We start from the raw sequence: 57,540 nt of genomic DNA on the forward strand, positions 1-57,540 counted from the left end.
TACCCAGACCCACCGGCGCCACCACCGCACCCGCGGCACGGGGCGTCGCCACGACACACCCGAGCGCGACCAGGGCGGTGAGAGCCCCCGCCAGCCAGGAACGGACGCCGTGTCGTCGCACGACACGAGAATTTTTACCGCTCGTCACCGAACAATCCTTTTCTTTTGGTATTCATCACGTCGGCGCATTGTCAATAACGCGCCACAGTCTCCGATCTTATTAATCGCCATCTTCGTTCCCGTTGTTCGACATGCCGGAGACTCGACCTCACATGTCATTTATCGCCATAAATAGAATTACCTGCGCCGTCGATGGACATGGCACTTCTTTCGGCGAGGCCGATTTCCGGGGCCTCCCCCTCGAAAACGGCGAGACCGTGCGATGACACGCCTCACCTCTGGTCCGGCCGCAGGCCGGCGACGTGCCGCGTCCCCCGGCGGCGGCGTGCGGAATCCCCGGGCCGCGCTCCGGCGGCGACCACCCGGAAACGCCGAGAATCCCGGGCCGGTGAACCGGCCCGGGATTCTCGTCCGGGAAAGAGCGGGAGACCTCCGGGGCCCGCCTTCGCGGCCCCGGCGGCCTATCGGCCGTAGACCTCCATTTCCCACAGGGAATAGCCGTACGGGGTCGCGCGCTGGGTGCCGTACACCCGCACGTAGCGGGCGCTCGTCGCGGTGAGGCTCACGTCGTCCACGCCGCCGTCACCGGCGGTCGTGGCGTGCGCCTGCGTCCAGGTCGTGCCGTTGGCCGAGGTCTCGATCCGGTACGCCCTGCCGTAGGCGGCCTCCCACTGCAGCCGCACCCGGCTGACCTGCCTGGCCGTACCCAGGTCCACCGAGATCCACTGCGGGTCCGAGAACGCCGACGACCAGCGGGTGCCGCCGTTGCCGTCCACCGCGTTGCTCCCGACGAACGCCCCGTTCTCCGTGGAGGAGGTCGTGACCGGACGCCCGGACGACAGCAGCACGACACCCGGGCTCGGCGTGGGAGTGGGCGTCGGGGTGGGCGTCGGGTTCGGGGTGGTCCCGCAGTCGCCCGAGACGACCCCGGCCGCGTAGCGGAGCCCGCCGTACAGGTGCGCCCGGAAGTTGGCCTCGGTGTAGGACGCGATGGTGTGGCCGAGGCCGGTGTACCAGGACCGGCCGCCCTGGTAGGCCTTGCACCAGGAGATCGGGTGGTCGGCCCCCATCGACCCGCCGGAGTAGGTCGACTCGTCCAGCGTGGCGAGCACGTGGGCGGTGGAGCGGGGGTTGGTGCGGTAGTTGTACAGCTCGTCGGTGCGCACCCAGTTCGCCGGGAGGTGGGCCGTCGAGGGGTGCGTGCGGTCCTCCACCCGTACGGTCACCTGCTGGATGGCGGGGTGGGAGGCGAAGTAGGCGCCGACCAGGCCGCCGTACCAGGGCCAGTCGTACTCGGTGTCGGCGGCGGCGTGGACGCCCACGTATCCGCCGCCGCCCGCGATGTACGACTGGAACGCCGTCTGCTGCGTGGCGTTGAGCACGTCGCCGGTGGTCAGCAGGAAGACGACCGCCCGGTACTGGGCCAGGTTGGCCGTGGTGAAGGCGCCGGCGTCCTCGGTGGCGTCGACGGTGAAGCCGTTCTCGGTCGCCAGCCCGCGCAGCGCGGTGATGCCGGCGGGGATGGCGTCGTGCCGGAACCCGGCCGTCTTGGAGAAGACCAGGACCTTGTACGCCGGATCGGCCGCCATGGCCGGGGCCACCAGACCAATCATGACGACGAAGAACGCGGTGACGACCGCGATGACATTACGCACCGTAGACCTCCATTTCCCACAGGGAGTAGCCGTACTGGGTAGCCCGCTGCGTGCCGTACACCCGCACGTATCGAGCACTGGTCGCGGTGAGGCTCACGTCGTCCACGCCGCCGTCACCGGCGGTCGTGGCGTGCGCCTGCGTCCAGGTCGTGCCGTTGGTCGAGGTCTCAATCCGGTACGCCGTACCGTACGCGGCCTCCCACTGCAGTTTCACCCGGTTCACCTGCCTGGCCGTGCCCAGGTCCACCGAGATCCACTGCGGGTCCGAGAACGCCGACGACCAGCGGGTGCCGAGGTCGCCGTCCACCGCGTTGGACCCCGCCGAGGCGGCGTTCTCCGTCGAGGACGCGGTGACCGGGCGCCCCGCCGACAGCAGCGTGCCGGTGGGCGGGCCCGTCCCGGTGGTCAGGGTGAAGTCGTCCACGTCGAACAGCGGGCCCGTCCCCCCGGCGAAGACCAGGAAGAGCCTGGTGGTCCCGGCCGGGGCGTTCGTCAGCGTGGCGGAGACGTCGACGAACGTCTCCCACCCGCCGGTCGGTGCCACGGCGGCGGTGCCCAGCAGGGTCCCGGTCGCCGACCCCGCCCTGACCTGGATCGTCCCGCCGGCCCCGGCCGAGGAGACCCGGGCGGTGAACCTGGTGACACCGCTCAGGACGTAGGGGTCGAAGGAGATCCAGTCGCCGTTCTCGATGCTGCCCACGGTCTTGGCCCCGTGCGCGGCCGGCTTGTCGTACTGGGCCACCCCCTGGGAGGTGGTGTAGTGCTCGGCCTGCCGGTTCCTCGGCTGGGTGACGTGCTGGGCGTGGGTGGTGAGCCCGCCCGCGTCGGTGTACTCGGCGTCCCAGACCCCGAACAGGTTGGCGGCCCCGTCGTGCTCGCCGTTGCCGGGCGTCTGGATCGTGCCCGAGCAGCCGTTGGCGGTGGCCATCGGGTGCCCGTGGGTGTCGTGGCCGAGGATGTAGTTCATCTTCACCCTCGCGCAGTCGATCGTCGCGTCCTCCGCGTCGGTGACCGTGATCCGGTACGGCACGGCGTCGCTGAAGCCGAACACCTGCCCGTTGAGCGGGAGGTCGATCCTCACGACGGGCGCGGTGTTGCCGACGTTGATCTCGATGTTGGCCGTCGCGGTGTTGCCGGTGCCGTCGCGCACGGTCAGCGTGACGATCCGCCTGCCGTCGGTGGTGTAGGTGTGGGTGGGGTTGGCCGCGGTGGAGGTGGCGCCGTCGCCGAACGCCCACGAGTAGGTGAGCGCGTCGCCGTCCGGGTCGGAGCTGCCCGCCGAGGAGAACGCCACGGTCAGCGGCGCCTTCCCGGAGACCTTGTCGGAGGTGGCCTTGGCGATGGGCGCCCGCCCGCCGGTGCCGATGTGCTCGATGCGGTACAGCGCCGAGTCCTGGTTGCCGTTGAACCAGCCGGTGCCGTAGTCGAGCACGTAGAGGGCGCCGTCGGGGCCGAACGCCATGTCCATCACCAGCTTGCCCGACCAGGGGAAGGGCTGGATGGTGCCCCGGGTGCCGTTCGCGTTGACCTCGATGTCCTTGATCCACTGACGCTGAAGCTCACCGGCGAGGAAGTGCCCGTCGAGCGACTGCGGGAACTTGACCGGCGAGTTCAGCGCGGCGGAGTAGCGGTAGACGACGCCGCCCATCGGCGACTCGGCGCCGCAGCCGAACTCCGGGACCATGGTGCAGCCGTCGTAGGTGATCCAGGCGGCCTTGGCCGCGGGCAGCTTGACCAGGCCGGTGTTCTTGCGCGAGGTGTTCTCGGGACCGCCCGCGCAGTCGTACTTCGCGCCGATCGCCGAGGTGTCGTAGTCGTAGCGGGCGTAGGTCTCGGCCGGGGTGTTGTTTCCGGTGCAGTACGGCCAGCCGAAGAAGCCGGGCCCGGTGATCCGGTTGAACTCGACCTGGCCGCCGGGCCCCCGGGGACCGGCGGTGCCGGCGTCGGGGCCGTAGTCGCCGAGGTAGACGACGCCGGTCGCCTTGTCGACGCTCATCCGGAACGGGTTACGAAAGCCCATCGCGTAGATCTCCGGACGGGTGTTCGCGGTGCCCGGGGCGAACATGTTCCCGGCCGGGATCGAGTACGACCCGTCGGCGTTGACCTTGATGCGGAGCACCTTGCCGCGCAGGTCGTTGGTGTTGGCCGCGCCGCGCTGCGCGTCGAGCGCGGGGTTGCGGTTCGGCCTGTCGTCCAGCGGGGCGTAACCGTCGTTGAACCCGGGCTCGCTGTCGTCGCCGGTGGTCAGGTAGAGGTTGCCCGCGGCGTCGAAGTCGATGTCGCCGCCGACGTGGCAGCAGGCGCCGCGGCTCGCCCTCACCTCCAGGACGCTCTTCTCGCTCGCGAGGTCGAGGGTGCCGTCGGTGTTCAGCCGGAAACGCGAGAGCCGGTTGACGCCGTCGAAACGCGCGAACTCCGCCGGGGTGCCGTCGGGCGGGGAGCCGTTCGGCGGCGTCGACAGCGGCGGCGCGTAGTAGAGGTAGACGAACCGGTTCGTGGCGAAGCCGGGGTCGACGCCGATGCCCTGCATGCCCTCCTCGTCGTTGAAGTAGACGGAGAGCTTGCCCGACACCTTGGTGTTCCCGGCGGCGTCGGTGATCCGGACCGTGCCGTCACGGGCGGTGTGCAGGACGGAGCGGTCGGGCAGCACCGCCATCGTCATGGGCTCTCCCACCTCGGCGACCCCCTTGGCCAGCGTGACCTGCTGGAACTTGGCGGGATCGACGGGCGGGGCGGCCGCGCTCGCAGCGGCCGGCGCGGAGGTGACGGCCGGGGCCGCGGCGGTGGCCGGGAGCGGGTGCAGGAGGGCGGTGAGGGTGAGGAGAGCGGTCAGGGGTGGTAACCATCGGCGGAGCGAGGCCATGGGCGAGACTCCAGGTCTCTGTGGGGGGTGGACCGGTGGTCAAGGTCTCGGGGCGGGGGTCCGGGGTCCCCGGAGGGGGACACCGGAAAAAACTGAGGGAGCGCTCTCCCAACCCGAGATTGCTCTTCCTCGACAATCGTTGTCAAGGGGCTGTTTAACCTGACGGAAACAGCCCGCACACCGTGGTCGAACACCGGCGCATTTAAGGGAACGCTCCCTGACGGCCTTTTGTACCGTGCCAGGCGCCGCTGACCTGGTCGAATCGGAATCTCTTCGAGGAAGCGCTTTCCCGATTCGTCCGGTCCGCCCGCGGGCCGGACGGGGCCCACCGTTGACAGGAAACGTGAACGCAACCATCCTTCGTCAGGGAGCGCTCTCTTCATGATCGACGAATCGCCGACGGCCGGCGCGTTCGGATGCTCGAAGGTCCGGATGCCCGAAGGTTCGAGTGCCTGAAAGTTCGGGTGCCTGAAAGTTCGGGTGCCTGAATTCGGGTGCCTGAAAGTTCGGGTGCTCCAAAGAGAAAAAGCGGGTGTCAGGTGCCCGGGGGCTGTTCGAGCACCGCGTTGGGCGGGGCCTGTTTCCGGTTCCGTGCGGCATCGCCGACGAACCGCCGGCGTGGAGACGGCGGGGGCGGCAGGGGCGGCTCGGCCGAGGGGGCGGCGGTGTCACGATCGTCGGTGCCGATGGTCGTGACACCGTTCCCCGAAGCCGTGACCGGCGGGGGGTTGCGCGGGGCGGGCCAGAACGGGATCTTGCAGGGGTAACCGATTTCCCCCTCAGGAGACGACCATGTTGCCCCTCCATATGCGTCGCCGGGAGTTCGATCCCGACCCCGGACTGGCCGCTGCCCGCGAGCAGCCGGGCCTGCAACGGGTGCCGACGCCCTACGGCCGCGAAGCCTGGCTGGTCACCCGGTACGACGACGTGCGTGACGTGCTCAGGAACGCCGAGCTGTTCAGCTACGCCAGCGGCATAACCCTGCCGCCCATGAGCGAGGAGCAGGCCCGGCGGCTACGCGCCGGCGCGCTGCTCCTGATGGACCCCCCCGACCACACCCGCCTGCGCCGCATGCTGACCCCCGAGTTCACGATGCGCCGCATCCGCCGCCTGGAGCCCCGCGTCCGTGAGATCGTCGCCGACCACCTGGACGCGATGGAACGCACCGGTGCCCCGGCCGACCTGATCTCCGAGTTCGCCACGCCGATCCCGTCGCTGGTCATCTGCGAGCTGCTGGGCGTGCCCTACGAGGACAGGGATGCCTTCCAGGCGCGCACCCGGTCGATCCTCGACTTCAACCAGCCACCGGAGGCACGCGGGAAAGCCCAGATGGAGGCCTCCATGTACATGGCCGAGCTGGTCGGCCGGGCCCGGGCCGAACCGGGCGAGGACCTGCTCGGCATGCTCATCCGCGAGCACGACAAGGAGATATCGGACGACGAGCTGGCCGGCATCGGCGGCCTGCTGCTGGTGGCGGGCCACGAGACGACGGCCAGCATGATCGGCCTGGGCACACTGGCCCTGCTGCGCCACCCGGACCAGCTCGACCTGGTGCGTGCCGCCCCGGACAAGGTGAAGGGCATGGTCGAGGAGCTGCTGCGCTGGCTGACGATCATTCACCAGGGCGCCACCAAGGTAGCCTCGGCCGACACCGAGATCGCGGGCGTGCCGATCGCGAAGGGCGACGTGGTGGTGGTCTCGCTCCCGGCCGCCAACCGCGACCCGGCGCTGGCCGAGGACCCCGACCGCTTCGACATCCAGCGGCCCGACATGCCCCACGTCGCCTTCGGTTACGGCGCGCACCACTGCATCGGCGCGCCACTCGCCCGGATGGAGATGCAGATCGCCTTCCCCGCCTTGTTCGACAGGTTCCCCGGGCTGCGCGAGGCCGGGGAACCGGAGTTCCGTTCGTTCAATGTGGTCTACGGCCTGACGACCTTCCCGGTCGCCTGGTGACATCCCGGCCCGCTCGGCCGCCCGGCTGAGCGGGCACGTCAGTCGCCGGCCGGGGCGGAGGCCTCCGGGGCGGGAACGCCGTTCCTGAGGTTGACCGGCCGGTGGGCCCGGAACTGGTCGTCCGGCTTCAGCCCGTGATCGACGACGCGGTGGTCGGTGCCGTAGCCGGAGCGCTGCTGGTAGGCCCAGTACGAGGTGCGTCCGGCATCGGCCCACCGGTCGAAGATGACGACCGCGCGGGCGGTGTTGCCACCCACCGGGTCGATGACGAGATCCCCCTGGAGCAGCTCGGTCATCTTGATGCGCCGGCTGAAATCCGACGAGGCCAGGCTGATCGTGTTGGGGCCCGGCTTCGGAAGTCCGAGCGCCATGGAGACGTAGCCGGAGCCGTCGGTCCGGTAGCCGCCGTACGTCTTGAACTGGCTGTAGGGCACGCGCCGCGCGGTGGCCGGATGCCAGCTCCGGGCACGGCCGATCATCCCCGCCCGGTCGACGGCCGGTTTCGCCACTCCGGTGGCACCGCCCGCCACACCGCCGGAGACCGGCCTCGCCGGCCCTGCGTCATCGCCCGCCCGGCTTTCGAGAGCCGATCCGCCGAGCACGACACCGGCGGCCACGCCGACGGACAGGCCCAGCGCGGCCCCGATCAGGAACCGCCGCCGCGGGCGGCTCGCCCACCGGCGCGGCGCGGGCGTGCCGGACTCCCCCTCCTCCCCGCCCGTGGTCCCCTCCTCCGCTGGGGGCTCGGCGTTCCGCTCTCCTTCGGAGACCTCGATGTTTCCCTCTTCTTCGGAGTCCTTCGCGGTCGCCTCCCGGATCCGCTCGCCCGCCTCCGGGACGCCCGCCATCCGCCGCGCCTGTTCGGCCGCCTCCCACAGTTCACGGAACCGGTGCTCGTCCTCCCGGCACAGCCGGGCGAGCCCTTCCACGGCGTCGAGGGGAATCCACGTGTCCCCGGCGAGCCACCGCCCCCAGGACGATCGGCTCGCGTGGGTGGCCTGCTCCAGCGCTCGCAGATCGAGCCCCGCCCGTTCCTTGAGAGCCCTCAGCTCCCGCAGGAGAACGCGGGTCGGCTCGGGCAGATCGTCGGGCAGCGGGCGCTGTCGCCGGCTCCGGCTCGTGTTCTCGATCCCATTCACCACGGTGATTCGTCCCAACCTTGTCCCAGCGGCGTGAGTCATCGCAGGTCATACCGTCACATTGGGAACTATTGTCCCAACTTCCCCAATTTCACGATGTGTTTCAGGAATTTCCTGCCAGCGTGTGTCCCGCCAACCGAACGATCAACGGCAGGGACAAGGAGAGCACATGCCCTCGAACCGAAGCTCCTGGATCACGGCGGGAAACCTGGCGCTCATCACGGTGCTCGCCTGCGGAGGCGGCCTGGCGCCGGCGACGTCCGCGCAGGCGGCGAGCACTCTCACCGACCCGTCGGCGGAGGCGACCACGACGCCGGCACCCACCCCCACCCCCACTCCGTCTCCCGCGACGACGGCGCCGCCCGCGCCGGAGGACGAGACCGACACGTCCGCGGAGCCGGATGAGGAGGAGGCGCAGACGCTGGCCGCCGCGGCCCCGGTCACCCGCTCGCAGATGATCGCCCGGGCCAAGACCTGGAAGCCCGGTACCGCGCAGCGCGTCCCCTACAGCCAGACCAAGAAGCACGGCGGATACCGGACCGACTGCTCCGGCTACGCCTCCATGGCACTCGGCCTCGGCAAGCCCGGCCAGATCACCGTCGGGCTGGCCAAGAGCGCCTACACCCGTCCCATCAAGATGTCCCAGCTGCTCAGGGGCGATCTGGTCATCGACGCCATCGGCAGCAACACCACCCGGCACGTCGTCATCTTCGACCGGTGGGCCAACTCCGCGCGTACCTCGTACTGGGCCTACGAGCAGCGCGGCGGTTACGGGACGGACTACCGGACGCGCAACTACGGACTGGCGGCGAAGAGCGAGTACAAGGCGTACCGGGCGCTGAACATCCGCGAGGACGCGCCGCCGCCGCCCACCACGGTCACCCGCGCCCAGGTGATCGCCCGGGCCAAGACCTGGAAGCCCGGTACCGCGCAGCGCGTCCCCTACAGCCAGACCAAGAAGCACGGCGGCTACCGGACCGACGGCTCCGGCTACGTCTCCATGACCCTCGGCCTGGCCAAACCCGGACCCATCACCACCGCCCTGGCCACCGGCGCCCACACCCGCCCCATCAAAATGACCGACCTCCTCCAAGGAGACCTCGTCATCGACCCGATCGGCGGCAACACCGCACGACAGGTCGTCATCTTCGACCGATGGGCCGACGCCAAGCGCACCTCCTACTGGGCCTACCAGCAGCGCTCCGGATACGGCACCGACCACCGCGTCGTCAAACACGGCCTCACCACCGGCACCCAGTTCCGCGCCTACCGCCCGGTGAGGATCCGCTAGTGCACCGTTCACGGCCCTGTGCCGGACCGCACGGACCGAGCGGACCGAGCGGACCGAGCGGACCGAGCGGACCGAGCGGACCGAGCGGCCCGGCCGGCCCGACCCCTCAGGGAACATCGGCAGGCCCGGGTGGATCGGTACGCCTGGACGGATCAGCACGTCTGAACGGATCGGCACGTCTGGACGGATCAGCAGGGATCGCGGGAGCGCTCCTCCTCGCGATGGCCGTGGGAGTGAGCGTCCTCGGCGCACCCGCGGCGGCGGCCGCCCCCCTGCCGACCGCGCCCTGCGACAGCGGCGGGGTGACGGCGGGCGACACGGAGCTGGCCGCCACGCTCAACGGCCGGCTCGCGATGAAGATGCGCGGCTACCTGGACGGCTACCGCGTCTCCTGCGCCCGGGCGGTGGTCGCGGCGGTCCGCGCCCGCGGGCTCCCCCGGGAGGCGGCGGTGATCGCGATCACCACGGCCATCGTCGAGACGGGCGTGCGGAACATCAACCGGGAGGTGGACCACGACAGCCTGGGCGTGTTCCAGCAGCGGGCCACCTGGGGCAGCGCCGCCCAGCGGCTGGACGTGGCCTGGGCGACCGGCGCGTTCCTCGACAAGATGCTCCGCAGGTATCCCGACGGGTCCTGGCGGACGGCGGTGGTGGGTGACGTCTGCCAGCGCGTACAGGTGTCGAAGTACCCGGAGCGGTACCAGCCGCAGGCGGCGGACGGACAGCTGATCGTCTCGTCGCTGTGGCCCGAACCCGGCGTACCCCGCGCCCAGGTGATCGCCCGGGCCAAGACCTGGAAACCCGCCACCGCGCAGCGCGTCCCCTACAGCCAGACCAAGAAGCACGGCGGCTACCGGACCGACGGCTCCGGCTACGTCTCCATGACCCTCGGCCTGGCCAAACCCGGACCCATCACCACCGCCCTGGCCACCGGCGCCCACACCCGCCCCATCAAAATGACCGACCTCCTCCAAGGAGACCTCGTCATCGACCCGATCGGCGGCAACACCGCACGACAGGTCGTCATCTTCGACCGATGGGCCGACGCCAAGCGCACCTCCTACTGGGCCTACCAGCAGCGCTCCGGATACGGCACCGACCACCGCGTCGTCAAGCACGGCCTCACCACCGGCACCCAGTTCCGCGCCTACCGCCCGGTGAGGATCCGTTGATCCGGGCCGCCCACTGATGAAACAGGAGCCCGGTCATACCCGTGACCGGGCTCCTCGGCAGCCGGCGGCGTGGCCCGGTCGGTACAGGTACAGGTGGCCGACCGATCCGACCACCGCCACGCGTCCGTGAGGGCGACACCGGTTCAGGCTCGCCATCGCCCAGGCCGAGCCGATTGTCGGTGTCGTCTGGTTGTGTGAGCGGCACAGATCACCGGGTCGGTCATGAGAGGTGGCGACGGACGTTGAAGGGTCAGCGGCTTCCCGCGGAGGACGAGAAACGTTTCTGGGACTTGGTGGAGGCGGCCTGGGCGCCGTTGGGGGCGGAGGTCGATCAGGCGCGACGTGCGCTGACGCATCGGACGCCCGCTCCCGACGAGGACCTTCACGGCAAGCCGCCGCTCGCCGTGGTCGAAGCCGCTCTGAAGAGGTTCCTGGACAGCCTCGCCTCCATCAGCGGGGAATTGCCGGCGGACGAGCTGGCGAATCTTGATCGGGTGGTCGAGAGCAGGCTCTACGACATCGACCGCGCGGATATCCACGCGGTCACCGACGGCTCCGACGACGGTTTCCTCTATGCACGCGGCTTCATCGTCGCGCTGGGCCACGACTTCTACACCGCGGTGGCGGAGAACCCGAAGAAGGCGGTGCTGGACGCCGAGTGCGAGGAGATGTGCTATTTCTTCGCCCACCTGCACCGCGAGCGCCACGGAGCCTTCCCGAAGACCGGGTCGGGCATCTCCCGCGAATCGTTTTCCAACCCGACCGGCTGGTCCGGCTGAGCGAATCGTTTTCGAACCCGACCGGCTGGTCCGGCTGATCCGGTCCGCGCCCTCTGGGACTTATTCGACCAGATCTGCCCCCAGGTATCCGAAGGGAGGCGGCGAAGGCCGGCACCTCCTCCACGGTGTCGAACATGCGAAATGATCTCAGCCGGCGAAGTTCGCGATTCTCACCAAGAGTGTCGCGTCAATCCGTTTCCGACCGAACAATTCATCGGCCAGGGTGATGATTCCGGCCTGCTCCGGCGCGCGGGATGCCCAGGACGCGAGCGGCGTTCGGATCATGCGCCTCGCCTGGCGGGGCCCGGAGATCCAGAGGCCCGGAGGATCATCCTTCCCGAGCCGAGATCAGTCGTTTATACGGTCAAATGCGACGAAAGCGAAAATTATCACGATATAGGGAAAGGCGGCGAATACCCGCTACCCGGATCGATGGCTTACCTCCTGGAAAACAGTATCCGACCGCTACCTTTCACCAGTAATCTTCTTAAGACGGTCCGTGGTCGCAGATTTCCTCGCAGAGGAGGGGCGTCAATTGATCGACGTTTTCATCTCCTACGCCCGCGAGGACGCCGAATGGGCCGGAAAGCTGGCCGAACGGCTCGCCCACCACGGAGTGAAGGTCTTCTTCGACGAGTGGAGCCTCCTCCCCGGAGACGTGGTCGTGCACAAGGTCGACGCGGCCATTCGCGAGTCGCGCAACGGGATCGCGATCGTCAGCCCCGCGTCCGCCGCCTCTCCCAGGGCGCTCGAGGAGTACGCCGCGCTGGCCCGGGCCTCGGCCACGCGCGGCCTGCGCTTCATCCCGGTCCTGATCGGCGAGCTGCCCCTCGCGCCGTCCACCGAGAACCGGGTCTGGCGGGACTTCCGCGACGTGAGCGGGCGCCGTTACGAGGAAAAGACCGCCGAGCTCGCCGCCGCCGTCCTGGGGCTGGAACCTGAGGTCGGCGGCCCCGTGCCGTGGGAGAACCTGTGGGCGGGGCTTCCGTCGCGTCCGCGGCCCGTCACCGAACCCGACCGGCACCGGATCGTGATCTGCTACGTGGCGGCCGACGCCGAGTACGGGCGGCGGCTCGCGGCCCAGCTCCACGCGGCGGGGCTCCCGGTCTGGTCACTGAGCGATCTCCGGCCGGGCGACGAGGAGTTCTGGGTGATCCGGCGGCAACTGAGGCACGCGATCGCGGTGGTCGTGCTGATGTCCCCGCAGTCCCAGGAGTCCGACGACATCACCCGCATGATCCTGGAGGGCCGGGCGTACGGGCGGACGTTCTTCCCGATCCTGCTGCTGGGCGGCCGCAACTACCACCTGGCCGCCACGTGGTACGTCGACGCCCGCGACGGCCGGCTCCTCGGCGGGGAGGAGCTGGCCATGCTGGCCAGGTTGCACGAGGCCGACGCGGCGGGCAGCCCTCTGGACCCGGTGGAGGTGTTTCCCGCCCCGCAGGCCCGGCCCACCGCGCGGGCCGTGCGGGTCCCCGGCGCGGTCTCGCTCCACCGGCTCGACGCCTACCTCGCCGAGGGTGAGCTCGGGTACGCGGACCTGCTCACCACCGACCTCCTGCTGGAGGCGGCGGGTCGCTCGGCCGAGGGCTGGATGCGTGAGAAGGACGGCGGCGGGCTGCCGTCGGAACTGCTGGCGGGGGTCGACGCGGTGTGGTCGGAACGCTGCCACGGGCGGCAGGGGTTCGCGGTGCAGTCGAGCCTGGCGCGGGTGCGCCGCGGGACCCACTCGGAGTTCCTGGAGCTGGCGACCGAGTGCGGCTGGTGCGACCCCGAGGACGGCGCCGCACCGGGCGGCTACCGCGGTTTCGCGGAGCGGGGCGGCGGGCGGATCGGCTTCTTCCCGACCCTGCGCAACCCGCAGAACGAACGATACGTGGACTGGTACGACCAGTGGACCGAGACCGTGCTGGCGGTCCACCTGAGGTCTCGCGCCTGGGAGGGCACGCGGTGATGGCGATACTTCTCGTTCTCCTGGTGTTACCGGGCATCGGTGCTTACATCTGGTGGGCGGGCCGCGTGGTGGTGGAACCCGACCACGTCGGCCTCGTGCGCCGCAGGGTCGGGCGCCGGGACCGGAAACACCCCAAGATCACGCCGTACGACCTGCGCGGCCCGCAGGCCCGCACGCTGCCTCCCGACTCGCCGAGCTGGCTGCTGCCGTGGGTCTACACGGTGGAGTCCGTGCCCTGGACGCACGTCCCCACGGGGATGATCGGCCTGGTCGAGGCGCATGCGGGCGCGAAACGACCGCGGGAGCGGCGGCTGGGCCGCCGGGTCGACTGCGACGACTTCCAGGACGGTCAGGCGTTCCTGTGCGGCGACGGCGAGCAGGGCCCCCAGGTGGACGTGCTGACCGGGGGTCAGTCCTACTACATCAACACCAACCTGTTCACGGTCACCCTGGCGCCGTGCACCTACGTCCCGCCGGGCACGGTGGGGTTGGTGATCGCGAACGCGGGCCGGGTCCGCCCGCCGGACCAGTCGTTCGGGCGGCACGTCGACTGCGACAACTTCCAGGACGGCCAGGCGTTCCTGGACGGGCACGGAGAGCAGGGCAGGCAGCTCGCCATCCTGCCAGGCGGCACCTACTACGACATCAACCCCGCGCTGTTCCAGGTGATCACCGTGGACAACCACGAGAGTTCCCGGGACGGCCTGACCCCCGCGCACCTCAGCGATGTCGTCATCCCCGTCGGCTACACGGGCGTGGTCGTGACCCTCGAAGGCGCCGCACCCGCCCGGCGGGGGGAGGACTCCGTGGGGCAGCGCGTGACGGGCCACGACGGCTTCCGGCGTCCGTGGGTGTTCCTCGAGCGGGGAGGAACCTTCGGCGTACAGGAGGAGACTCTCGGCGAGGGCATGCGCTGCTCGCTCAACCCGTGGTTCGTGCGGGTGGTGCTGATCCCGACGAGGGAGCTGATCCTGGAGTGGAAGGCCAAGAGCGACTCCGAGGCCAGAAACTACGACGCAGAGCTGGAACAGATCACGGTCACCATCCAGGGGCACAGGGTACGGGTGAAGCTGAGCCAGACATTGAAGATCCCGGATGAGGCGGCGCCCCGGCTGGTCAGCGCTTCCGGCGGCACCGACCACTCCGGGCTCGGCGGCCTGGTGCACGACCCGCTCCCGGTGCAGCGTTTCGTCGAGAAGGTGCTGGGCTCCGCCGTCGTCTCCTACTTCAGCGGGATGGCGGCGGCGAGCAATGTCGGGGAGTTCATGCAGAAATGGGCCAAGGCCCGCGTTGAGCTCGCCTCGCAGGTCCGCAGGGCGCTGGAGGCCAGAGGTGTCATCGCGATAGCCACCAATCTGGAGTCGTTCGAGGCCGACGACCCGGTGCTCAACGAGGAACTCCAGCGGCAGGCCGCCCTGGACCTGCGTGTGGAGAAGCTCGACACGGAACGCATGATCGTGCAGGCCGAGGACGAGATGGACGAGGTCCGGGTCAACGCCGACCGCAGGCGCGCGGTGCTCGAACTCGAAGCCGAGATCGCCATCCTCGGCAAGGAGAACGTCGCCATGATCGCCATGATCCGCGAGATCGCCAAGATGCCGGTCCCCGACTACATCGGCGGAGACGTCGGCAGCTACGTGGAGGCCCTGCCGATCCACACGGTGCAGAATCTCATCGGCCGCCTGCGGACACTGCGCACCGACTACGAGGTGACCGCGAAGCCGCCCCAGGAACTGGTCTCCGAGGACACCGCGGAGATCGGGAAGGTGAGATCCGACCACCACGTCGACTGACCGTGCCGGAACCGGTGCTCGGGGCGTACTCGACACCGGCCGTCGGCCGACCGGCCCGGTACGGATCAGGGCGAAAAAACAGACCAGCGCGTCCCGCGATGTGATCGGGAACGCGCTGGTCTGGATTGTTGTGCGCCGCCAGGGACTCGAACCCCGGACCCGCTGATTAAGAGTCAGCTGCTCTAACCAACTGAGCTAGCGGCGCTTGCAACGGAGGTAACTCTAGCAGCAGCCTCAGCGCGCTCGCACCCCGGTTGATCCCGGCTGGCTCATGTCCGTTCTCAGGAGAAACCGGCCGGGCTTTCCGGAGAAACCGGGCCGGCCGGACGCCGTCCGGTCCTCCACAGACTCGGGGCCGGACAGTCCCCCAACTGTCCGGCCCCGGTCTCTTCGCGGGCTTTGCCGTCGTCTCCCCCAAGACTTCGGCGGCTCCGCTCAGGAACGCGATCCCCCTCGCGTTCTTATCCGGTGAAAAGTCTCTGCAACGCTCCCCCCGGGCTTCGCAGACCCCTCGACCTGCACCAACACTACCTAGCCAAATGTAACGGGCGCGTCATCCAAAGGTTGATTTTGCGCCTACACCCAACCTTGACCCGGTATCACCGAAGCGCCATCGGCCCCCTGCGGACATGCGGGAACACGCCGTCGAGGGGGTGATCGCATCGGTCCGGGCTCGTGGGCGCGTTGGTTCAGGGCGCCCGCCGGGGCCCGTCGGCCGTTCCGGCCCGGATCGGTGTGGTCACCGGGTTTCCGGCCGGGGCGCGGGTGCCCGGCGAGTGCCGTCAGCGAGGTTCCGGCGGGACCCTCGGGAGAACGGGACCGTCAGGGGAGTTCGAGGTTGATCTCCATGTTGTCCCTCAGAGCCCGGCTCACCGTGCAGTACTTCTCCTCGACGCGGTGGGCCACGGCGCGGAGGACCTCGGCGGCCTTCTCGTCACCCTCGGGCAGCTCCACGTCGTAGGTGATGGTGATCGTCCCCAGCCTGGACGACTCGACCTTCTCCGCCTGGACGGTCATCGCCAGGCGGGTCATCCGATGGCCGCGCTGGGCCGTCAGCGGCTCCACTGTGACGATGTTGCAGCCGCCGAGCGCCGCGAGCAGCAGCTCGACCGGGGTGAACACCCCCTGCTCGTCACCGCCGCCCATGGCGACCTCGGCTCCGCGATCGTTGCGCGCCACGAACCCGTCGTCGGTCCGTTCCACTCTCACCTGTGCCATGGCGTTCCTCCCCCTGAATCTGCGGATCACCCTACAGAGGCCCGCGAAGGGAGGAACGCCCGGGTGAGGGCGGGAACGAGGCCCGCCTCAGGCCTCTGGGTGTTTGGACAGGTATTCGATGTAGAACGGCCGCAGCGCCTCGCCCAGCTCCCCGTGGCCCGAGGCCATCGCGTCGCTGAGCAGGGCCGAGACCCGGCTGAGGTCGTTGGTCGTCTGATCCTCGTTCCCCGCGGACGCCTCCGCCGCGGGGATCAACGTGAGCAGCTCCCACAGGAAGCCGAGATCTCCGTGGTGCACGGCGTAGTGGACCGCGCGATCATGCAGTTCCTGGGCCGACAGCGACTCAAGCTCGTCCGTTTCCAACAGACCCACCCCCTCACGCCCCTTCTGCCCCGAGAATATGGCCATCATGCGCAATTGAGGGTATGCACCGTCAGTGCACCAGCCGGACCACCATCTTTCCGGTGTTGGCCCCGCGGAGCATGTCGATGAACGCCCGCGGGGCGTTCTCCAGGCCGTCGACCACGGTCTCGGTGAAGGTGATCTTGCCCTCGCGGAGCCAGGCGCCCACCTCGGCGATCATGTCGGGCATGCGCTCCGGGTGGTCGGACACGATGAATCCGCGCAGGGTGAGCCGCTTTCCCACGACCAGGCCGATGTTCCTCGGGCCCGGGACCGGCCCGGTGGCGTTGTAGGAGGAGATCGCCCCGCACATCGCGGCCCTGCCGTACGTCCTCAGCTCGTCGATGGCCGCCTCCAGGTGCTCGCCGCCGACGTTGTCGAAGTAGACGTCGATCCCCCCGGGGGCGGCCCTGGCGAGTTGCTCGTGGATCTCGCCGTCGCGGTAGTTGAAGGCGGCGTCGAAGCCGAGGTCGCGGATCAGGTGGGTCACCTTCTCCCGTGACCCGGCGCTGCCCACCACGCGCGAGGCCCCCTTCAGCCGGGCGATCTGGCCGGCCATGCTGCCCACCGCCCCCGCCGCGCCGGACACGAACACCGCCTCCCCGGCCTCGAAGCGGGCGATGTCGAGCAGGCCCACGTACGCGGTGAGGCCGGTCATGCCCAGCGCGCCCAGGTAGGCGGAGAGCGGTACTCCGGGGATCTCCTCGACCTCGCGGGCCTCCTTCGCGTCGAGGACGGCGTACTCGCGCCAGCCGTACCTGTGGGTGACGGTGTCTCCGGGCGCGAGGCCGGGCGCGCGTGACGCGACGACCTCACCGAGCGCGCCGCCGTCGAGGGGCTCGCCGATCTGGAAGGGCGGGGTGTAGGACTTGCCCTCGTTCATGCGCCCCCGCATGTACGGGTCGACGCTCATGAAGAGGTTGCGGACGAGGATCTCCCCTTCGGCGGGGGCGGGCAGCTCGGCCTCCACCGTTTCGAAGTTCTCCGGAACCGGCCACCCCGAGGGCCGCGACGCGAGCCGGATCTCCCTGGAGACCGTGCGTCCCTCCCCGCGCGGCGCACGACCGGTGGTCCCCGGTCCCGGAGCGGGCCCTGCTCCCGGAGCCGGCCCTGTTTCCGGACCGGGCCCTGTTTCCGGGTCGGGGCCCGTTTCCGGGTCGGGGCCGGGACCGGGCCTGGGAGGGGGACCGGGCTTGGGCGGACCTGGCTTCGGCGGAGGGCCGGGCTTGGGGGGCGGGCCCGGCTTGGGGACGGAGTGGGCCTCGGTTCCGGTTCCGGGCGCTGTCCCGGCTCCGGCGGACGGCTTCTCCGGTCGGCCGGTGAATGATCGGGCGTTGGACATGATGAGGTCCCCTCGGCGATTCGTGCTCCTCACCTGGGACTTTCCCATCTGGCGGCGTTTCTCCACGGCGGGGAGCGGCGCACCTGACATGATCTCGCCACTTTCATGACCGCATACGGTCACGGATGCGAAACTTTCCGCGGCAGCCGGGCCGGCTCACCGTCCCGGCGATCGTGGCGGCCGCCGTGTCCTCGTCGCCCGAGGTGACCGGACCGGTGGACACGCGACCGACCGGAAAATCACCTGTTATGCGTATATATCCACACTGAGGGCGCGAACCTACCGTCCGTCCGGCTATCCATGCGAGGATCCCGAAACGTGAAAGTAATCATCAAGATATTGGTCGTGGCAGCCGCTCTGTGGGCGGCGACCCGGTTCGTGGACGGCATCACGGTGTCCGCGCGGACCCCGGTCAAGGAGATCGGCACGCTCATCGCCGTCGCCCTCGTCTTCGGGATCGTCAACGCGGTCCTGAAGCCGATCATCGCGACGCTCGGCTGCGCCTTCTACATCCTCACGCTCGGCCTGTTCGCCCTGGTGGTCAACGCCGGGCTGCTGCTGCTGACCAGCTGGATCGCCGGCGAGCTCTCGCTGCCCTTCCATGTCGAGGGCTTCTGGGCCGCGTTCTGGGGCGCGATCGTCGTCGGCCTGGTCAGCTGGCTGCTCGACCTGATCCTCGACAAGATCGTCGGCGACTGAGCCGATGACCGTCGTCCTTGACGGCGCCCACCTGACCTGCGAGCAGGTCGACCGGGCGGCCCACGGCTCCGGGATCGCGCTGGGCTCCACCGGCCGCGCGGAGGCGGCATGGCGGATGGCCGGCCTGCTCAACGGTCCCGTGTACGGCCGGACCACCGGCGTGGGCGCCAACAAGGACGTGGCGGCCGAGGACACCGGCCTGGACCTGCTCCGCAGCCACGCGGGCGGCGCCGGACCGGCGATCGAGGCGTTCCGCGCCCGCGCCACCCTCGTGGTCCGCCTCAACCAGCTGCTCGCCGGCGGCTCGGGGGTCGATCCCGCGCTCCTGCCGGTGCTCGCCGCCGCCGTCAACCGCGGCCTCACCCCGCCGATCCGCACCTACGGGGCCATCGGTACCGGCGATCTGACCGCCCTGGCCACGACCGCGCTCTGCCTCCTGGGCGAGCTTCCCTGGACCTCGCCCTCCGAGGACGTACAAACCGGGGCGCGGACCGGGAATCCCCCATCCGCGAGCGGAGCCGGAAGCGCGGCCGGGAGCGGAGCGGGGGGCGGCCCGCCCGGGACGCGGGCGGGGGATCCGGTACCCAGGTTCGCGCTCGCCTCCGTTGACGCGCTGCCGTTCATCAACTCGGGCGCGGCGACCCTGGCGGACGCCGCGCTGGCCTGTCACCGTCTGGGCGTCCTGCTGTCCGCCGCCACCGCGGTCGCGGCCCGCTCCTTCCGGGCGATCGAGGCCTCGCTCGAACCGCTCTCCCCCGTCGTGCAACGCGGCCCCGAGCAGACCGAGGTCGCGACCGGGCTGCGGGCACTGGTCGGCTCCACCAGCCCGCGCCGCGTCCAGGACCCGTACGGCTACCGCGCCTTCCCCCAGGTCCACGGGGCCGTCCTCGACGCTCTCGGGCGGGCGGAGCGGACGGTCGTCGAGGAGATGAACGCGGCCCCGGAGAACCCGCTGATCGCCGACGGCCGGGCCTGGCACAACGGCAACTTCCACTCGGCGCGGGTCGCGCTCGCCCTCGACGCCCTGCGGGCCGCGCTCGTGCAGACCGCGACGCTGAGCGCCGCCAGGCTCGCCACCCTGAACGATCCGGCCCACACGGGCCTGCTCCCCTTCCTGGCCGAACGTCCCGGGCTGTCCGGGGTCATGATCCTCGAATACGTCGCGCACTCCGCGCTGGCCGAGCTGCGCCACCTGGCCGCGCCGGTCACCCTGGGCGGCGCCGTGCTCTCCCTGGGCACCGAGGACCACGCGAGCTTCACCCCGCAGGCGGCCCGCTCCGCGCTCGCCGCCGCCGAACCGCTGGAGATCGTCCTGGCGTGCGAGCTGGTGGCCTCCGTACGGGCCCTGCGGCGGCGCGGCCTGCCCTGCGACCTGCCGCTCGATCCCGCGATGAAGGACCGCCCCCTGGACGCCGACCTCGACGCGGCACGCGGGCTCCTGCCCGGCCTCGTTCCCTGAGACCCGCGTTTCCTGAGGCCCGCGTTCCCTGAGACCCGCGTTTCCTGAGACCTGCGAGTCAGCCGACCGAGCCGCGCTCGCGGAGCTGGGGTGCCTGGACGATGCGGCGGCGGCGCGTGTTGCCGTCGGCGGCCGCCACGACGATGCGGACGGCGGCCCGGACGATGCCGTCGATGTCCCAGTCGACCGTGGTCAGGCCGGGGGTGAGCAGGCCCGACATGGGGTGGTCGTCGTAGCCCATCACCGACACCTCGAACGGGATGCCCAGCTTCCGCTCGGCCGAGGCCGCGTAGACGCCGTAGGCGATCGAGTCGGCGAAGCAGAAGAACGCCCGGTGTCCCGCGTCGAGCATCTCGCCCGCGACCTGGGTGGCGGTGCCCAGCGACTGCGAGGCGGTGACCGTCTCGATGTCCAGGCCCAGCCGCCCGGCCTCGGCCAGGACGTGCACGTCGGCGGGCCGGTCGGGGGTGCTGGCCCGCGTCGAGGTGAGGACGGCCAGGCGCCGGTGACCCCGCCGGCGCAGATGCTCCAGGGCGAGGGTCACCCCGGCGCGGTTGTCGAAGACGACCTCGCCCGCGGTGCGCGCCCCGGCGAGGGCGTCGCCGATCGACACCACCGGCAGCCCCTCGCACAGGTCGGCCCAGAGCGGCGCCGCGGGGTCGACCGGCTGCACGATCAGCGCGTCCACCCGCTGGTCACGGAGCTGCCTGGCGAGCGTGTGCTCCCTGGCCGGATCTCCCGCGGCGTCCAGGATCAGGGCGTAGCGGTCGTTGTCCTTGAGCGCCCGGCCGATGCCGACGGCCAGCGCCTGCTGCCAGAGGTCCTCCAGGGAGCCGCAGAGCAGGCCGATCATCCCGGTCCGGCCGCTGGCCAGGGCGCGGGCGATGGGGTCGGCCTCGTAGCCGAGCTCGGCCGCGGCCTGCCGCACCCGCTCGATGGTCTCCTCCGACACCTGCATGCCGCGCAGGGCGTACGAGACGGCGGCGGGCGACAGGCCGGTGGCCTTCGCCACCTCACGTATGGTCGCTCGTTTCCGGGGCCGGGACATCGGACCAGCCTATTCCCCAGGGCTTTCGAAGGCGCGTTCCCCGCGCGATCGGCGGCGTCGCGGGCCATCGGGAGGTATTGACACGAAGCTAAGTGAAGCGGTTCACTGAAACGGTTCACTGAACCGTGTCACTGTTGAATGTGGCGAGGTGAAGGCGTTTACCCCTATTCTAGGTAGGGAATACCTCGAAGGCGTGAAAGGAGGGGACCCGTCGTGACCGTCGACGTTCACCAGCATCTGTGGACGCCCGCGTTCGTGGACGCGCTCAGACGTCGCACGACCGCGCCCCGGCTCGACGGCTGGACCCTCCACCTGGACGGCGAGCCCGCCTACGAGGTCGCCCCCGCCGACCACGACCTCGCCGGGCGCCTCGCGCTGAACGCGGGGCTCGACCTGGCCCTCGTGTCGCTGTCCAGCCCGCTCGGCATCGAGTCGCTGCCCCCCGACGAGGCGTGGCCGATCATCGACGCCTACCACGAGGACGCCCTCGCGCTGCCCGCGCCCTTCGGCGCCTGGGCGGCGACCTGCCTCAGCGAGATCGATCCCGCCAGGCTCGCCAAGACCCTCGACGCGACCCTCGACGCGCGAGACGGCGTGCGGAACGACGCGAAGGGCGACGGTGGTGCAAAGGGCGACGGCCGTGCGAAGGGCGACGGCGGCGCGGGGGGCATGAGGCCGGGATTCGCCGGGCTCCAGCTGCCCGCGACCGCCGTGCGCGACGCCGCGGGCCTGGCCGGGGTCGCCCCGCTGCTCGACGTGCTCACCGAGCGCGACCTGCCGCTCTTCGTGCACCCCGGACCGGCCGCCGAGCCCGAGGGGCCCGGCTGGTGGCCCGCCGTCGTGCCGTACGTGCAGCAGATGCACGCCGCGTGGTACGCCTTCGCCGCCTTCGGCCGGGCCCGCCACCCCCGCCTGCGGGTCTGCTTCTCGCTGCTCGCCGGGCTGGCCCCGCTCCACTCCGAGCGCCTGGCCAACCGGGGCGGCGAGGGCCGGGGACAGGTCGATCCCGACCTGTTCCTGGAGACCTCCTCCTACGGCCCGCGCGCCATCGACGCCGTCGTCCGCGAGCTCGGCGTCGACATCGTGGTCAGCGGTTCCGACCAGCCCTACGCCACCGCACCCGACCCCGCGCTCGGCGACGCCGCCTGGCACGCCATCGCGGTCACCAACCCGAACCGCCTGCTGAACGGAAAGGAGTCGCGCAAGTGAACCAGTACCAGGGCCGCGAGAGCTGTGTGCTCCCGGCGAAGAGAGCCGTGAGCGAGCGGCGCGCACGAGCCGCCGGGCCCGCCGACCGCGCCGGTCACGCCCGTCGTACCGGTTACGCAGGTCACGCAGGACCGGACGAGTCCGGCGAGCTCGCCGGGCGAGTGGCCGTCGCGGGCTCCGGGCCGTCCGGCGGTGAGACCTCATGAGCTACGAGGCCCTGCCCGCCCGCGCCCTCGACCGGCGCGAGCTCCTCGACCTGGTCAACGAGCTGGCCGCCGACCCGTCCACCTGGCAGGACCAGGTGGAGTTCCCCGAGGAGGGCGGGCGCCACTTCGCCTCCCTCTACCGCGACTCCCACGTGGACGTCTGGCTGTTGTGCTGGCGTCCCGAGGACGACACCGGCTGGCACGACCACGACACCTCCTCCGGGGCGGTCCGCGTGGTGGCCGGGACGCTCCTGGAGTGCAACCCCCGCATCGGCGGCGAGCACCTGGAGACCGTGATCTCGGAGGGCGAGTCCTTCTCCTTCGGCCCCGACCACATCCACCGGCTGACCGGCGCGGTGCACGGCAGCGTCTCGATCCACGCCTACTCGCCGCCGCTGTGGCGCCTGGGCCAGTACTCCATCAGCGACAGCGGCGTGATGCGCCGCGTCTCGGTGAGCTACGCCGACGAGCTGCGCCCCATGGACGACGCCGAGCGGATGGTCGAGGTCGCCTGACTGACACGGCTTCCGTTGAAAATTTGACAAGAAGGTAATCCCGGACTGTTGCCGGATTTGATCAAAAACGCTTTGATCAAATCCGGTAACGGAAGGGGACCTGTGAACATCCCGACGATCGTCCGCGGCTCGCTGGCAGCCTTATGCCTTCTGGTTGCGAGCGCGTGTGCGAACGCCGACACCGGCAGCACCCCCGCGACGGGCTCCGGCGCGCCGTCCGCGCCCGCGGCGGCCACGAAAATCACCTATCTGACCTCGTTCAACGTCTTCGGGCGCGACGCCTACGCCTATGTCGCCCTGGAGAAGGGATATTTCAGGGACGCCGGGTTCGACGTCACCATCAGGCCCGGCAACGGCACGGCCGACTCCCTCAAACTGATCGCGAGCGGCCAGGCCGACTTCGGGATCACCGACCTGACCGGCTCCATCGTCACTCTCGCGGGGCAGAGGATGCCGGTCACCGGCGTGGCGGCGATCCAGCAGCGGTCGCTCACCGCCGTCATCGCCCTTGAGGGCTCGGGCATCGCCGCGCCCAAGGACCTGGAGGGCAAGAAGATCGCCGACCCGCCCGGCTCGGCCGTGAAGCTCGTCTTCCCCGCGTACGCCAAGGCCGCCGGGATCGACCCGGCCAAGGTCACCTTCGTCCCCGCCCCGCCGCCGTCGCTCCCGCAGCTGCTGTCCTCGGGCAAGGTCGACGCCATCGGCCAGTTCGTGGTGGGCAAGCCGACCATCGAGCAGGCGGCCCAGGGACGCAAGGCCGTGGTCCTGCCGTACAGCGATCACGTCAAGGAGATGTACGGCAACATCCTCACGACCACCGCGAAGATGGCGGCCGAGAAGCCCGAGGTGGTGACGAGGTTCCGGGACGCCCTGCTCAAGGGGCTGGAGTACGCCGTCGACAACCCCGACGAGTCCGGAAAAATCCTGAACAAGTATCACCCGACCCAGAACCCGGTCACCGCGGCCGCGGAACTGAAGGAGATGGCCGCCTTCGTACGGCCGTCGGAGGCCGGGGTGCCCGTGGGGGCGCTGGACGAGAGCCGCCTGGCCGCCGTCATCGCCATCCTCGAGGACGCGAAGGTGATCGAGCCCGGTTTCAAGCCCTCCGACATCGTCACCTTCGGCCTGGCCCCCGGATCCTGACGTGATCGAAATATCGGATCTGTCCTGCGTGTTCCCCGGCAGGGCCGGACCGGTGACCGCGCTGGAGGGGATCGGCCTGCGGGTGCGCGAGCACGAGTTCGTGGCGGTGATCGGGCGCTCGGGCTGCGGGAAGTCGACGCTCCTGCGGCTGATCGCCGGTCTCATCCCGGCGACCGGCGGGGAGGTGCGGGTCGCGGGAGAGCCGGTGACCGGGCCCCGCCCCGACGTCAGCCTCATGTTCCAGCGGCCCGCCCTGCTCCCGTGGCGGACGGTCCTCGGCAACGTGCTGCTGCCCGTGGAGTTCCTCGGCAGGTCGAAGGCCGCCCATCTCGGCCGCGCGCGCGAGCTGCTGCGCGTGGCCGGGCTGGAGGGGTTCGAGAAGCGGCTCCCGCACGAGCTGTCGGGCGGCATGCAGCAGCGGGTGGCCCTGTGCCGGTCGCTGATCTGCGAGCCGAAGGTCATGCTCATGGACGAGCCGTTCTCCGCGCTGGACGCGCTCACCCGCGAGGAGCTCTCCGCCGAGCTCCAGCGGATCCGGGCGGAGAGCGCCGCCACGGTCGTCCTCGTCACCCACTCCATCGAGGAGGCGGTACTGCTCGCGGACCGGGTCGTGGTGCTCAGCCCGCGGCCCGGCCGGGTCCGGGAGATCGTGGAGATCGACGTACCCCGGCCGCGCTCCCTGGGCCGCGACGCCCACGCGGAGCGGCTGGCCGGGTACGGCGCGGAGCTGCGCTCGCTGCTCGCCGAACCGCTCGGCGAGCGGACCGGCGAACAGGCCGGCGAGCGGACCGGCGAGCGGTTCGACGGACAGGCCGGTGAACAAGCCGGCGGACAGGCTGGTGAACGAGCCGGCGGACAGGCCGGCGGACAGAGCGGTGAACGGGCCGGTGAGCCGGCTCCGGGCTCGCCCGGGGAACCGACGGGGAGAACCTCCCGATGAGGGTATGGGTGCTTCCCGCGGCCGGCGCGGCACTGGCCGTGGCGGCCTGGTGGCTGGCCACGATCGCCTTCGGCATCGCGCCGTACGTCCTGCCCGCGCCTCCCGACGTGCTCGCCGTCTTCGGTGAGCACGGCGGCTACCTGCTCGACCAGACCTGGGTGACGCTGGTGGAGACGCTGCAGGGGTACGCGCTCGCCGTGGTGATGGGCGTGCTGATCGCGGTCCTGATCGCCACGTTCCGGATCGTCGAGGAGAGCGTCTACCCGCTGCTGATCGCCGTGAACGCGGTGCCCAAGGTGGCCGTGGCGCCGATCCTGGTCGTGTGGATGGGGTTCGGCCAGCTCCCCAAGGTGGTGATGGTCTTCCTCGTCTGCTTCTTCCCCATCGTGATCTCCACGGCCACCGGCCTGCGGTCCACCCCGGCGGAGCTCGTCGAGCTGAGCAGGTCGCTCCGGGCGAGCTGGTGGCGCCTGTTCCTCCAGGTGCGCTTCCCGCACGCCCTGCCGCAGATCTTCGTCGGGCTGAAGGTCGCGATCTCGCTGGCCGTCATCGGCGCGGTGATCGGTGAGTTCGTCGGCGCCCAGGCGGGGCTCGGCTACGTCATCGTCCAGTCCGGCGCGAGCGCGGACACCGCGCTCGCGTTCGCCGCGATGGTCCTGCTCGGCGCGATGAGCATCGCGCTGTTCTACGTCCTGGTCGCGATCGAGCACCTCCTGTTGCCGTGGGCGCGCGAGACCACCGCCTGAACCCGGCTCTCCCGGCAGGCACCGCCACATCATCCGAGTCGACACGGAGGTATCCGATGAGTGATCCAGAAGCGGGCGAGACCGGGCTGGGCCCGGTGGGCCAGCACATCGTCTTCGAGAACGAGCTGGTCAGGGTATGGCAGATCGAGCTGGAACCGGGCCAGACCCAGCCCCTGCACCGGCACGACCACCCGTACCTCGTCATCGCGGTCGAGGAGGCCATCAACGTCATCGAGACCGCCGACGGGCAGCTGATCGACGCGCCGGAGCCGCGCGGCTCGGTGATCTTCAGGGATCCGGGCGCGGTGCACAAGCTGACGAACGTGGGAGAGACGAGATACGTCTCGCGCCTGGTGGAGCTGAAGAATGGCTGACCGCCCGTCCCTCGGCGAGCGGCCTGTCCCGCCCCCCGGTGGACGTCCCGCACCGCCCTCCGGTGGACGTCCCGCACCGCCCTCCGGTGGACGTCCCGCACCGCCCTCCGGTGGACGTCCCGCACCGGCACCCGACGAGCGGTCCCCGTCGGCCGGCGACGAGCGGCCCGCTCCGGTCGTCGTGGCCGGCGCGGGGCCCGTGGGGCTCATCACCGCGCTGGGGCTCGCCCACCACGGCCTCCCGGTGGTGGTGCTCGAGGAGGACGAACGGCTGTCCCCGGACACCAAGGCCGGCTCGCTGCTCACCCGCAGCCTGGAGATCCTGCACCGGTACGGGGCGCTGCCCCCGGTGCTGCGCGCCGCGCTGCGCGTCGACGAGATCGGCGAGTTCGAGCGTGCCACGGGCCTGCCCAGGTTCCGGGTGCGTACGGACGCGCTGGCCGGGGACACCCGGTTCCCGTTCCTCGCCAACATCCCGCAGCACCACCTGGAGCCGGTGCTCCGCGACGAGCTGGAGCGCAGGGCGCCCGGCGCCCTGCGCATGGGACACCGCGTGACCGGTTTCCGGCAGGACCAGGACGGGGTGGAGGTGACCGCCGAGACGGCCTCGGGGCGGCAGGTGGTCCGCGGGTCGTTCCTGCTGGGCTGCGACGGCGGGCGGTCGTCCATCCGGGGGGCGCTCGGGGTGACCGTCGAGGGCCGGACGCTGGAGGAACGGTACGTGCTCGTCGACCTGGAGGTCGACCTCGACGTCGAGACCCCGCGCGACTATCCCTACCTGGGTTACTTCTCCGACCCGGAGGAGTGGGTGGTCGTGGTGCGCCTGCCGCACTGCTGGCGCTTCGTCTACCCGCTCAAGCCGGGCACGCCGGAACCGGACGAGGCGGAGCTGCGGGACAGGGCGCTGCGCTTCCTCGGGGAGGTGGGCCCCTCGCGGCTGGTCGGCTGCAACGTCTACCGCGTCCATCACCGGATCGCGAGCCGCTGGCGTGACCACCGGGTCTTCCTGCTCGGGGACGCCGCCCACCTGATCACGCCGATGTGGGCCCTCGGCCTCAACACCGGGGCGCTGGACACCTCCAACCTGGCGTGGCGCCTGGCGTGGGTGCTGCGGGGGTGGGCGGACGACCGGCTCCTGGACGGGTACGAGCGCGAGCAGCTCCCGGTGGCCTCCCTGGGCTCGGGCAAGATGGCCGAGGCGGCCCGCGCCGTCATGGCCCATCGCGGTGCGGATGTCACGGCCATGACGGAGGGCGGCTGGGGAACCGCCCAGACGCGCACGCTGCTGGGCGTGCGGCTCGACGTGGACGGCACCGGCGACTGGGGCATGGTCAAGACCGGTGACACCCCCGCGCCGGTGCGGGGCGGCGACCGCGCCCCGGACCTGCCGCTGTTCGGCCCCGCCGGGGAGGTCCACCCGCACGACCTGTGCGCGGACTCCTTCGTGGCGCTGTACTTCACCGACGCCCGGCGGGCTCCCCTGGTCCCGCCCCCCGACTCGCCCGCGCTGCGGCAGTACGTGGTCAGCAGGTGGGACGTGCCACCGGGCTCGGAGCTGCGCGACCGGCTCCTGCTCGACCCCGGCGAGCGGGTCCGCCTGCGGTTCGGCGTCCCCGAGGACACCCTGGTGCTGCTGAGGCCCGACGGGCACGTCGTCGCGATCAGGCCGTTCGCCCCCCGGGGAGGCGAGGGCCTCGCCGAGGACCTCTACACGGCCGTCACGGACAGGCTCCCGCCCGCCCCCTCCCCCGTACGCTAGCCGCGTTCCCGGCCCGCACCGGGGTCCCGCCGTCGCGAGACCCCGTGCGGGTCGCCGGGCACGGGGGTCCTAGAAGACGCGCTCCCTGACGGCGTTGGCCATGCCCGGGTCGTCGGCGAAGACGCCGTCGACACCGAGGGAGTAGAGCCTCTCCAGCCAGCCCATCACGTTGCCGGTGGCGCGCGGGTAGGCCGGGCTCGCCGGGTTGCCGAACCGGAAGTCCACCGGGAGCTGCGAGTTCTCGTTCCTGACGGTCCAGGTGTGGACCTTCAGACCGGCCCGGTGGGCGTCCCGGACGAGCGGGGTGGGCGGCAGGAGACGGCCGTCGGGGCCGGTGGGCACGATCCGCCTGGTGTCGACGCCGACGCCGTCCGCGTAGCCCGCCACGTCGCGGAGCCCGGCGGAGGTGACCATCGTGTCGTAGGTGCGCGGGTCTCCGGCGGCGACCCAGTCGTACGGGGCGCCGGTGGCGGTGATGAGCTGGATGAGGGGCAGCTTGGTCCGCTTGCTCAGCTCGCGCAGGTTGGCGGTCTCGAAGGACTGGATGAAGACCGGGTCCCGGCTCCCGCGCCAGCCGTGCCGGCCGAGCACGTCGAGCAGCGGCTCCTCCAGGGAGAGCCCGATGGAGTCGAAGTAGGTCGGGTGCTTGGTCTCGGGGTAGACGCCGACCCCGCTCCGCTTGGCGAGCGCGACGACCTCGTCGAAGGTCGGGATCTCCGCGAGGCCGTTGAAGGCGGTGTTGTCCGGACGCAGGTCGGGAACGCGCTCTTCGGCCCTGAGCGTCTTCAGCTCGGCGAGCGTGAAGTCCTCGGTGAACCAGCCGGTGACCGGGTTGCCGTCGATGGTCTTCGTCGTCCGGCGCGCCGCGAACTCGGGGTGGTTCTCGACGTCCGTGGTGCCGCCGATCTCGTTCTCGTGCCTGGCCACCAGCACGTGGTCCTTCGTCGAGACCAGGTCGGGCTCGATGTAGTCGGCGCCGAGCGCGATCGCGGTCTCGTACGAGAGCAGGGTGTGCTCGGGCCGGTGCGCGCTGGCGCCCCGGTGGCCGATGATGACGGGTTCGCGACCGCGCGGCTCGGCGGTGGCGGGTTCGGGTTGTTGCAGCACAACGGCGACGGTACCGGTCGCGAGGACCGCCAGCGCCGCGGCCAGAAGCCTACGGATCATGTTCAGGAACGTAAGCCGCCCGGATGACCATTGGAACAACGACTCGCGAAGGGAACGGGACGTGCGGGCGGCCGATGATCCGTCCTGCCCCGGAAGGCGGGCGGCCGGTGACGCGCGCCGCCCCGGAGAACGGGCGGCCGATGATCCGTCCCGCCCCGGAGAACGGGCGGCCGGTGACGCGCGCCGCCCCGGAGGGCGGGTCCGGGCCTTCCGGGCGCCTCCGGCCTCCGGCGGGTGGCGGGGAACCGTCTCAGCCGCCGTCGGAACCTCCCCCTTCGGCCCGTCTCACCTCGTCGTCCACGTCATGACCGGCGAGGTCGGCGTTCATGAACTGCGGGGTGCGGGGAAGGCTGAGGTGCAGTTCGGCCTCGGTGCCGATCCGCAGCGTCGCCCGCCGCACCGTGACGTCGATCACGTGGCCGCCGCCGGCGCGACCGGCGTCCAGGAAGTGCAGGTGGTAGCCGGCGACCGCGATCCCCTGCGCGTAGTCCGGGGTGCGGAAGCCCGCGATGGTGCCCTCGACGTCGGTGAAGGTGGTCAGGCGCTGGTCGCGGGTGGCCTCGACCAGGGGCGGGTAGGGCCGGTGCTGCCTGGCCACCGTGCGGGTGGTCACCCGCGTGAACAGCCCGTCGAGACGCACCGCGTAGAAGAGGTTGCGTCCGGCGGCGAGACCGTCGCACAGCGACTCCAGCTCCGCGCGCGACGTGCCGGGGGCGACCTCGGCCTCCCGGTCGGCGTGGAAGAAGGTGACGGCGGCGAAGGGGGTCTTCTCCCCGGGGTCGGCCGGGACGGCGGTGCCGTCCGACCGGAGATGGTGGAACCGGCCGTCGAACCCCACGAGCTCGCCGTCCAGCCCGTTGAAGGTCCCGAGCCCGAAGTCCCCGTGGCGGCGCAGCTCGCCGATGGTGAGGTCGCCCTCGTACACCCCGTCCAGCAGCGCGTCCATCGTGGACGACTGGAAGATCTCGCGGGCTCGGCCGGGATCCCGGTGCAGGCCGCCTCCATCGTCGCGGTGCGCGAGGAAGACGCGCACCAGCCCGTCCAGAAGGCCGTGACGTCCGCTGTGTCCACTGCGTCCACGGCGTCCGCGGTGTCCGTCCATCGTGCCGTCACCCCTCCCGGGAGGATGTCACTCGAACGACTCCAGCCGCAGAATCGCCCCGAGGCTCTCGTTGTCGCCGTAGTCGACCGGCACCTCGACGACGACGGGACCCGGCGTGTCGAGGGCCCGGCGGAGCACCGCGGGGAGCTCGTCCGCGCTGGTCGCCCGCATCCCGGTCGCGCCGAAGCTCTCGGCGAAACGCACCGTGTCGATCGGGCCGAAGTCGACCCCCGACGTCCGCCCGTACTTCAACCGCTCCTGGAAGGCGACCATGTCGTAGGTGCCGTCGCGCCACACCAGATGCGTGAGGTCGGCGCCGACGCGCACGGCGGTCTCCAGTTCCATGGCGGAGAAGAGGAAGCCTCCGTCGCCGGAGACGGACACCACCCTGTGACCCGGCCGCACCAGCGCCGTGGCGACGGCCCAGGGCAGTGCCACGCCGAGCGTCTGCTGGCCGTTGGAGAACAGCAGGCCGCGCGGCCGGTAGGTCCGGAAGTGACGGGCCATCCAGATGTAGTGGGAGCCGACGTCGCAGATCACGGTGGTGTCGTCGTCGACCGCCTCACGCAGGGCCCGGACGATCCGCAGGGGATGGATCCGGCCCGGAGGGGACTCGGCGGGCGCGGTGTCCAGGTCGGCGAGCCTGGCGCGCAGCCTCGCGACACGGGCCACGGCTCCGGGTACGAGGGCCAGCCCGTCCAGCCGGTCGGCCAGCGCCGTCACGGTGGCCGCCACGTCGCCGCGCAGCTCGACCGACGGCCGGTAGTGATTGTCGATCTCCGCCGGGCGGTCGTCCAGGTGGACGATCTCCGGTCCCGCCCCGGGGCCCGGGTTCCACAGCCCGGGATCGTACTCGACGTGGTCGTACCCGACGGCGAGGACGAGGTCCGCCTGGGCCAGCGCCTCGTCCCCCGGCTGGTTGCGGAACAGGCCTACCCTGCCGAGGAAGCGTCCCTCCAGCTCACCTCGCGGCACCACCCCGGCGGCCTGGAAGGTCTCCACCACCGGCAGCCCGGTGCGCGCCATCAGGGCGCGCACCGCCTCGGCCGTGACCCGGTCGCCGGTCCGGGCGCCGAGCAGCACGACCGGCGTCCGCGCCCGCCTGACGGCGTCCGCGGCCCGGTCCACCGCCTCCGGAGGGGCGGGCCCGAGCCGCGGCACGTCCGGCGCCCCGGCGGGGGACTCCGTGGTGGCGTCACCGAGGAGGTCCTGCGGGAGGATGACGGCCACGGCCCCGCGGGGCGAGGTGGTGGCCGCCCGGTAGGCGTTCGACACGACCTCGGGCAGGGCGGCCACGTCGTCCACCTCCCAGGCGGCCTTGCAGACCGCCCGGAGCAGGCCGGCCGAGTCCATCGACTGGTGCGTCCGCTTCAGCCGGTCGGCGCGGGGCACCGCCCCGGCGAACGCGATGACCGGGTCGCCCTCCGTGGTCGCCGTCGCCAGGCCGGTGGCCAGGTTGGAGGTGCCGGGCCCGGAGGTCACCAGCACCACGCCGGGCCGTCCGGTGAGCCGGCCGGCCGCCGCCGCCATGAAGGCGGCGTTCTGCTCGTGGCGGCACACCACCAGTCGTGGTTCGGCGCCGACCAGGGCGTCGAACACCGCGTCGATCTTGGCGCCCGGGATCCCGAAGACGTACTCGACCCCGGACCGCTCCAGGCAGCCGACCAGGAGATCCGCGCCCGTGGCGGGAACCCGCCTCACGAGCCGTCGCGCCGTCGCGACCATGGCCGCCTCCCCGTCCACATCGCGAGGAGTCCCGGTGACACGGGGTTGTCGTCGCGAAGAGAGTCGCAAAGAGAATGGAATGACGGCCACCCTGGATCCGGGTGAACGTGATGCCGCACGGCGTGCCGCCGATCGCGGCTCCGCCCTTCGGTCGTCCGGTGGCGGCCCCGTCCCACGCTACGCGCCCGCCAGGAAAGCCACAAGAGGCCGCTTCACCCTGCTGACCAGGGGTTTTACGGCGTACGGATCAGGCCAGGGAAGGCGATCCCTCGGCCGGGCGGGGCTCGCCCGCGCCGGACGGCGCGACCGGGCGCCCGGCCAGGAACCCGGCCGCCAGCTGCAGGCCGCACGCGCCGAGCCCGGCCAGCAGCGGCAGCGTCCAGCCGCCCGAGAGCTGGTGGAGCGCGCCGATCAGGAGCGGTCCGAGCGCGGCCAGCGTGTAGCCGACGGACTGGGCGACGGCCGACAGCGCGGTGACCGAGACCGGGTCGGGCGCGCGGAGCGTGATGATGAGCAGGGCCAGCGCGATCGAGGCGCCCTGCCCCACCCCAAGAACGATCATCCAGAGCCACGGCAGGGCGGCGGGGGCGATCAGCACGCCGAGGTATCCGGCGATCGTGAGAACGGTCGCGGCGGTGACGTACGGCACCTGCGACCGGGCCCGGCCCGCAAGCACCGGGACGGTCAGCGTGGCCGCCACCTGGGCCAGGTTGGTGAGGCTGAGCATGTATCCGGCCTGGTCGGCGGGGAGTCCCGCGTCCTTGAAGATCGTCGGTATCCAGGCCAGCATGATGTAGAAGGTCAGCGACTGCAGGCCCATGTAGACGGTGACGTACCAGGTCACCCGGCTGCGGAGCAGCACGGCGAACGGCCTGGGCGCGACCTCCGGCCGGGCGGGGCGGCGCAGTGCCTGGGGCAGCCAGAGCGCCGCCGCGGCCAGTGCCGGGATCGCGGTCATCGCCGTCACCTCGCGCCAGCCGAGCCCGGTGGCCCGCTCGATCGGGACCACCGAACCGGACGCCACCGCGGCGCCCAGCACCAGGCAGGAGACGTAGACCGCGGTGAACGGCCCGATCCGCGCGGGGAAGTGCTGCTTGACCACGCCGGGCATCGCGACGTTCATCACGGCGATGGCCGTGCCGGCGACGGCCGCGCCCGCGTAGAGGGCGGGGACGCTTCCCGTGCTGCGCAGCGCCACCCCGGCCGCCAGGATCAGCAGCCCGGCCATGAGCGTGCGGTCCAGGCCGAAGCGGCGGGCGAGCAGGGGGGCGAGCGGGCCGAGGACGCCCAGGCAGACCACCATGACCGTGGTGATCGCCCCTCCCCCGGCGGCGCTCAGCCCGAGGTCGTCCATGATCTCGTCCAGTACCGGGGAGATGCCCGCCAGCGCGGGCCGCAGGTTGAGCGCCGCGAGCACGAATCCCGCGATGAGCAATACCCGCGACATCCACGACACCCGTGACACACCGACTCCCCGCTCGAACATTGCCCAACTCTCCCATAAGCCTCACAGCGCACCATCAGGGGAGGTTATTCAACACGTCAGAGCTCGCCAGAGCCCGCCGGAGTCCGTCAGCAGGGAGTCAGAAGGGATCGGAAAGGATCAAAAAGGATACGTCGCGATATTTCCTTGCATCGTCACCCAGCGGGTCTCGGTGAAGGCCTCGATGTTGGCCCGTCCCCCGCCGAAGCGCGAGCCGGTGCCCGACGCGCCGACCCCGCCGAACGGGGCCACCGCCTCGTCGTCCACCGTCTGGTCGTTGACGTGCACGATCCCGGTGGGAACGAGGTCGGCCAGCGCCAGGCCGCGCATCGCGTCGCGCGTCAGGATGCCCAGCGACAGGCCGTACTCGCTGTCGGACGCCAGCGCGGCGGCCTCCTCGATCGTGGAGAACGGCACGACGGGCGCGACCGGGCCGAACACCTCCTGGACGTACGCGGGAGAGTGCGCGGGCAGGTCGGCCAGGACCGTGGGCCGGTAGAAGAGGCCCTCGTAGGTGCCGCCCGCGGCCAGCCGCGCCCCGGCGTCGACGCTCGCGGAGACCAGGCCGTGGACCTTGTCCCGCTGGCCGGCGTCGATCAGCGGGCCGAGCGCGACCTGCCCGCCCGCCGGGTCACCGACCGGCAGGTGGTCCGCCTTCTCCGCGAGCCGCGCCACGTACTCCTCCGCGATCGAGGAGTGCACCAGGTGGCGTCCGGTGGTCATGCAGATCTGCCCCTGGTGCAGGAAGGAGCCCCAGGCGCCCGCCGAGACCGCGAGGTCCAGGTCCGCGTCGTCCAGGACGATCAGCGCGCTGTTGCCGCCGAGTTCCAGGTGCGCCCGCTTGAGCAGCCGCCCGCACGCCTCGCCGACCGCGCGCCCCGCCGAGGTCGAGCCGGTGAAGGAGATCACCCGTACCAGCGGATCGCCGACCAGCGCCTGACCCGCCACCACGCCTCCCGGCAGCACGTGGAGCAGCCCGGGCGGCAGTCCCGCCTCCTCGAAGACGCGGGCGACGGCGACGCCCCCGGAGACGGCGGTACGCGGGTCGGGCTTGAGGATCACCGCGTTCCCCAGGGCGAGCGCCGGGGCGACCGAGCGGATGGCGAGGACCAGCGGGAAGTTGAACGGGGCGATCACCCCGACCACCCCGGCGGGCACGCGGCGGGCCAGGCTGAGCCGCCGCTTGACGGTCGGCAGGATCTCCCCCAGCGGCTGGGACGCCAGCGCGGCGGCCTCGTGGCACTCCTGGGCGGCGACGTGCGTCTCCACGCCCGCCTTGGGGCGGATCGACCCGGCCTCGCGGACCAGCCAGTCCTGGATCTCCTCCGCGTGCTCCTCGAACAGCCTCCCGGCCCGCCGCAGCACGGCCGCCCGCTCCTCGAACGAGGTCGCCGCCCACTCCCGCTGTGCCCGTACGGCGCGCACGGCCGCCGCCGCCACGTCCTCGGCCCCGGCCACGCCGACCCGGCCGAGCTCCGCGCCGGTGGCGGGCTCGACCACGGCCGCGTCACCCGCGTGCGAAGTGATCCAGCCATCCCCGAAAACCTGCCCGGTCCACGTCTTGGCGTCCATCAGCGGCATAGCGTCTCCTTTGTCATGTCCGGCTGCACACCGACGGCGTCTCCTCGACGACCACGGTCTCGGCCGCAAGACGCAGGGCCGGCTCGTGCAGGGCGTGCGCGGCGCGCAGCGGCGCCCGGTTCACCCTCGCGGTCGCGATCGCACCGACCGCGTCACCCGGCCCCGCCGTGGTGCGACCAGCGGGGAGAACGCGATCGCGCCGGTCAGGAGACCGGCCGTGACGGCTGGGGGGCGGCGCACAGGACCTCCCGAAGGGAAGAGCGTGAGGGGTGACGTTCGTTATCCGAACAATGATTCTCCGGACGAACGGGGCATATCGCGGAAGTTACGCCGCCGATGTCAAGCGTGTCAAGGAACCGCGATCCGCAGAGTTGACCGTCCGGACGGCGGGTCAGTATGTTCATTGAGAGAACATCCGTTCGTATGACGAACATACGTTCCGGTGGCCGCGACCCCCGGGCGCCGGAGCACCGGGCGGACAGGAGTTTCCGATCGTGAACGACGTCTACATCCTCGACGCGGTCCGCACGCCCATCGGCCGGTACGGCGGGGCTCTGTCGGGCGTCCGCCCCGACGACCTGGCCGCGCACGTCGTCCGCGCGCTGGCCGACCGTGCCCCCGCCCTCGACCCCGCCGCCATCGAGGACGTGTTCTTCGGCGCGGCCAACGGGGCGGGCGAGGACAACCGGGACGTCGCGCGGATGGCCGTGCTCCTGGCCGGGCTGCCGGTGACGGTGCCCGGCACGACCCTCAACCGGCTGTGCGGCTCCGGCCTGGAGGCGGCGATCGCCGCCTCCCGCGCGGTGGCCGTGGGCGACGCGTCCCTGGTGGTCGCCGGAGGTTCCGAGTCGATGAGCCGGGCGCCGTGGGTGATGCCCAAGCCCGCGCGGGGCTTCGACCGGGGAGAGCGGACCCTGCACGACACCGCCCTCGGCTGGCGCATGGTCAATCCCCGGATGCCCGCCGAGTGGACGGTCGCCCTGGGCGAGGGCGCCGAGATCCTCGCCGACCGCTACGACATCGGCCGCGAGGCCCAGGACCGGTTCGCGCTGCGCAGCCACCGGCGCGCGGCGGCGGCCTGGGAGCGCGGCGTCTTCGACCGCGAGGTGATACCCCTCGACGCCCTCGGCCACGACGAGTCCGTCAGGGCCGACTCGACCGAGGAGTCGCTGGCCGGCCTGAAACCGGTCTTCCGCCCCGGCGGCACCGTCACCGCGGGAAACGCCTCCCCGCTCAACGACGGCGCGGCCGCTCTGCTCGTCGGCGACGAGGCGGGGGCCGCCCGGTCAGGGCGGGCCCCGCTGGCCAGGATCGTCTCCCGCGCGGTGGCCGGCGTCGAGCCGCACCTGTTCGGCATCGGGCCGGTCGACGCGGCCCGTACGGCCCTCAAGCGGGCGGGCGTCGGCTGGTCCGACCTGAGCGTGGTCGAGCTCAACGAGGCGTTCGCCGCCCAGTCGCTGGCGTGCCTCGCCGAGTGGCCCGATCTCGACCCCGAGATCGTCAACGTCAACGGCGGCGCCATCGCGCTCGGCCACCCCCTCGGCTCCTCGGGGGCGCGTATCCTCGGCACCCTCGCCCACGAGCTGCACCGCCGGGGCGGCGGGTACGGTCTGGCCGCCATCTGCATCGGCGTCGGCCAGGGACTCGCCGTCGTCCTCGAGGGGATCGGTTCCTGAGCGGCCATGACCGGCGTCCGAACCACCCGGAGGTGGACATGACCTCTCCCTCTCCCTCGAGCGGCGGCCCGGTCTCCGGCCTGTTCTCCGGGATGTTCGCCAGGGGCGAGGCCGCGGCGGAGGTGTCGGACGTCGCGTGGCTGGCCGCCATGCTGGACGTCGAGGCCGCGCTGGCCGGCGCGCAGGCCGCGCTCGGCCTGGTCCCCGCCGAGGTGCCCGCCGCGCTGGCGCGGGCCTGCCGCCCCGGGCTCTACGACGTCGCCGAGCTGGGCGGCAGGGCCGCGCGGACCGGCAACCCCGTCATCCCCCTGGTCGCCGCCCTGCGGGAGCGGATCGAGCCCGGCCTGCGGGGGTTCGTCCACTACGGCGCCACCAGCCAGGACGTCAACGACACCGCCGCCATGCTGGTCGCCCGCCGCGCGCTGGCACCGATCCTCGCCGACCTGTCCGCCTGCGCGGACGCCTGCGCGCGACTGGCGGCAGGCCATCGCGGTACCGTCATGGCCGGACGCACCGTCCTGCAGCACGCCGTGCCCGTCACGTTCGGGCTGAAGGCGGCGGGCTGGCTGAGCGCGCTGGACCGCTCTCGGTCCTGGCTGGCGGAGGTGCCGCTGCCGGTCCAGTACGGCGGGGCGGCGGGCACCCTGTCGGTCCTCGGCGAGCGGGGCCACGAGGTGCCGCCGCTCCTGGCGGCCGGGCTGGGACTGGCCGAGCCGCTCGTCCCCTGGCACACCGACCGGACCCCGGTGGCCCGGCTGGCCTGCGCGCTCGGCACCGCGGCGGGGACGCTGGGCAAGGTGGCGAACGACGTGAAGCTGCTGGCCCAGACCGAGGTGGCGGAGGTCGCCGAGCCCACCGGCCCCGGCCGGGGCACCTCAAGCGCGATGCCGCACAAGCGCAATCCGGTGGGCTCGATGTCCGTGCTCGCCTGCGTCCAGCGCGTCCCCGGGCTGGTCGCCTCGATCCTGGACGGCATGGTCCAGGAGCACGAGCGCGCGGCGGGCCCCTGGCAGGCCGAGTGGGAGACGCTGGGCGAGCTGCTCCGGCTCACCGGCAGCGCCGCCTCCTGGCTCCGCGAGGTGCTGGAGGGCCTGACCGTCGACCCCGCCAGGATGCGCGCCAACCTCGGGGCGACCCGCGGGCTGCTGATGGCCGAGCAGGTCGTCGTACGGCTCGGGGGCACCCCGCAGGCCCGGCGGCTGGTGGACGCCGCCTGCGCCCGCGCCACCGAGGAGGGCACGGAGCTGCGGGAGGTCCTGCTCGCCGATCCCGGCGTCTCCCTGACCGCCGGGGAGATCGACGCGGCCCTCGACCCGGCGGGCGCCCTCGGCTCCGCCGCCGCCTTCGTCGACCGGGCACTCGCCGCCCACGAGAACCTCGCGGGAGCCGGCGGATGAGCGAACGGGACACCGGGGAGAGACGAACGGCACGAACGGACGGGAGAGCGGGCGGATGAGCGGGGAGACCGCGGGAACGAACGGCACGAACAGGCAGATCAGCGGGGAGACCGCGGAGACGAACGGCACGACCGGATGGGCGGCCGGGGACGCGACGCGCCGGGCCGTACTCGGCGACGAGCACGTGGACCGCGCCGTCGCGGGCACCACCCCGTTCACCGCGGACTTCCAGGAGTTCATCACCACGTACGCGTGGGGTGAGATCTGGACCCGTCCCGGCCTGGACCGGCGCACCCGCAGCTGCATCACGCTGGCCATGCTCGCCGCGCTCGGGCACGAGCACGAGCTGGCCATGCACGTGCGGGCGGCGCTGCGTGTCGGGCTGACCGAGGAGGAGATCAAGGAAGTGCTGCTGCAGACCGCGATCTACGCGGGCGTGCCCGCCGCCAACCGGGCGTTCGCGGTGGCACGGGCGGCGCTAGAGTTCGACCGGAGTGAGGAGGGCGGGGATGGTCGAACCGGTTGACCGTGGCTCGGACCACGTGCAGTCGCTGGCACGCGGGCTCTCGGTGATCAAGGCGTTCAGCGCGACGAGCCCCGAGCTGACGCTCAGCGAGGTGGCCCGCGCGACCGGCCTGACCAGGGCCGCGGCCCGGCGGTTCCTGCTCACGCTCGTCGACCTCGGCTACGTCAGGACCGACGGGCGGCTGTTCGCGCTCTCCCCCCGCGTCCTGGACCTCGGGTACGCCTACCTGTCCAGCCTCTCGCTGCCCGAGGTGGCCGAGCCGCACCTCGAACGCCTCGTCGCCGAGGTGCACGAGTCGGCGTCGGTGGCGGTGCTCGACGGCGAGGACGTCGTCTACGTGGCCCGGGTGGCGACCAGCAGGATCATGCGGGTGACCATCAACATCGGCACCCGTTTCCCTGCGCACTGCACCTCGATGGGCCGGGTGCTGCTGGCCTGGCTGCCGCCCGGCGACCTCGACGCCTACCTCGGACGGGTCGAGCTCCACAGGTTCACCCCGAAGACGATCACCTCTCCCGCCGCCCTCGGAGCCGAGCTCGACAGGGTGCGCGCCCAGGGCTGGGCGATGGTCGACCAGGAGCTGGAGGAGGGCCTGCGCTCGATCGCCGTCCCCGTCAGGGAACGCTCGGGACGGGTGACCGCCGCGATCAACATCTCCTCCCACGCGAGCCGTACGACCTCCGAGTCCGCCCGCCGCCACCTGCTCCCGCCGCTGCTCGCCACCGCCGCGCGGGTGGAGGCCGACCTGCACGCCTCGGGCGTCAGGGGCAGCGCCCTGTCCCCCCGCTGACCCCGCCGCCGCGGTCGGCGTCGGCACGCCGTACGAGCGCGGCCGGGATCCTCGCGGGCGCGGCGGGCACCACCGCGCTGAACATCGCCGGTTACCTGGACGTGGTCGTACGCGGCCGGCCCGCGAGCGGGCTGCCGGCCCGGGCGGCGGGCGAGCCGGCCGACCGCGCGAGCGTCGCCCCTCTCACCATCCTGCGCCTGACCGACCCGCGCGAGTGGAGCGCGTCGTCCTGGGTGTCCGACATCGTCCCGCACCTCGCCTACGGCCTGACCGCCGCGACCGTGTACGACCGCCTGACCCGGGCCTGACACCTGCGCGAATGTTCGCCCGTGGCAGATCGGATCAAGGAGACGTCACGGGGCGAGCAGCATGTGACGCATGACGATAAAACTCACTAAATACGGACACGCGTGCGTGCGGCTGGAGAAGAACGGGCGGAGCCTCGTCATCGACCCCGGCGCGATGACCCCGGAAGCAGACGCCGTCACCGGCGCCGAGGCCGTACTCGTCACGCACGAGCACTTCGACCACTTCGAACCCGAGCGCCTGCGCGCGGCCGTCGCCGGGGACCCGCGTCTCACCGTCCACACCTGCCCCGGCGTAGCCCGGCACCTGACCGGGCTCGGCGACCGCGTACGGGTCGTCCGCGAGGGGGACATGCTGCCGATCGCGGGCTTCGAGGTGACCGTCGTGGGCGAGAAGCACCACTTCAGCCACCCCGACGTGCCGCCGGTGGACAACGTGGGATTCGTCGTCGACGGGGAGGTCCTCCACCCGGGCGACGCGCTGACCGTCGTCGACGTGCCGACACTGCTGGTGCCCGGCCAGGCTCCCTGGATGACGGTTCCCGACCTGATCGCCTACCTGCGGACGATGGCGCCCCGGCGCGCGTACGCGATCCACGACGGTTTGATCAACGAGTGGGGCGTCAAGGTACTGGAGGGCGTTCTCGCCGGCGAGGCCGAACGACTCGGCGCCGACATCCGGCGCCTCAGGCCCGGCGAGAGCGTCGAACTCTGACTCCCGGATCCAGGGTCACGCGGAAGGGCCAGAATGTGGGCGCGTACCCGCAAGAGTGCTCCGCTTTCGTGCCGTGGCCGGTCGCTCAGGCGCGCTCACGCGGCCACCGCCGACGCGATCATGTCGGCTGCGTTGTCGGCTGCGTTGTCGGCGCCCGCCGAGACCCACTCACCGCGAGTCACCTGGCTGCCTCGCCTCCAAAGCAACGCCCAACCCACGACGAGTCGCGATATAACGCGAAATTTCCGAAGGGTCTTGCCGTGCGCCTCACTCTATACGTAGTCTTATACGTATACGGGATGAGGATGGAACGATGCCCAATAAAACGATCTACGTCTCGGACGACGACCTGCCCCTGTTCCAGCGGGCGCAGGAGCTCGCCGGAGGCAAACTGTCGACGGCGATCAGCGTGGCGCTGCGGCGCTACGTCGAGATGGAGGACGGCCGCCAGGAGGGCTACGACGAGATCATCGTGCAGGTCGGCCAGGGCGGCACGGGCCGCAAGCAGCGCTTCTCCGGGGTGCTGCTCGGCGAGTGGGGACGCACGACGGGCAGCCGGGTGGAGATGTTCCGGGTGTACCGCTCACGCAAGGACAAATACGTCCTGCACGTCGACCGCTCGCCCGACTGGACGGACAGCCTGACGTCGGGAGCCGACAACTGGCTGGAAGGTCTCCTCTCGCGCGGCGCGTGGCGGAGCTATCTCGGCCTGGCCGACTCCAGCTGGGGCTTCGTCCAGGGCGAGTCCACGCTTGAGGTCGTGAACACCTTCCAGGAGCTGCGCGGCAGGATCCCGGACGAGTTCTACGACCTGATCGCCGACATGGCCGAGCGTCCCGCCGTGGAGGACCTCGACATCTAACCCCATCCGACGAACGCAACCGGACGGTCGACAGGCGACCGCCCGCTACCCCGTCACGCCCTCATCCCGCTCATCCCGCTCATCCCGCTCATCCCGCTGTCCCCCGTGCCCTCATCCCGCCGCCCCGACACGAACGAACGAAGGAGAAACCCGCATGCCCCCCGCGATAACGGCCGAAGGGCTGGTCAAGAAGTACGGCGACGTCGTCGCCCTGGACGGGATGGACCTGTCCGTCCCCGAGGGCACCGTGTTCGGCCTGCTCGGCCCCAACGGCGCGGGAAAGACCACGGCCGTACGGATCCTGACCACCCTGTTGAAACCGGACGCCGGCCGCGCCACGGTCGCCGGGTTCGACGTCGTCGCCGACGCGTACCGGCTGCGCGCCCACATCGGCGCCTCCGGCCAGTACGCCGCCGTCGACGACCACCTCACCGGCGCCGAGAACCTGGAGATGGTCGGCCGCCTCTACCATCTGGGCGTCAAACGCAGCAGGCAGCGGGCCCGCGAGCTGCTGGAACGCTTCGACCTGAGCGAGGCGGCCGACCGCCCCGTGCAGGGCTACTCCGGCGGCATGCGACGCCGCCTCGACCTCGCCGGAGCGCTGGTCGCCGCCCCGCCGGTGCTGTTCCTCGACGAGCCCACCACCGGCCTCGACCCCCGGGCCCGCACGAGCCTGTGGGACGTCATCTCCGAACTCGTCGCCGACGGCACCACCGTGCTGCTCACCACGCAGTACCTGGAGGAGGCCGACCGGCTGGCCAGGACGATCGCGGTGGTCGACCACGGCCGGGTGATCGCGCTCGGCACCGCCGACGAGCTCAAGGACCAGGTCGGCGGCGACCGCGTCGAGCTGACCATGACGAGCGCGGCCGACCTGCACACCGCGCGGCGCGTGCTCGCCCCCCTGGCCGTAGGGAACCTGCGGACCGACGACGCGACGCTCCGGCTCACGATCCCGGTCGGCGACGGCACGGCCTCGCTCACCACGGCCCTGGGCCACCTGGCCGCCGAACGCGTCGCCGTACGCGACGCCGGACTGCGGCGGCCGACGCTGGACGAGGTGTTCCTCACTCTCACCGGACGCTCGTCCGCCGACCCCACCACGACGAAGACGAAGGAGCCCACCCGATGAACGCCCTCCAGCTGGCGGTCGCCGACGGCATCACGATCACCAAACGCAACGTCCTCAAGATCAAGCGAGCGCCCGACCTGCTGGGCGGCGTGATCATCCTCCCGATCGTGTTCGTGCTGCTGTTCGCGTACGTCTTCGGCAGCATGATGGCGTTGCCGGGCATGTCGTACCAGGAGTACATGATTCCCGGGATCTTCGTCCAGACGATCGTGACGAGCGCGCAGATCACCGGCTACACGCTCACCCAGGACCTGCAGAAGGGCATCTTCGACCGGTTCCGCACGCTGCCCATGTCCCCGTCGGCGGTGCTGACCGGCCAGACCTCCAGCGACGTCCTCATGAACGTGAGCAGCATCGTCGCGATGGCCCTCGTCGGGCTCGCCGTCGGCTGGCGCATCCACTCGGAGCCGCATCGGGCCGTGCTGGGCTTCCTGCTGCTCCTGCTGTTCTCGTACGCCTTCTCGTGGGTGACCGCGACGGTCGCGCTCGCCCTGCGCAAGCCCGAGATCTTCAACAACATCGCCACCATCGTGTCGATGCCGCTGGTCTTCCTGTCCAACGCCTTCGTCGACAGCACCCGCCTGCCCGGGCCGCTGCGGGTCGTCGCCGAGTGGAACCCCGTCTCCACGGTCGTCCAGGCCGCCCGCGAGCTCTTCGGCAACACCAACGCGGCCATGCCGGTGCCCGCCGCCTGGCCGCTCCAGCACGCGGTGCCGGCGACGCTGCTCTGGTCGGCACTGCTCCTGGTCGTCTTCGTGCCCCTCTCCATCCGGCTGTACAAGAGGGCGGTCAGCCAGTGATCGGGCCCGACGAGACAGGACGGACGACGAAGCGGATGGAACCACGGATACGCGTCTCCGACGGAGAACGCGACAGGGTCGTGCGCCGGCTCCAGCAGGCGTTCGCCGACGGTCGCCTCGGCCCCGGCGAGATGGAGGAACGTCTCGAACGCGCGCTCACGGCGATCTACCACGGCGACCTGCTGCCGCTGATCACCGACCTGCCCGACGACCGGGACAGCCCGGACGCCCCGGACGACGTGCTCCGGCTGACCTCCACGGGCGGACGCATCAAGCGGTCGGGCGACTGGCAGGTCCCGCGCCTGCTGCGCGTCGAGTCCGAGTACGGCGGGGTGCGGCTCGACCTGTCCCAGGCCCTCGTACGGTATCCGGAGATCGACATCGAGCTCCGGCTCCCCTACGGCTCGGCCACGATCGTCCTGCCGTCCGGCGCGACCGCGAACGTCGACGGGGTACGCACCGGGTGGGGCAGCGTGACCTGCGCGCTGCCCGGCCGCGCACGTCCGGGCGCGCTGCACGTTCGGATCACCGGAGAGCTCGAATACGGCCGCCTGCGCGTCCGCACCTCGCGCGAGCGGCCCGGCCCCCGCCGATAAGGCCGCCGGCAGGGCGTCGAGAGCGCGAGCCGCCCGCGCCGGGGTCGCCGATCCGGCTTTCCCGGGGGGTGCGGGCGGCTGTCACGCGGGCCGCCGCCCGCCGGCTCTCAGCGACCGGTGCAGGGCGAGTGAGGAGAGGACGGTCGCGGCTCCCACGAGGACGATCGCCGTGTGCGGGGCGGTCAGCTCGGCGGCGACGCCGACCAGGGCGCCGCCCAGGGCCTGGCCGGTCATCATTCCCGCCGAGGCCAGGCCGAAGGCCTGCCCCCTGACCGCTTCGGGAACCGCGTCCACGAACCACCGCTGCAATCCCAGCTGGCAGACGGCCGACGCCGCCGTGGCGAGCAGCACGATCAGCGCGGCTCCCACGAGTCCCGGCCGGGCGGCGAAGGCGAGCAGGGGAACGCCGGACACGATCGCGAAGGAAAACGCCAGCCGTTCCCGGCCGGCGGGCGAGACGAACCGGCCGACGACGAAGTTGCCGGCCGCCAGGCCGACGGAGGCGGCGGCGAGCGCGAACCCGGCGGCGTTTCCCAGGTAGGGGACCATCATCGCCTCGGCACCCACCACGAGCGAGACCGGCAGCCACTGCGCGAGCAGCAGGCCGCGCACCCGGGGGTCCGCCAGCAGGGCCCGGTTGACCCGCAGCGTCTCCCGTACGGGGCCGTCCCCCTGCGGGTTCGCGGCGCTCGCGTTCCTGGCGGGGAAGTCGGGCAGGCCGTAGCGCAGCACCACGGCCGACAGGGCGGACAGCGCGGCGGTGGCGGCCAGCGCCCCCGCGGGTCCCGCGAGGGCGAGGATGGCGCCGCCCGCCGCCAGGCCGCCGATCTGGGCACCGGCGGCCGTCACGTTCAGCACGGACCTGGCCAGGACGAACGCGTCACCCGGCAGCAGGTCGGGCAGGAGGGCGCTGCGCGCCGCCCCGAAGACGGGCGAGAACAGCCCGGTGGTCAGGACCAGGAGGAGCATCGCCCAGACGGGCAGGCCCGTGAAGGCCAGGAGCAGGCAGGTCACCACCCGCACCAGCTCACCGGCGACCATCAGCGCACGCGGCCGGATCCGGTCGGCGAGCGAGAGCAGGAAGGTCCCGCCGACGATGTAGGGCAGGAACCCCACCATGTACGCCGCCGCCGACAGTCCCGGCGAGCCGGTCCGCGCGTAGACCAGCGCCGACAGGGCCAGCATCTTGACCTGGTCCCCGGCCACCAGAAGGGTGAAACTGCCGAACAGGACACGGAACTCCCGGTTCGCGAAGACCTCCGTATAGGTCGCGCCGCGCTCTTGTGTGGTCATGGACACGATGGTGGGAGGTGTCCGGACGGCTGGCTAAGCTTTCGGATATATCCGAAAGGTCGTCCCGTGATCATCCGCATCGAGGTCACCCCGCAGGACATCATGGCCAGCAGGTTCGCCATCTCCCCCCTCATCGTGACCAAGCACGCGCTCTGGATCCTCTCCGGCAAAAGGGAGGCCGGGGAGTGGCGGTCGTGGGCCGGCAGGATGCGGGAGCCGTACGAGAGGCTGCTGCTCGCGTACCCCGGGCTGAGGCCCATGGTGGCGCTGTTCCGCGAGCGGCGCTACAACGCCGACTTCCCCGCGCCGCCGCCGACCGGGGTGAACACCCCGGTCGAGGCGGAACTCGCGGTGGTGCGCGCCACCCCGGTGGCGCGGGCGCACGCCGAGATCGCCAGAAACCTGGAGGGAATGCCGCGCCTGCCGGGACCCGTCAGGGACGTGCTGTTCTCGCCGGACGTCGTACGGCTGTTCGCCGAGGCGCTGGAGGCGATCTGGGAGGAGATCGTGTCCCCCGCGTGGCCGCGCTTCCACGCGATCCTGGAGCGGGACGTGGTCCAGCGGGCGGGCCGCCTGGCGACCTACGGCTGGGCGGCGGCACTGGACGACCTCACCCCCCGGGTCCGCTGGCGTCCCGACGGTGTCATCGAGGTGCTCTCCAGGGACGCGGACGAGACCTGCCGGCTCGACGGGCGCGGACTGCTCTTCGTGCCGACCGTGTTCCCCACCGGGATCGGCTTCTACCTGGAGACCCACTGGCCGTACGCGATCAGCTATCCGGCCCGGGGCACCGGCATCCCGCCCGAGACGCCGGACGGCCTGGCCGGACTGATCGGCAGGACCAGGAGCCGCCTCCTGCTGGAGCTGGCGACCCCGGCGACCACCACCCAGCTCGTGACCCTGCTGGAGCTGAGCCTGGGCACCGTGGGCGGCCACATCTCCGCCCTGCGCAAGGCGGGCCTGGTCACCGGGAGCCGCACCGGCCGGGGCGTCCTGTACCACCGCACCGCGCTGGGCGACTCCCTGGTCAGCCCCTCGGGACTCCGGCCCTGAGGAACCGGCCGCGGACTTCCCGGCGAGACGAGGCCGGAGCGCCGCGAGCGGTTCAGGGGGTGCCGCGATACCCGGCGGCGCGCAGCCGCGCGGCGATGCCGTCCAGGCCACAGGGATCGGCCCAGCGGGAGGCCGGATCGATCTCCTCCATGCCGCCGATCACCCGCAGCCCCCTGCCGAGGAGCGCTCCCTGCGGATGGGTCGTGTAGATCGGCGTCCCGGCCGGGAGAGCCGCCCGGTCCTCGACCACGGGCCACTCCTTCCGGGTGTCCGGGTAGACGAACAGCAGGACCCTGGTGCCCTCGGGCACCCCCCTGCGGAAGTCGGCCACCGAGTGGACCGGGGTCCGGTCCCGCCATATCCCGCCTTGGAAGAACTTCACGTGGACCAGAGCGGCGGACCGCCCCTTGAACCGCTCGGTCACTCTCACCGGCATCAGCACGTAGTGCGTACGGTCGCCGGGGAGCCCCTCCTCGACGATCGGTCCCGGTACGAAGTCCCCGATGGTTCCCGCGACGACCAGCGGCGTCTTCGCCGCGAGTTCCTCCGGGGAGTTGAGGGGGTCGTAGTCGAAGGCGATCTGCCGGAGCAGTTTGGGGTCCAGCCTCTTGGAGGGGGCCGGAGCACACCTGGACCCGGACTCCGCCGCCGCCCGCGTCTGCGTCGAGGCCGGCGCCGAGGCGGGGGTGGAGGCCGCCGGTGCGCCCGTGCTCCGCGCCACGGGTGCGGGCGCGCCGCAGGCGGTCAACGCGACGAGAGACGTGAGGACGATCAATCGCATGATCATGAGACGTCCGCGGGCCTCGTCCGGTTCAACCCTCCGGAGGCCGCCGGGTCGTGGAGCCGGGCGAGAACCGGCCGAGGGGGGCCTGGACGGCCGTCGTGGAGACGGATGCGGGCGGGCCGGAGCACCGGGGCGCCGGCGGTCCCGGCCGCGACGGCGTGTTCACGTCGCGTGCGACGGGAGCGGGACGCCGGCCAGCTTGGCACACGCGTCGAGGAGGCCGTCCTGCACCTCGGGCGACCGCGCGGCGGGGTGGGCGAAGCGCGGCTCCTGGTGGTGGAAGTAGCCACCGGTCACCATGGCCTCGGGGTCCTGGCTCGTGGCCAGCCACACCTGCGTCACGGGGCCCAGGGAGAGGTCGTCGGGCGCGCCCGGACCCCCCATCTTCGTCGCGACCCAGCCGGGTTCGAGCGCGTTGGACAGCACGTCCGGCCATCGGCGGGCGACCGCGAACGCCAGGACGACGTCCAGCAGCTTGCTGTCCGCGTACGCCCGCGAACCGTCCCAGTTGCGGGTGCTCCACTGGAGGTCGTCCAGTTTGGGGTCCCCGCCGCGATGCATGCCGGAGCTGAGGTAGACCAGCCGGCCGGGTGGGGTGATGAGCGCCGTGAGCAGGTACGGGGCGAGCACGTTGACCGCGAACACGTGGGACAGGCCGTCGGCGGTCTCGATCCTGCTCGGTTCCCGGTATCCGACGGCGGCGTTGTGGATGATCGCGTCGTAGCGGCCCAGCTCGTTGGCCTGGACCGCCACGGACCGCATCCCCTCGATGGTGATCAGGTCTCCGACGACGACGGCCTCCGCCTCCGGCAGCGCGTCGCGCGCGTCGCCGGCTCGGGTGTCGTTGCGGGCGTGCAGCGTGACGTCATGGCCGTCGTGAACCAGCAGCCGGGCGGCCATGAGCCCGAGGCCGTCGGTGGAGCCGGTGATCAGAATGCGCGCCATGAGAACGATCCCCTTTGCAGAACATGCTGGTCGTTAACTACCCAGGGGAGGAGAGCACACGCCGTCGAACGCACATCAAGCCAGGTCAGGACCCGGTCAGCCGCCTCCTGATCGCCTCAGACGCGCTGGACGGCCCCGTCGGACAGCGCCACGACGGTGACGCCGAAGTCGTGGATGGTCGCCGACAGCTCGCCGGGCGAGAGGCCGGGGGCCACGACGACGAGGGAGCCGCGCATCAGCGCCAGCCCGATCAGGGTCGTCATGGCCAGGCTGCACCGCAGGGGCCAGGTCACCAGCAGGACGTCGGACTTCCCCAGCTCGGCGCCCTCGTCGAGCACGTTCATCCGCACGATCAGGTCGTGGTGGGTGAGCACGCCCCCGTCGTCGACCAGGAGGGCGGGCTGCACCGCCGGGTCGAGGAAGGGCAGCGGGACGGGCTCCAGGAGCAGCAGGTCGGCGAAGTCGACGGTGTCACGGGCCTGGCCGAACGCGATCACCTGCCGGACCCGCGAGTCCTCCACGGCCCGCAACGACGCGTCGGCCAGGGGCGGGGTGGTGATGAGCAGCCGCGCGTCCCACTCGGCGAGCAGGTCGGCCATCTCCTCGCATCCGGAGGCGATCGGCGCCGCCACCCCTCCCGCCGCGATGACCGTGTGCACCGCCAGCGTCTGGGCCACCGCGCTGTCGACGTGGATCCCGGCCACCTGGCGCCGCCGGGCCCCCCGCCTCACCAGGCCCGACGCTCCCCGCGTCACCTCGGCGGCCAGCCGGCGGTAGCCGTACACCACCCCGGCGCCGAGGTCGATCAGTGCGGGCCGGTCACCTCGACCGTGCGCGTAGCCGAACACCGCTTCGGTGAGGGTGCAGCTGGTGGACGGAGAGGTGGGTCTCATTCCGCCGACGGTAGGGCCGCTCGATCCGCGCGGGCATCCGCAGATGTATGTAGATGACTGTGTATTCGGCCCCTCCTCCAGGACGGGTATTCGGCCTCTCCTCCAGGACGGCACCCCGTTACCCCTCGGGTGGTTGTCCGGTCTCCCCTCGGGTAGCGCCCCGTTCCCCCTCGGACGGCGCCCGGTTCCCCCTCGGTTGATGCCTGGTCTCCCCTCGGGCGGCGCCCGGTCCGCGGGCCCCGACGCCGCGGCCGAAAAGGAGAAACCAGGAGAAGAGCCTGGAAAGGCGATGGGCGGGCCCGAGCCCTGCGCGACTCGAGCCCGCTGTCGCATGACCCATGGCCCAAGCCCCCACCCCTCCGAGGAGACCTCGGCCATCAAGCGGGGACACGCGACGTCCGCGACGTGCTCGACCGAGACGCCCGGGATGGTGTGGACCTACCGTCCCGGACCGGAACTGTGGCCGGCGCGGTGCGGAAGGCTGGACGTCATCGGTCGAACACCAGGAAAACGTACGGCGCGCGGCGGGTACGACACATGCTCCGGACTGCGTATCCCGGGATGTATCTTCACCCCCGCGAATGTGTAGTCCGGAGTATGTAGCCCTCACCGGCGCCGGGTGAGGCGTGTGAGCAGCCGCGCCGGTCAGGAGCGGTTCTGCTCGATGACCCAGGTGGCGACCTGCGTCCGGGAGGAGAACCCGAGCTTGGCCAGGATGTTGGCGACGTGCCGGGCCGCGGTGGCGGGACTGATCACCAGTTCGTCGGCGATGGCCTTGTTGCTCATCCCCCTGGCGATCAGCTCGGCGATCTCCCACTCCCGGCAGGTGAGCGTGGTCATGGGGGCGACGACCGGATGCTTGCCGAGCAGCAGGGGCGTCTCGTAGGGCTCGTCGAACTGCAGCGCGTAGCGGACCGCCTGCTCCTGGGACATCTCCTGGCCGTGCGCCCACAGCTGCGCGACCAGCGCGTCGCCGAGGCGCACCCGGGCGGGCTGGAGCAGCTCCTCCATCCGCGCCCCGAACCCGGGCGGCAGCACGGCGTCGCCCATCGCGCTCCTGATCGCGGCGGAGGCCCCGGCCAGGCGCACCGCCCGGCGGTCGTCCTCCTCGGCGAGCGCGAGCTGCGCGAGCGTCTCGATGCGGCGGGCCACGCCGAGCCGCTGGCCGGTCCCGATGCAGAGCCGCAGGCTCTCGATCAGCCTGCCCCGCGCGGTGGGGAGGTCTCCCTGGGCCAGCGCGATCCGGCCCAGCCCCGACAGGCAGGTGATGGCCTGCCAGTGGGCGGTGATGTCCTGGAGCATGTCGAGGGCGCGCTCGTAGTGGGCGCGGGCCTCCGCCAGGTCGCCGCGGAGCCAGGCGACCTGGGCCAGGCCGATGAGGGCGACCGGCGCGGCCCAGTGGTTGTCGAGCTCGTGGGCGATGGCGAGCGCGGCCTCGAAGGACCGCTGTGACTCCTTCGCCCTGCCCTCGGACAGCGCGAACGTGCCCTCCATGGACCGGATGACCGTCTCGTGCCAGGGGTCGTCGACCGTGCGTACGGCCTCCAGCGCGTCGTCCAGCAGGGACCTGGCCCGCTCGGGGCGCCGCTGGTAGATGGCCACCCAGGCGAGGATGGCGAGCGCGCCGCTGAGCGGTCCGTACAGGCCGGCCTCGCGGCACAGGCCGACCGCTGCGGCGCAGGCGATCTGCGCGGTGTCGGGGTCGCCCTGCCCGAAGGCCACCTGCCCGCGCAGCGCGAGCGCGTCGCCGCGCACGGACGGCGTCAGGTCCTCGGGGGCGGCGTCGAGCAGGCGGTCGAGCCACTTGTCGGCCGGGGTGAACCTTCCCCCGGCGATGATCGGCCAGCGCAGCAGGACGAGGAGGCGCAGCGCGCTCTCGGGGTCGCCCGCGGACTCGACCGACCAGCGCACCGCCGCCCACACGTTGGTCTGGAGCTCGTCCAGCATGACGAGCATCGGACAGATCTCGGTCCAGGCCGGGCGGGGGCTCCGGACGATCGTCCGGTGGATCCGGGCCGCGATCTCGATCATGTGGTCGCGGTGCAGCCGCCGGAACTCGGGCTCCTCGCCCGAGGCGTCGAGCTGCTCGGTGGCGTACTCGCGGATCGTCTCCAGCATGCGGTAGCGAGTCTCGCCCGCCACCTCGGCGTCGGCCAGGACCAGCGACTTGTCGACCAGGTCGCAGAGCACCCCCAGGACGTCCTCGGCCCACAGCGCGTTGCCCGCGCAGACCTGCTCGGCCATGTCGAGAGTCCACCCGCCGGTGAAGACCGCGAGCCGGCGCAGGAGGATCCGCTCGGGCTCGTTGAGCTGCTGGTAGCTCCAGTCGACGGTCGCCCTGAGCGTCTGCTGCCTGGCCGGGGCCGTCCTGTCGCCCGCCGACAGCAGCCGGAACCTGTCCCTGAGCCTGGCGTTGATCTGCTCCACGGTCAGCACCCTGCACAGGGCGGCGGCGAGCTCGATGGCGAGCGGCATCCCGTCGAGCGCCTCGCAGAGCCCGGCGATGTCGGCCGCGTTCTGCTCGGTGACGGAGAAGGCCCGCGAGGCGGCGGTGGCGCGGTCGGCGAAGAGGCGCACCGCCTCGCTGGTGCCGAGGTCGTGGCCGTCGCTCCTGGGCAGGGTGAGCGGCGGCACCCGCCACACGGTCTCCCCCGCCACCCGGAGCGGCTCGCGGCTGGTCGTGAGCACGCGTACGTCGGGACAGACGGTGAGCACGGCGCGGCAGAACCTCGCGGACTCCTCGATGAGCGACTCGCAGTTGTCCATGACCAGCAGCAGCCGCCGGTCGCCGAGCGCGTCGATCAGGGTGTCGGCCAGCGCGCGGGACGGCTCGGGCTTGACCCCGAGCACGGCGGCCACCCGGGGCTCGATCTGGTCGCCGCGCACCGCGTCGGCCAGCTCGACCAGCCAGACCCCGTCGGGGAACTCCCCCGCCACCTGGCCGGCGACCCGGACCGCCAGCCTGCTCTTGCCGATGCCGCCCGCCCCGCAGAGCGTCACCACCCTGGCGACGCCCAGCAGGTCGGTGAGCTCTTCCACGTCGGCTTCACGCCCCACGAAGCCGTTGGGTTCGAGGGGGAGGTTGCCTCCGGTGAAGGAGGAGTGTGCGGTGTCCTGGGTCATCGGCTCTTAGAGAGGTCGCGGATAGAACCGTCACAGAAAGTGTGACATCAATTACCGAACCATGCCCAGTCTTAGACCTTTTCCGACCTATGGATTATCCTGCCCCGCCGTGGCCGCCCACGGCCATCCGATGGCCATCGCCGGTGCGGCGACTCACACTGCTCCCATGACAGACTCCCCCGCCGGCCCGGCCCCCGAGATCGGCGAGATCAGTGTCTCCGGCTGGTACGCCCACACCGACAAGATGACGAAGGTCGGCTTCCTGACCATCGCCCGCAGGCTTCCGGCGCTGGTGTCGCAGGCCGTCAGGCTGGCGTGGCTGGCCAGTCCCCGCGACACCGTCATCGCGATCTCCCTGAGCCTGCTGAGCGGGGTGTTCACCGCGTTCGGGCTGCTCGCCACGACCGGGGTGCTGTCGGCGCTGTTCGAGGCGGGGCCGACGCCCGACCGGGTGCGGGCCGCCCTGCCCAGCCTGATCCTGGTGGGGGTGGCCGCGACCCTGCGCACCCTCACGCAGGCGGGCGCGGGCTGGGCCCAGTCACGGCTGGAGCCCCAGGTAGGCCGGATCGCCGAGGAACGCCTGTACGGGCTGACCGGCCGGGTCGGCCTCGCGGCCTTCGACGACCCCGACTTCCACGACGCGCTCCAGCGGGCCAGGTCGCGTGGGGTCGGCGTCGCGGACGAGGTGGTGGGCACGGCCATCAACACGCTGACCGCGATCATCGGCATCGTCGCCGCGGCGGGCGTGCTGGGAGTGCTCCACCCGGTCCTGCTGCCGCTGCTGGTGCTGGCGGTGCTGCCCGACGCGTGGGCGGCGGTCCGCTCGGCGCGCATGCGCTACACGACGATGTACGCCCTGATCCCGGCCAGGCGCCGTAAGTGGATCATCGCGGAGCTGCTCGCGGACCGAGATCCGGCCGCGGAGGTGCGCTCGTTCACCATGCGCGGCTTCCTGATGCGGATGTACGACACGGTGGCGACGGCCGAGCAGACGGTCATGCTCGGCCTGGCCAGGCGGCAGGTCCTCGCGCGGGTCGTCGGCGAGGCGCTGGGCGGCGTCGGCACGGCCGTCGTCTACGTCGCCCTGGGCGTGCTGCTGGCGGTGGGGGCGGTCCCCCTGGCGGTCGCGGGCACCGCCGTGCTGGCGATCCGTTCGGGCCAGACCTATCTGGCCAACCTGATGTACGCCACGAACCGCCTCTACGAGGAGGGCCTGTACTTCACCGACTTCCTCGACTTCTGCGCCGAGGCCGAGGGCAGGCTGCCCGCCGGACGCCCGGCGAAGGCACCGGAGAGCTTCGAGCGGATCACCGCCGAGGACGTCGTCTTCACCTATCCGGGCTCCGCCGATCCGGCGCTCCAGGGGCTCACGGTGACCATCGGCAGGGGCGAGGTGATCGCCCTCGTCGGGGAGAACGGCTCGGGCAAGACCACGCTGGCCAAGATCCTGTCCGGGCTGTACGAACCGGACGGCGGCCGGGTCCGCTGGGACGACACGGACCTGGCGGACGTCGATCCCGACGAGCTGCGCGACCGCATCGCGGTCATCGCCCAGGACCATACGCGCTGGCCGCTGACCGCCCGCTACAACATCAGCATGGGCACCGACAAGGGGGAGCCCGCGCTCGTCGCGGCGGCCGAGGTCGCGGGCGCCGACCAGGTGGTGGCCGAGCTGCCGCACGGCTACAACACCCTGCTCGACCGGCGTTTCAAGGACGGCCAGGAGCTGTCCGGCGGCCAGTGGCAGCGGATCGCGGTGGCCCGCGGTTTCCACCGGGACGCCCCGCTGCTGATCTGCGACGAGCCCACCGCGGCCCTGGACGCCCGCGCCGAGCACGCCCTGTTCGAGCGCATCCGGCGGCACGCCGACGGGCGTACCGTGCTGCTGATCACCCACCGGCTGGCGAGCGTCCGCTACGCCGATCGGATCTACGTCCTCGACCACGGCAAGGTCGTCGAGCACGGCACCCACGACGAGCTCATGACCCTCGACGGCCTCTACGCCGACCTCTACAGCCTCCAGGCCAGGGCCTACTCCGCCTGACCCGCCGGGACGGCCTCGAAGACCTCCGTCACCTCCGGGCCGGAATCTCCCCGGCCCCTGTTACCCCCGGGCCGGAACCTCGCCAGCCTCTGTAACCTCCGGGCCGGAACCTCGCCGACCTCTGTTACCCCCGGGCCGGAACCTCCCCGGCCCGGCCTCGTCTCCGGGCCGGGTCCTACTCGGTCTGACCGCCCAGGAACGCCTCGATGACGGCCCTGGCAATGGGGGCCGCCACCCGCCCGCCCGGCCCGCCGCCCTCGACCAGGACCCCTACGGCGATCCGGGGGGAGACCGCCGGGGCGAAGCCGGTGAAGATCGCGTGGTCCTCGCCCGAGACGGCGTTCTCCGCCGTGCCGGTCTTCCCTGCGACCTTCACACCCCGGACGGCCGCGGCGACGCCGGTCCCTCCCCTGCCGGTGACGGCGACCATCATCTCCGTGAGCCGTTCGGCCTCCTCGGCGCCGAGCGCGCGGCGGTACGGCGAGGGTTCGGTCACGTCGATCACCGTGCCGTCGGCGAGCCGGACCCCGTCCACCAGGTGGGGGCGCATCAGCGAGCCGTCGTTGGCCACCGCCGCCGCGATCATCGCGATCATGAGCGGGGTGGCCCGGACGTCGAACTGGCCCAGCGCCGACATCGCGGTCTGCGCGTCGTCCAGCGCGGGGGGATAGACGCTCCTGGCCACCGGCATCGGCACCTGCAGGTCGTCGGTGTCGAACCCGAAGGCCTCGGCCTGCTCGCGCAGCGCGTCCTGGCCGAGGTCGACCCCCATCTTCGCGAAGGGGGTGTTGCACGAGAGCCGGAACGCCTGGAGCAGCGGGAGGGCGCCGCCGCCGCAGGCGGCGCCGCCGGCGTTGCGCAGGTAGGTGGCGGTGCCGGGGAGGCGGAAGGACTTCGGGGCGCTGACGCGGGTGCCGGGGTCGTAGCGCCCCGAGCCGAGCGCCGCCGCGCCGGTGATGATCTTGAAGGTGGATCCCGGCGGGTAGTTCCGCTGGATCGCCCGGTTCAGCAGCGGGTCCTCGGGGTCGCCCTGCAGCCGCTTGTCCACCCGGTCGAGTTTGGCCGCGTCGAAGCTCGTGTAGAGGTTCGGGTCGTACGAGGGCAGGGAGACCATGGCCAGGATCGCGCCGGTGCGCGGGTCGATCGCGACGACGGCGCCGGGCTTCCCGGTGGCGCGCAGCCCGTCGTAGGCGGCCCGCTGGGCGCCGCGGTCCACGGTGAGCATGAGCGTGGCGCCGCCGCGGGTGCCGTCGACCAGCCCCCGCACCTTCACCCGGGGGTCGCTCCCGGACAGCAGGGCCTCCTCGGCCTGCTCGACGCCACCGGTGCCGTAGAGCGAGAAGTGCCCGGTGATCGCCGCGTAGAGCGGCCCGCCGGGATAGACCCTGCGGTACCGGTACGTGGCACTCCTGGACTTGCGGCTGGTCGCGATGACCGTACCGTCGCGGAGCAGGATCCTGCCCCGGGGACTCTCGAAGCGCGCGATCATCGTCCGCTTGTTGCGCGGGTCCTCGTTGAGCCGCTCGGAGTCCAGCGCCTGGAGGTAGGTCACGTTGGCGAGAAGGGCGAACAGCATCCCCCCGCACATCAGCGCGACGTGGCGCAGTGGAATGTTGATCCGGCGCGCGCGCGGTGCGACCATGGCCCCTCCCCGGACACCCGACCTCGATACCGGTTTAACAGCCGGACCGAAAAGGGCACCCCGACCAGGAGCAAAGCCGTCGTACGGCTTCCGGACGGCCATAAGCCCCGGGGCTCACCGCCGGCACGAACCGCGTGCCCGTCCGGCCTACCACCGACGCGGGCCGCTCGGTCTCCGGTCGCCCGCCGACGCGGGCCGTACGGTTCCCGGTTCCCCGCCGACGCGGGCCGTGGAGTTCCTAGTCGACCACCGAGTGGTAATACGCGATCTTGTTCCGGATCGCCACCTGCTTCTCGCGCAGGTTCTCGACCTGCTCCTGCACCCGCCGGTCGTGGGCTTCGAGCAGCGCGATGCGGTCGCGGACCGTGTGGTCACCCGCCCTGGTCATCTCGGCGAAGCGGAGCATCTCCGCGATCGGCATGCCGGTGTCGCGCAGGCAGCGGATCATACCGAGCCAGCCGACGTCCTCCTGGGTGAACCGGCGCTGCCCGGCCGCGTTGCGGCCGATCGACTCGAGCAACCCGATCCGCTCGTAGTAACGAAGCGTGTCGAGGCTGAAGCCGGTCTCCTCCACCACTTGTCCCGGTGTGTACACACTCACATCGGGCAGCATGTCACCTGGAGCCCACTCAAGGTCAAGTTCCGATGTTTCCCGGCGACCCACTTGCCCTGGAGTCCACTCCAGCATTCAGGGTGGCGTTCATGACACACATCCCCCTCGCCCTGGGCACCATCCCCTTCGGCACCGTCCTCGACGACAGGGCCGGCTTCGCGATCCTCGACCGGTTCGCCGACGCCGGGGGCACCCTGCTGGACACCGCGAACAACTACCCGTTCTGGAACGAGGGCGCCACCGGCGACGAGAGCGAGCTGGCCATCGGCCGCTGGCTGGCCGCCCGGGGCAACCGCGACCGGATGGTGCTGAGCACCAAGTGCGGCGCGCGCCCGACCGTCCCCGGCGACCGGACGCTGGACTCCGCCGAGGGCCTGTCCGCCACGGCGATCGCCGCCGCCGCCGAGGGCAGCCTGCGGCGGCTGGGCACCGACCACGTCGACGTGTACTGGGCGCACATCGAGGACCGCTCCGTTCCCCTGGAGGAGACCCTGGGCGCCTTCGCCGAGCTGGCCCAGGCGGGCAAGGTCCGCGAGATCGGCGCGAGCAACGTCCCGGCCTGGCGCCTGGAGCGCGCCCGCGCCACCTCGCGGGCGAACGGCTGGCCGCTCTACACCAACGTCCAGCTCCGCCACACCTACCTGCGGCCCCGGCCCGGGGTACGGCTGCCGGAGGCGGGTCACGTCCTGGTCCAGGACGACATGCTCGACTACCTGCGCTCGGAGCCCGGCCTGACCCTGTGGGCGTACAACACGCTGATGTTCGGCGCCTACACGCGCGAGGACCGGCCGGTCCAGGACATCTATGATCACCCGGGCACCGAGCGCGGGCTGGCCGTGCTGCGGGAGATCGCGGGCGAGCTGGGCGCGACCGTCAACCAGGTGGTACTGGCCTGGCTGATCGGCGGTGACGTGACGACGGTCCCGATCGTCGGTGTGAGCTCCCTGCCGCAGCTGGAGGAGGCGCTGGGCGCGCTGGACCTCAAGCTCGACGACGAGCACCGCGCCCGCCTGGACGCCGTCCGCTGACGGGACCCGCCGATGGCGGCGTCCGCCGACCGCGTCCGCCGACGGCGCCCATCGACCGCGCTCACCGACCGCGCTCACCGACGGTGGCGGGTCCCGCCGGTCGGCCCCGCCGCCGGTGAGCACCGGCGGCGGGCGCCGTCATTCCTGCGGCAGGTGCGCCGACAGGTAGCGGCGGACCAGGTGCTTGCACTCGGCGATCAGCTCGGGGTCACCGTCGGGCAGGGATCGGAAGGCGAGTTTGAGCACCGCGTCGGCGGCCTCGACCGCGACGAAGAGCACCCGGTCCAGCTCGGGGCCGAGCGGGGCACCGAGCAGCTCGACGGTGATCGCGCGGAGCCGGTCGGCCACGATGGCGTTGTTCTCCAGGGCGGCGTCGAGCATGCGACGGGTCCCCATGAGGATGGGACCGCCGGGCGAGGCGAGCACTCCCCCGAAGTCGACGACCGCGAATCCCGGTGTGGACCGTTTCATCGCGACGAACTC

The 57,540-nt window shown here is 71.7% G+C and carries 48 protein-coding genes and 1 tRNA gene (1 of these 49 only partly in view); 28 read left to right on the forward strand and 21 right to left on the reverse strand.

Annotated elements, in window-relative coordinates; all coding sequences use genetic code 11:
* Window positions 1-581 precede the first annotated feature (581 nt).
* Both AB0F88_RS33280 and AB0F88_RS33285 read right to left on the reverse strand, forming a co-directional pair.
* Window positions 582-1,775, reverse strand: a complete 1,194-nt coding sequence (locus AB0F88_RS33280) for a ThuA domain-containing protein (protein WP_362693301.1) — start codon at window positions 1,773-1,775, stop codon at window positions 582-584.
* A complete protein-coding gene (locus AB0F88_RS33285; protein ID WP_362693303.1) occupies window positions 1,768-4,638 on the reverse strand; it encodes a PQQ-dependent sugar dehydrogenase in 2,871 nt (956 codons plus the stop codon). The genes AB0F88_RS33280 and AB0F88_RS33285 overlap by 8 nt, the downstream gene beginning before the upstream one ends.
* A gap of 792 nt (window positions 4,639-5,430) precedes the next feature.
* Here AB0F88_RS33285 and AB0F88_RS33290 point away from each other — a divergent pair.
* Window positions 5,431-6,594 (forward strand): cytochrome P450, encoded by a 1,164-nt coding sequence (locus tag AB0F88_RS33290; protein ID WP_362693306.1) that lies wholly within the window; start codon window positions 5,431-5,433, stop codon window positions 6,592-6,594.
* 38 nt (window positions 6,595-6,632) lie between these two features.
* On the opposite strand, the gene AB0F88_RS33295 is transcribed toward AB0F88_RS33290, so the two are convergent.
* Window positions 6,633-7,736, reverse strand: coding sequence for a helix-turn-helix transcriptional regulator (locus AB0F88_RS33295; RefSeq protein WP_362693309.1), 1,104 nt, complete (start codon window positions 7,734-7,736; stop codon window positions 6,633-6,635).
* 166 nt (window positions 7,737-7,902) lie between these two features.
* On the opposite strand from AB0F88_RS33295, the gene AB0F88_RS33300 reads away from it, so the two are divergent.
* From AB0F88_RS33300 to AB0F88_RS33320, 5 genes are all read left to right on the forward strand, one after another.
* A complete protein-coding gene (locus tag AB0F88_RS33300; RefSeq protein ID WP_362693311.1) occupies window positions 7,903-9,024 on the forward strand; it encodes a hypothetical protein in 1,122 nt (373 codons plus the stop codon).
* 221 nt (window positions 9,025-9,245) lie between these two features.
* Window positions 9,246-10,196, forward strand: coding sequence for a hypothetical protein (locus tag AB0F88_RS33305; protein WP_362693314.1), 951 nt, complete (start codon window positions 9,246-9,248; stop codon window positions 10,194-10,196).
* 293 nt (window positions 10,197-10,489) lie between these two features.
* Window positions 10,490-10,975 (forward strand): DUF4240 domain-containing protein, encoded by a 486-nt coding sequence (locus AB0F88_RS33310; protein ID WP_362693872.1) that lies wholly within the window; start codon window positions 10,490-10,492, stop codon window positions 10,973-10,975.
* Between the two features lie 535 nt (window positions 10,976-11,510).
* A complete protein-coding gene (locus tag AB0F88_RS33315) occupies window positions 11,511-12,929 on the forward strand; it encodes a toll/interleukin-1 receptor domain-containing protein (RefSeq protein WP_362693317.1) in 1,419 nt (472 codons plus the stop codon).
* Window positions 12,929-14,722: an SPFH domain-containing protein gene (locus AB0F88_RS33320; protein WP_362693320.1), complete on the forward strand. Its 1,794-nt coding sequence runs from the start codon at window positions 12,929-12,931 to the stop codon at window positions 14,720-14,722. Before AB0F88_RS33315 ends, AB0F88_RS33320 begins: the two co-directional genes overlap by 1 nt.
* Window positions 14,723-14,853: 131 nt before the next feature.
* Here AB0F88_RS33320 and AB0F88_RS33325 read toward each other — a convergent pair.
* The 4 genes from AB0F88_RS33325 to AB0F88_RS33340 form a co-directional block, all read right to left on the reverse strand.
* Window positions 14,854-14,927, reverse strand: a tRNA-Lys gene (locus tag AB0F88_RS33325).
* Between the two features lie 617 nt (window positions 14,928-15,544).
* Entirely contained in the window at window positions 15,545-15,940 is a 396-nt protein-coding gene (locus AB0F88_RS33330) for an OsmC family protein (protein ID WP_362693323.1), read from the reverse strand.
* 87 nt (window positions 15,941-16,027) lie between these two features.
* On the reverse strand, window positions 16,028-16,312 hold the full coding sequence (locus AB0F88_RS33335) for a hypothetical protein (RefSeq protein ID WP_329085017.1): 285 nt from the start codon (window positions 16,310-16,312) through the stop codon (window positions 16,028-16,030).
* Window positions 16,313-16,373: 61 nt separating this feature from the next.
* Entirely contained in the window at window positions 16,374-17,366 is a 993-nt protein-coding gene (locus AB0F88_RS33340; protein ID WP_362693875.1) for an NADP-dependent oxidoreductase, read from the reverse strand.
* A gap of 636 nt (window positions 17,367-18,002) precedes the next feature.
* On the opposite strand from AB0F88_RS33340, the gene AB0F88_RS33345 reads away from it, so the two are divergent.
* Both AB0F88_RS33345 and AB0F88_RS33350 read left to right on the forward strand, forming a co-directional pair.
* On the forward strand, window positions 18,003-18,383 hold the full coding sequence (locus AB0F88_RS33345; RefSeq protein WP_362693326.1) for a phage holin family protein: 381 nt from the start codon (window positions 18,003-18,005) through the stop codon (window positions 18,381-18,383).
* A 4-nt stretch (window positions 18,384-18,387) separates the two neighbouring features.
* Window positions 18,388-19,842 (forward strand): aromatic amino acid lyase, encoded by a 1,455-nt coding sequence (locus tag AB0F88_RS33350; RefSeq protein WP_362693329.1) that lies wholly within the window; start codon window positions 18,388-18,390, stop codon window positions 19,840-19,842.
* A 58-nt stretch (window positions 19,843-19,900) separates the two neighbouring features.
* Here the strand turns inward: AB0F88_RS33350 and AB0F88_RS33355 are convergent, their stop codons facing one another.
* Window positions 19,901-20,854: a LacI family DNA-binding transcriptional regulator gene (locus tag AB0F88_RS33355; protein WP_362693332.1), complete on the reverse strand. Its 954-nt coding sequence runs from the start codon at window positions 20,852-20,854 to the stop codon at window positions 19,901-19,903.
* Between the two features lie 249 nt (window positions 20,855-21,103).
* On the opposite strand from AB0F88_RS33355, the gene AB0F88_RS33360 reads away from it, so the two are divergent.
* The 7 genes from AB0F88_RS33360 to AB0F88_RS33390 all read left to right on the forward strand — a co-directional run bounded on the left by AB0F88_RS33360 (window position 21,104) and on the right by AB0F88_RS33390 (window position 27,782).
* Window positions 21,104-22,099, forward strand: a complete 996-nt coding sequence (locus AB0F88_RS33360; protein ID WP_362693335.1) for an amidohydrolase — start codon at window positions 21,104-21,106, stop codon at window positions 22,097-22,099.
* 202 nt (window positions 22,100-22,301) lie between these two features.
* A complete protein-coding gene (locus AB0F88_RS33365; RefSeq protein WP_362693338.1) occupies window positions 22,302-22,820 on the forward strand; it encodes a cysteine dioxygenase family protein in 519 nt (172 codons plus the stop codon).
* A 102-nt stretch (window positions 22,821-22,922) separates the two neighbouring features.
* Window positions 22,923-23,963, forward strand: a complete 1,041-nt coding sequence (locus AB0F88_RS33370; protein WP_362693340.1) for an ABC transporter substrate-binding protein — start codon at window positions 22,923-22,925, stop codon at window positions 23,961-23,963.
* Window position 23,964: 1 nt separating this feature from the next.
* On the forward strand, window positions 23,965-24,903 hold the full coding sequence (locus tag AB0F88_RS33375; protein WP_362693343.1) for an ABC transporter ATP-binding protein: 939 nt from the start codon (window positions 23,965-23,967) through the stop codon (window positions 24,901-24,903).
* Complete coding sequence (locus AB0F88_RS33380) at window positions 24,900-25,649, forward strand: ABC transporter permease (protein WP_362693346.1); 750 nt, start codon at window positions 24,900-24,902, stop codon at window positions 25,647-25,649. Before AB0F88_RS33375 ends, AB0F88_RS33380 begins: the two co-directional genes overlap by 4 nt.
* A 56-nt stretch (window positions 25,650-25,705) precedes the next feature.
* A complete protein-coding gene (locus AB0F88_RS33385) occupies window positions 25,706-26,023 on the forward strand; it encodes a hypothetical protein (protein ID WP_362693348.1) in 318 nt (105 codons plus the stop codon).
* A complete protein-coding gene (locus AB0F88_RS33390; protein WP_362693351.1) occupies window positions 26,016-27,782 on the forward strand; it encodes an FAD-dependent monooxygenase in 1,767 nt (588 codons plus the stop codon). Before AB0F88_RS33385 ends, AB0F88_RS33390 begins: the two co-directional genes overlap by 8 nt.
* A 69-nt stretch (window positions 27,783-27,851) precedes the next feature.
* Here AB0F88_RS33390 and AB0F88_RS33395 read toward each other — a convergent pair whose 3' ends face one another.
* From AB0F88_RS33395 to AB0F88_RS33415, 5 genes are all read right to left on the reverse strand, one after another.
* Window positions 27,852-28,949, reverse strand: coding sequence for a glycerophosphodiester phosphodiesterase (locus AB0F88_RS33395; RefSeq protein ID WP_362693354.1), 1,098 nt, complete (start codon window positions 28,947-28,949; stop codon window positions 27,852-27,854).
* A gap of 250 nt (window positions 28,950-29,199) precedes the next feature.
* On the reverse strand, window positions 29,200-29,982 hold the full coding sequence (gene budA, locus AB0F88_RS33400; protein WP_362693357.1) for an acetolactate decarboxylase: 783 nt from the start codon (window positions 29,980-29,982) through the stop codon (window positions 29,200-29,202).
* A gap of 96 nt (window positions 29,983-30,078) precedes the next feature.
* Complete coding sequence (gene alsS / locus AB0F88_RS33405) at window positions 30,079-31,776, reverse strand: acetolactate synthase AlsS (protein ID WP_362693360.1); 1,698 nt, start codon at window positions 31,774-31,776, stop codon at window positions 30,079-30,081.
* 247 nt (window positions 31,777-32,023) lie between these two features.
* Window positions 32,024-33,223 (reverse strand): MFS transporter, encoded by a 1,200-nt coding sequence (locus tag AB0F88_RS33410; protein ID WP_362693363.1) that lies wholly within the window; start codon window positions 33,221-33,223, stop codon window positions 32,024-32,026.
* 156 nt (window positions 33,224-33,379) lie between these two features.
* Window positions 33,380-34,840: a benzaldehyde dehydrogenase gene (locus AB0F88_RS33415; RefSeq protein ID WP_362693366.1), complete on the reverse strand. Its 1,461-nt coding sequence runs from the start codon at window positions 34,838-34,840 to the stop codon at window positions 33,380-33,382.
* A gap of 494 nt (window positions 34,841-35,334) precedes the next feature.
* Between AB0F88_RS33415 and AB0F88_RS33420 the strand changes: the two genes are divergently transcribed.
* From AB0F88_RS33420 to AB0F88_RS33465, 10 genes are all read left to right on the forward strand, one after another.
* Window positions 35,335-36,516: a thiolase family protein gene (locus tag AB0F88_RS33420; protein ID WP_362693369.1), complete on the forward strand. Its 1,182-nt coding sequence runs from the start codon at window positions 35,335-35,337 to the stop codon at window positions 36,514-36,516.
* A gap of 38 nt (window positions 36,517-36,554) precedes the next feature.
* Window positions 36,555-37,913 carry a 3-carboxy-cis,cis-muconate cycloisomerase gene (pcaB, locus tag AB0F88_RS33425; RefSeq protein ID WP_362693372.1) on the forward strand — a complete coding sequence of 453 codons (1,359 nt, stop codon included), beginning with the start codon at window positions 36,555-36,557 and terminating at the stop codon, window positions 37,911-37,913.
* 55 nt (window positions 37,914-37,968) lie between these two features.
* Window positions 37,969-38,439 (forward strand): 4-carboxymuconolactone decarboxylase, encoded by a 471-nt coding sequence (pcaC, locus tag AB0F88_RS33430; RefSeq protein ID WP_362693375.1) that lies wholly within the window; start codon window positions 37,969-37,971, stop codon window positions 38,437-38,439.
* On the forward strand, window positions 38,423-39,229 hold the full coding sequence (locus AB0F88_RS33435) for an IclR family transcriptional regulator (RefSeq protein ID WP_362693378.1): 807 nt from the start codon (window positions 38,423-38,425) through the stop codon (window positions 39,227-39,229). The genes pcaC and AB0F88_RS33435 overlap by 17 nt, the downstream gene beginning before the upstream one ends.
* A 101-nt stretch (window positions 39,230-39,330) precedes the next feature.
* Window positions 39,331-39,537 (forward strand): hypothetical protein, encoded by a 207-nt coding sequence (locus AB0F88_RS33440; RefSeq protein ID WP_362693381.1) that lies wholly within the window; start codon window positions 39,331-39,333, stop codon window positions 39,535-39,537.
* A gap of 70 nt (window positions 39,538-39,607) precedes the next feature.
* Window positions 39,608-40,249 (forward strand): MBL fold metallo-hydrolase, encoded by a 642-nt coding sequence (locus tag AB0F88_RS33445; RefSeq protein ID WP_362693384.1) that lies wholly within the window; start codon window positions 39,608-39,610, stop codon window positions 40,247-40,249.
* 313 nt (window positions 40,250-40,562) lie between these two features.
* A complete protein-coding gene (locus AB0F88_RS33450; protein ID WP_362693387.1) occupies window positions 40,563-41,111 on the forward strand; it encodes an EXLDI protein in 549 nt (182 codons plus the stop codon).
* 154 nt (window positions 41,112-41,265) lie between these two features.
* A complete protein-coding gene (locus tag AB0F88_RS33455) occupies window positions 41,266-42,243 on the forward strand; it encodes an ATP-binding cassette domain-containing protein (RefSeq protein WP_362693390.1) in 978 nt (325 codons plus the stop codon).
* Window positions 42,240-43,043, forward strand: coding sequence for an ABC transporter permease (locus AB0F88_RS33460; RefSeq protein WP_362693393.1), 804 nt, complete (start codon window positions 42,240-42,242; stop codon window positions 43,041-43,043). The genes AB0F88_RS33455 and AB0F88_RS33460 overlap by 4 nt, the downstream gene beginning before the upstream one ends.
* A 35-nt stretch (window positions 43,044-43,078) precedes the next feature.
* Window positions 43,079-43,639 carry a DUF1707 domain-containing protein gene (locus AB0F88_RS33465; protein WP_362693396.1) on the forward strand — a complete coding sequence of 187 codons (561 nt, stop codon included), beginning with the start codon at window positions 43,079-43,081 and terminating at the stop codon, window positions 43,637-43,639.
* An 81-nt stretch (window positions 43,640-43,720) separates the two neighbouring features.
* On the opposite strand, the gene AB0F88_RS33470 is transcribed toward AB0F88_RS33465, so the two are convergent.
* Window positions 43,721-44,932 (reverse strand): MFS transporter, encoded by a 1,212-nt coding sequence (locus AB0F88_RS33470; RefSeq protein ID WP_362693400.1) that lies wholly within the window; start codon window positions 44,930-44,932, stop codon window positions 43,721-43,723.
* A gap of 66 nt (window positions 44,933-44,998) precedes the next feature.
* Between AB0F88_RS33470 and AB0F88_RS33475 the strand changes: the two genes are divergently transcribed.
* Window positions 44,999-45,985: an ArsR family transcriptional regulator gene (locus AB0F88_RS33475; protein WP_362693403.1), complete on the forward strand. Its 987-nt coding sequence runs from the start codon at window positions 44,999-45,001 to the stop codon at window positions 45,983-45,985.
* A gap of 52 nt (window positions 45,986-46,037) precedes the next feature.
* Here AB0F88_RS33475 and AB0F88_RS33480 read toward each other — a convergent pair whose 3' ends face one another.
* From AB0F88_RS33480 to AB0F88_RS33495, 4 genes are all read right to left on the reverse strand, one after another.
* Complete coding sequence (locus AB0F88_RS33480) at window positions 46,038-46,772, reverse strand: hypothetical protein (RefSeq protein ID WP_362693406.1); 735 nt, start codon at window positions 46,770-46,772, stop codon at window positions 46,038-46,040.
* A gap of 159 nt (window positions 46,773-46,931) precedes the next feature.
* Entirely contained in the window at window positions 46,932-47,714 is a 783-nt protein-coding gene (locus tag AB0F88_RS33485) for an SDR family NAD(P)-dependent oxidoreductase (protein WP_362693408.1), read from the reverse strand.
* A 116-nt stretch (window positions 47,715-47,830) separates the two neighbouring features.
* Window positions 47,831-48,607: an AMP-binding protein gene (locus tag AB0F88_RS33490; protein ID WP_362693411.1), complete on the reverse strand. Its 777-nt coding sequence runs from the start codon at window positions 48,605-48,607 to the stop codon at window positions 47,831-47,833.
* 645 nt (window positions 48,608-49,252) lie between these two features.
* A complete protein-coding gene (locus tag AB0F88_RS33495) occupies window positions 49,253-51,730 on the reverse strand; it encodes a tetratricopeptide repeat protein (RefSeq protein ID WP_362693414.1) in 2,478 nt (825 codons plus the stop codon).
* A 166-nt stretch (window positions 51,731-51,896) separates the two neighbouring features.
* Here AB0F88_RS33495 and AB0F88_RS33500 point away from each other — a divergent pair, with 166 nt between their 5' ends.
* Window positions 51,897-53,774 (forward strand): ABC transporter ATP-binding protein, encoded by a 1,878-nt coding sequence (locus tag AB0F88_RS33500; protein ID WP_362693418.1) that lies wholly within the window; start codon window positions 51,897-51,899, stop codon window positions 53,772-53,774.
* Window positions 53,775-53,949: 175 nt separating this feature from the next.
* On the opposite strand, the gene AB0F88_RS33505 is transcribed toward AB0F88_RS33500, so the two are convergent.
* Together AB0F88_RS33505 and AB0F88_RS33510 are read right to left on the reverse strand one after the other, a co-directional pair.
* Entirely contained in the window at window positions 53,950-55,416 is a 1,467-nt protein-coding gene (locus AB0F88_RS33505; protein WP_362693421.1) for a penicillin-binding protein 2, read from the reverse strand.
* A gap of 238 nt (window positions 55,417-55,654) precedes the next feature.
* Window positions 55,655-56,017, reverse strand: a complete 363-nt coding sequence (locus AB0F88_RS33510; RefSeq protein ID WP_362693424.1) for a MerR family transcriptional regulator — start codon at window positions 56,015-56,017, stop codon at window positions 55,655-55,657.
* Between the two features lie 101 nt (window positions 56,018-56,118).
* On the opposite strand from AB0F88_RS33510, the gene AB0F88_RS33515 reads away from it, so the two are divergent.
* On the forward strand, window positions 56,119-57,057 hold the full coding sequence (locus AB0F88_RS33515; RefSeq protein WP_362693426.1) for an aldo/keto reductase: 939 nt from the start codon (window positions 56,119-56,121) through the stop codon (window positions 57,055-57,057).
* 138 nt (window positions 57,058-57,195) lie between these two features.
* Here the strand turns inward: AB0F88_RS33515 and AB0F88_RS33520 are convergent, their stop codons facing one another.
* A protein-coding gene (locus AB0F88_RS33520; RefSeq protein ID WP_362693429.1) for a TetR/AcrR family transcriptional regulator crosses the window boundary here: on the reverse strand, window positions 57,196-57,540 show its 3' portion. It continues 312 nt past the right edge of the window; only the last 345 of its 657 coding nucleotides appear in the window; the start codon falls outside the window, past its right edge; it ends in the stop codon at window positions 57,196-57,198.

The sequence above is a fragment of the Streptosporangium sp. NPDC023963 genome (assembly GCF_040639135.1).
Lineage (GTDB): Bacteria > Actinomycetota > Actinomycetes > Streptosporangiales > Streptosporangiaceae > Streptosporangium.

Excerpts from the sequence above, each read along its gene's own strand:
- AB0F88_RS33365 (WP_362693338.1), top strand. The coding sequence starts at position 22,302 with ATGAGCTACGAGGCCCTGCCCGCCCGCGCCCTCGACCGGCGCGAGCTC.
- AB0F88_RS33320 (WP_362693320.1), top strand. The coding sequence starts at position 12,929 with ATGGCGATACTTCTCGTTCTCCTGGTGTTACCGGGCATCGGTGCTTAC.
- AB0F88_RS33495 (WP_362693414.1), bottom strand. The coding sequence starts at position 51,730 with ATGACCCAGGACACCGCACACTCCTCCTTCACCGGAGGCAACCTCCCC.
- AB0F88_RS33395 (WP_362693354.1), bottom strand. The coding sequence starts at position 28,949 with ATGATCCGTAGGCTTCTGGCCGCGGCGCTGGCGGTCCTCGCGACCGGT.
- AB0F88_RS33455 (WP_362693390.1), top strand. The coding sequence starts at position 41,266 with ATGCCCCCCGCGATAACGGCCGAAGGGCTGGTCAAGAAGTACGGCGAC.
- AB0F88_RS33465 (WP_362693396.1), top strand. The coding sequence starts at position 43,079 with ATGGAACCACGGATACGCGTCTCCGACGGAGAACGCGACAGGGTCGTG.
- AB0F88_RS33480 (WP_362693406.1), bottom strand. The coding sequence starts at position 46,772 with ATGATCATGCGATTGATCGTCCTCACGTCTCTCGTCGCGTTGACCGCC.
- AB0F88_RS33390 (WP_362693351.1), top strand. The coding sequence starts at position 26,016 with ATGGCTGACCGCCCGTCCCTCGGCGAGCGGCCTGTCCCGCCCCCCGGT.
- AB0F88_RS33385 (WP_362693348.1), top strand. The coding sequence starts at position 25,706 with ATGAGTGATCCAGAAGCGGGCGAGACCGGGCTGGGCCCGGTGGGCCAG.
- AB0F88_RS33500 (WP_362693418.1), top strand. The coding sequence starts at position 51,897 with ATGACAGACTCCCCCGCCGGCCCGGCCCCCGAGATCGGCGAGATCAGT.
- pcaC (WP_362693375.1), top strand. The coding sequence starts at position 37,969 with ATGAGCGGGGAGACCGCGGGAACGAACGGCACGAACAGGCAGATCAGC.
- pcaB (WP_362693372.1), top strand. The coding sequence starts at position 36,555 with ATGACCTCTCCCTCTCCCTCGAGCGGCGGCCCGGTCTCCGGCCTGTTC.
- AB0F88_RS33490 (WP_362693411.1), bottom strand. The coding sequence starts at position 48,607 with ATGAGACCCACCTCTCCGTCCACCAGCTGCACCCTCACCGAAGCGGTG.
- AB0F88_RS33485 (WP_362693408.1), bottom strand. The coding sequence starts at position 47,714 with ATGGCGCGCATTCTGATCACCGGCTCCACCGACGGCCTCGGGCTCATG.
- AB0F88_RS33435 (WP_362693378.1), top strand. The coding sequence starts at position 38,423 with ATGGTCGAACCGGTTGACCGTGGCTCGGACCACGTGCAGTCGCTGGCA.
- AB0F88_RS33460 (WP_362693393.1), top strand. The coding sequence starts at position 42,240 with ATGAACGCCCTCCAGCTGGCGGTCGCCGACGGCATCACGATCACCAAA.
- AB0F88_RS33515 (WP_362693426.1), top strand. The coding sequence starts at position 56,119 with ATGACACACATCCCCCTCGCCCTGGGCACCATCCCCTTCGGCACCGTC.
- AB0F88_RS33505 (WP_362693421.1), bottom strand. The coding sequence starts at position 55,416 with ATGGTCGCACCGCGCGCGCGCCGGATCAACATTCCACTGCGCCACGTC.
- AB0F88_RS33305 (WP_362693314.1), top strand. The coding sequence starts at position 9,246 with ATGGCCGTGGGAGTGAGCGTCCTCGGCGCACCCGCGGCGGCGGCCGCC.
- AB0F88_RS33470 (WP_362693400.1), bottom strand. The coding sequence starts at position 44,932 with ATGACCACACAAGAGCGCGGCGCGACCTATACGGAGGTCTTCGCGAAC.
- AB0F88_RS33415 (WP_362693366.1), bottom strand. The coding sequence starts at position 34,840 with ATGCCGCTGATGGACGCCAAGACGTGGACCGGGCAGGTTTTCGGGGAT.
- AB0F88_RS33290 (WP_362693306.1), top strand. The coding sequence starts at position 5,431 with ATGTTGCCCCTCCATATGCGTCGCCGGGAGTTCGATCCCGACCCCGGA.
- AB0F88_RS33330 (WP_362693323.1), bottom strand. The coding sequence starts at position 15,940 with ATGGCACAGGTGAGAGTGGAACGGACCGACGACGGGTTCGTGGCGCGC.
- AB0F88_RS33445 (WP_362693384.1), top strand. The coding sequence starts at position 39,608 with ATGACGATAAAACTCACTAAATACGGACACGCGTGCGTGCGGCTGGAG.
- AB0F88_RS33380 (WP_362693346.1), top strand. The coding sequence starts at position 24,900 with ATGAGGGTATGGGTGCTTCCCGCGGCCGGCGCGGCACTGGCCGTGGCG.
- AB0F88_RS33450 (WP_362693387.1), top strand. The coding sequence starts at position 40,563 with ATGCCCAATAAAACGATCTACGTCTCGGACGACGACCTGCCCCTGTTC.
- AB0F88_RS33285 (WP_362693303.1), bottom strand. The coding sequence starts at position 4,638 with ATGGCCTCGCTCCGCCGATGGTTACCACCCCTGACCGCTCTCCTCACC.
- AB0F88_RS33410 (WP_362693363.1), bottom strand. The coding sequence starts at position 33,223 with ATGTCGCGGGTATTGCTCATCGCGGGATTCGTGCTCGCGGCGCTCAAC.
- AB0F88_RS33300 (WP_362693311.1), top strand. The coding sequence starts at position 7,903 with ATGCCCTCGAACCGAAGCTCCTGGATCACGGCGGGAAACCTGGCGCTC.
- alsS (WP_362693360.1), bottom strand. The coding sequence starts at position 31,776 with ATGGTCGCGACGGCGCGACGGCTCGTGAGGCGGGTTCCCGCCACGGGC.
- AB0F88_RS33350 (WP_362693329.1), top strand. The coding sequence starts at position 18,388 with ATGACCGTCGTCCTTGACGGCGCCCACCTGACCTGCGAGCAGGTCGAC.